At 70.5% G+C, this 57671-nt stretch carries 49 protein-coding genes and 3 pseudogenes (1 of these 52 running past the window's edge); 20 read left to right on the top strand and 32 right to left on the bottom strand.

Going from position 1 to position 57671, the window contains the following annotated elements; translation table 11 throughout:
• The 7 genes from IE318_RS13060 to IE318_RS13030 all read right to left on the bottom strand — a co-directional run.
• Positions 1-745, bottom strand: partial view of a TIGR03842 family LLM class F420-dependent oxidoreductase gene (locus IE318_RS13060; protein WP_189899869.1) — the 5' portion only. The gene continues 281 nt to the left of window position 1, outside the view; 745 of the gene's 1026 nt are visible here — the first part of the coding sequence; it begins with the start codon at positions 743-745; its stop codon lies beyond the left edge, outside the window.
• A 19-nt stretch (positions 746-764) separates the two neighbouring features.
• Positions 765-2168 (bottom strand): dihydropyrimidinase, encoded by a 1404-nt coding sequence (gene hydA, locus IE318_RS13055; protein ID WP_030178677.1) that lies wholly within the window; start codon positions 2166-2168, stop codon positions 765-767.
• A 31-nt stretch (positions 2169-2199) separates the two neighbouring features.
• Complete coding sequence (locus tag IE318_RS13050) at positions 2200-3042, bottom strand: nitrilase-related carbon-nitrogen hydrolase (protein WP_189899866.1); 843 nt, start codon at positions 3040-3042, stop codon at positions 2200-2202.
• A 171-nt stretch (positions 3043-3213) separates the two neighbouring features.
• On the bottom strand, positions 3214-4809 hold the full coding sequence (locus tag IE318_RS13045; RefSeq protein ID WP_189899864.1) for a PucR family transcriptional regulator: 1596 nt from the start codon (positions 4807-4809) through the stop codon (positions 3214-3216).
• A gap of 169 nt (positions 4810-4978) precedes the next feature.
• Positions 4979-6262: an aspartate aminotransferase family protein gene (locus tag IE318_RS13040; RefSeq protein ID WP_030178672.1), complete on the bottom strand. Its 1284-nt coding sequence runs from the start codon at positions 6260-6262 to the stop codon at positions 4979-4981.
• Positions 6259-7101 (bottom strand): nitrilase-related carbon-nitrogen hydrolase, encoded by an 843-nt coding sequence (locus IE318_RS13035; protein WP_030178670.1) that lies wholly within the window; start codon positions 7099-7101, stop codon positions 6259-6261. The genes IE318_RS13040 and IE318_RS13035 overlap by 4 nt, the downstream gene beginning before the upstream one ends.
• Positions 7102-7289: 188 nt before the next feature.
• Entirely contained in the window at positions 7290-7541 is a 252-nt protein-coding gene (locus tag IE318_RS13030) for a helix-turn-helix domain-containing protein (RefSeq protein ID WP_030178668.1), read from the bottom strand.
• Between the two features lie 52 nt (positions 7542-7593).
• Here IE318_RS13030 and map point away from each other — a divergent pair, with 52 nt between their 5' ends.
• Complete coding sequence (map, locus tag IE318_RS13025; RefSeq protein ID WP_030178666.1) at positions 7594-8361, top strand: type I methionyl aminopeptidase; 768 nt, start codon at positions 7594-7596, stop codon at positions 8359-8361.
• 213 nt (positions 8362-8574) lie between these two features.
• Positions 8575-11124 carry an ATP-dependent Clp protease ATP-binding subunit gene (locus IE318_RS13020; protein WP_189899862.1) on the top strand — a complete coding sequence of 850 codons (2550 nt, stop codon included), beginning with the start codon at positions 8575-8577 and terminating at the stop codon, positions 11122-11124.
• A 43-nt stretch (positions 11125-11167) separates the two neighbouring features.
• Here IE318_RS13020 and ggt read toward each other — a convergent pair whose 3' ends face one another.
• Positions 11168-13000 carry a gamma-glutamyltransferase gene (gene ggt / locus IE318_RS13015; protein WP_189899859.1) on the bottom strand — a complete coding sequence of 611 codons (1833 nt, stop codon included), beginning with the start codon at positions 12998-13000 and terminating at the stop codon, positions 11168-11170.
• A gap of 117 nt (positions 13001-13117) precedes the next feature.
• Between ggt and IE318_RS13010 the strand changes: the two genes are divergently transcribed.
• Positions 13118-13885, top strand: a complete 768-nt coding sequence (locus IE318_RS13010; protein WP_189899858.1) for a hypothetical protein — start codon at positions 13118-13120, stop codon at positions 13883-13885.
• Between the two features lie 145 nt (positions 13886-14030).
• Here the strand turns inward: IE318_RS13010 and IE318_RS13005 are convergent, their stop codons facing one another.
• The 6 genes from IE318_RS13005 to IE318_RS12985 all read right to left on the bottom strand — a co-directional run bounded on the left by IE318_RS13005 (position 14031) and on the right by IE318_RS12985 (position 19263).
• The gene (locus IE318_RS13005; protein ID WP_189899856.1) at positions 14031-14492 is read right to left on the bottom strand and encodes a DUF6278 family protein; all 462 of its coding nucleotides are present in this window, start codon (positions 14490-14492) and stop codon (positions 14031-14033) included.
• Between the two features lie 71 nt (positions 14493-14563).
• On the bottom strand, positions 14564-15343 hold the full coding sequence (locus IE318_RS13000) for an exodeoxyribonuclease III (protein WP_030178654.1): 780 nt from the start codon (positions 15341-15343) through the stop codon (positions 14564-14566).
• 67 nt (positions 15344-15410) lie between these two features.
• Entirely contained in the window at positions 15411-16046 is a 636-nt protein-coding gene (locus tag IE318_RS12995; protein ID WP_189899854.1) for an MBL fold metallo-hydrolase, read from the bottom strand.
• A gap of 81 nt (positions 16047-16127) precedes the next feature.
• Positions 16128-17432, bottom strand: a complete 1305-nt coding sequence (gene pcaDC / locus IE318_RS12990) for a bifunctional 3-oxoadipate enol-lactonase/4-carboxymuconolactone decarboxylase PcaDC (protein WP_030178652.1) — start codon at positions 17430-17432, stop codon at positions 16128-16130.
• A gap of 566 nt (positions 17433-17998) precedes the next feature.
• Positions 17999-18127, bottom strand: coding sequence for a hypothetical protein (locus tag IE318_RS46115; protein WP_267911787.1), 129 nt, complete (start codon positions 18125-18127; stop codon positions 17999-18001).
• On the bottom strand, positions 18124-19263 hold the full coding sequence (locus IE318_RS12985; RefSeq protein ID WP_189899852.1) for a PucR family transcriptional regulator: 1140 nt from the start codon (positions 19261-19263) through the stop codon (positions 18124-18126). Before IE318_RS12985 ends, IE318_RS46115 begins: the two co-directional genes overlap by 4 nt.
• Before the next feature lie 87 nt (positions 19264-19350).
• Here IE318_RS12985 and IE318_RS12980 point away from each other — a divergent pair, with 87 nt between their 5' ends.
• Positions 19351-20406 (top strand): ferredoxin reductase, encoded by a 1056-nt coding sequence (locus IE318_RS12980; RefSeq protein WP_189899850.1) that lies wholly within the window; start codon positions 19351-19353, stop codon positions 20404-20406.
• A gap of 7 nt (positions 20407-20413) precedes the next feature.
• Positions 20414-21532, top strand: coding sequence for a fatty acid desaturase family protein (locus IE318_RS12975; protein ID WP_189899848.1), 1119 nt, complete (start codon positions 20414-20416; stop codon positions 21530-21532).
• Positions 21533-21798: 266 nt separating this feature from the next.
• Here IE318_RS12975 and IE318_RS12970 read toward each other — a convergent pair whose 3' ends face one another.
• Together IE318_RS12970 and IE318_RS12965 are read right to left on the bottom strand one after the other, a co-directional pair.
• A complete protein-coding gene (locus tag IE318_RS12970) occupies positions 21799-22143 on the bottom strand; it encodes a MerR family transcriptional regulator (protein ID WP_175446966.1) in 345 nt (114 codons plus the stop codon).
• Positions 22144-22923: 780 nt separating this feature from the next.
• Positions 22924-23250: an ATP-binding protein gene (locus IE318_RS12965; protein ID WP_373311163.1), complete on the bottom strand. Its 327-nt coding sequence runs from the start codon at positions 23248-23250 to the stop codon at positions 22924-22926.
• 333 nt (positions 23251-23583) lie between these two features.
• On the opposite strand from IE318_RS12965, the gene trhA reads away from it, so the two are divergent.
• Positions 23584-24366, top strand: coding sequence for a PAQR family membrane homeostasis protein TrhA (gene trhA, locus IE318_RS12960; RefSeq protein WP_189899846.1), 783 nt, complete (start codon positions 23584-23586; stop codon positions 24364-24366).
• A 98-nt stretch (positions 24367-24464) separates the two neighbouring features.
• Here trhA and IE318_RS12955 read toward each other — a convergent pair whose 3' ends face one another.
• Complete coding sequence (locus IE318_RS12955) at positions 24465-24800, bottom strand: MerR family transcriptional regulator (RefSeq protein ID WP_189899844.1); 336 nt, start codon at positions 24798-24800, stop codon at positions 24465-24467.
• 206 nt (positions 24801-25006) lie between these two features.
• Here IE318_RS12955 and IE318_RS12950 point away from each other — a divergent pair, with 206 nt between their 5' ends.
• The 3 genes and pseudogenes from IE318_RS12950 to IE318_RS44840 form a co-directional block, all read left to right on the top strand.
• A complete protein-coding gene (locus IE318_RS12950) occupies positions 25007-25366 on the top strand; it encodes a hypothetical protein (protein ID WP_189899843.1) in 360 nt (119 codons plus the stop codon).
• 85 nt (positions 25367-25451) lie between these two features.
• Positions 25452-25835 (top strand): annotated as a pseudogene (locus IE318_RS46310) (helix-turn-helix domain-containing protein); the annotation flags it as partial.
• 26 nt (positions 25836-25861) lie between these two features.
• Positions 25862-26363: pseudogene (locus tag IE318_RS44840) on the top strand (IS30 family transposase); the annotation flags it as partial.
• 54 nt (positions 26364-26417) lie between these two features.
• On the opposite strand, the gene IE318_RS12940 reads toward IE318_RS44840, so the two are convergent.
• From IE318_RS12940 to IE318_RS12890, 11 genes and pseudogenes are all read right to left on the bottom strand, one after another.
• A complete protein-coding gene (locus IE318_RS12940) occupies positions 26418-26744 on the bottom strand; it encodes an SCO5918 family protein (RefSeq protein WP_189899842.1) in 327 nt (108 codons plus the stop codon).
• A 49-nt stretch (positions 26745-26793) separates the two neighbouring features.
• Positions 26794-27195 (bottom strand): CBS domain-containing protein, encoded by a 402-nt coding sequence (locus IE318_RS12935; protein WP_189899841.1) that lies wholly within the window; start codon positions 27193-27195, stop codon positions 26794-26796.
• A 45-nt stretch (positions 27196-27240) separates the two neighbouring features.
• Positions 27241-28737, bottom strand: a complete 1497-nt coding sequence (locus IE318_RS12930) for a DEAD/DEAH box helicase (protein ID WP_189899839.1) — start codon at positions 28735-28737, stop codon at positions 27241-27243.
• 354 nt (positions 28738-29091) lie between these two features.
• The gene (locus IE318_RS12925) at positions 29092-29295 is read right to left on the bottom strand and encodes a cold-shock protein (RefSeq protein ID WP_189899837.1); all 204 of its coding nucleotides are present in this window, start codon (positions 29293-29295) and stop codon (positions 29092-29094) included.
• A gap of 450 nt (positions 29296-29745) precedes the next feature.
• A complete protein-coding gene (locus IE318_RS12920; protein ID WP_189899836.1) occupies positions 29746-29988 on the bottom strand; it encodes a DUF5302 domain-containing protein in 243 nt (80 codons plus the stop codon).
• Positions 29989-30194: 206 nt separating this feature from the next.
• A complete protein-coding gene (locus tag IE318_RS12915) occupies positions 30195-31610 on the bottom strand; it encodes a DEAD/DEAH box helicase (protein WP_189900087.1) in 1416 nt (471 codons plus the stop codon).
• Positions 31611-31859: 249 nt separating this feature from the next.
• Positions 31860-33896, bottom strand: a pseudogene (locus tag IE318_RS12910) (SpoIIE family protein phosphatase); the annotation flags it as partial.
• Between the two features lie 86 nt (positions 33897-33982).
• On the bottom strand, positions 33983-36445 hold the full coding sequence (locus IE318_RS12905; protein ID WP_189899834.1) for a SpoIIE family protein phosphatase: 2463 nt from the start codon (positions 36443-36445) through the stop codon (positions 33983-33985).
• Between the two features lie 444 nt (positions 36446-36889).
• Complete coding sequence (locus tag IE318_RS12900) at positions 36890-38071, bottom strand: cytochrome P450 (protein WP_189899831.1); 1182 nt, start codon at positions 38069-38071, stop codon at positions 36890-36892.
• Positions 38072-38099: 28 nt separating this feature from the next.
• Positions 38100-39455, bottom strand: coding sequence for an NAD(P)/FAD-dependent oxidoreductase (locus IE318_RS12895; RefSeq protein ID WP_189899829.1), 1356 nt, complete (start codon positions 39453-39455; stop codon positions 38100-38102).
• The gene (locus tag IE318_RS12890) at positions 39445-39654 is read right to left on the bottom strand and encodes a ferredoxin (protein WP_189900085.1); all 210 of its coding nucleotides are present in this window, start codon (positions 39652-39654) and stop codon (positions 39445-39447) included. Before IE318_RS12890 ends, IE318_RS12895 begins: the two co-directional genes overlap by 11 nt.
• Positions 39655-40026: 372 nt before the next feature.
• On the opposite strand from IE318_RS12890, the gene IE318_RS12885 reads away from it, so the two are divergent.
• A complete protein-coding gene (locus IE318_RS12885) occupies positions 40027-40512 on the top strand; it encodes a hypothetical protein (RefSeq protein ID WP_189899826.1) in 486 nt (161 codons plus the stop codon).
• Positions 40513-41233: 721 nt separating this feature from the next.
• Here the strand turns inward: IE318_RS12885 and IE318_RS12880 are convergent.
• Positions 41234-41887, bottom strand: coding sequence for a TetR/AcrR family transcriptional regulator (locus IE318_RS12880; RefSeq protein WP_229903489.1), 654 nt, complete (start codon positions 41885-41887; stop codon positions 41234-41236).
• 250 nt (positions 41888-42137) lie between these two features.
• Between IE318_RS12880 and IE318_RS12875 the strand changes: the two genes are divergently transcribed.
• The 3 genes from IE318_RS12875 to IE318_RS12865 all read left to right on the top strand — a co-directional run bounded on the left by IE318_RS12875 (position 42138) and on the right by IE318_RS12865 (position 47329).
• Positions 42138-45359 (top strand): bifunctional cytochrome P450/NADPH--P450 reductase, encoded by a 3222-nt coding sequence (locus IE318_RS12875; protein ID WP_189899822.1) that lies wholly within the window; start codon positions 42138-42140, stop codon positions 45357-45359.
• A 164-nt stretch (positions 45360-45523) separates the two neighbouring features.
• Positions 45524-46570 (top strand): zinc-binding dehydrogenase, encoded by a 1047-nt coding sequence (locus IE318_RS12870; RefSeq protein WP_189899813.1) that lies wholly within the window; start codon positions 45524-45526, stop codon positions 46568-46570.
• 108 nt (positions 46571-46678) lie between these two features.
• A complete protein-coding gene (locus IE318_RS12865; protein WP_189899811.1) occupies positions 46679-47329 on the top strand; it encodes a TetR/AcrR family transcriptional regulator in 651 nt (216 codons plus the stop codon).
• Here the strand turns inward: IE318_RS12865 and IE318_RS12860 are convergent.
• Positions 47295-47933: a TetR/AcrR family transcriptional regulator gene (locus tag IE318_RS12860; protein ID WP_189899809.1), complete on the bottom strand. Its 639-nt coding sequence runs from the start codon at positions 47931-47933 to the stop codon at positions 47295-47297. The two genes, IE318_RS12865 and IE318_RS12860, sit on opposite strands and share 35 nt — an antisense overlap.
• A 138-nt stretch (positions 47934-48071) precedes the next feature.
• Between IE318_RS12860 and IE318_RS12855 the strand changes: the two genes are divergently transcribed.
• The 6 genes from IE318_RS12855 to IE318_RS12830 all read left to right on the top strand — a co-directional run bounded on the left by IE318_RS12855 (position 48072) and on the right by IE318_RS12830 (position 54927).
• The gene (locus IE318_RS12855; RefSeq protein WP_189899807.1) at positions 48072-49217 is read left to right on the top strand and encodes a VOC family protein; all 1146 of its coding nucleotides are present in this window, start codon (positions 48072-48074) and stop codon (positions 49215-49217) included.
• On the top strand, positions 49214-50152 hold the full coding sequence (locus IE318_RS12850) for a fumarylacetoacetate hydrolase family protein (protein WP_189899805.1): 939 nt from the start codon (positions 49214-49216) through the stop codon (positions 50150-50152). The genes IE318_RS12855 and IE318_RS12850 overlap by 4 nt, the downstream gene beginning before the upstream one ends.
• The gene (mhpA, locus tag IE318_RS12845; RefSeq protein ID WP_189899802.1) at positions 50149-51756 is read left to right on the top strand and encodes a bifunctional 3-(3-hydroxy-phenyl)propionate/3-hydroxycinnamic acid hydroxylase MhpA; all 1608 of its coding nucleotides are present in this window, start codon (positions 50149-50151) and stop codon (positions 51754-51756) included. Before IE318_RS12850 ends, mhpA begins: the two co-directional genes overlap by 4 nt.
• 16 nt (positions 51757-51772) lie before the next feature.
• The gene (locus IE318_RS12840; RefSeq protein WP_189899800.1) at positions 51773-53806 is read left to right on the top strand and encodes an acetoacetate--CoA ligase; all 2034 of its coding nucleotides are present in this window, start codon (positions 51773-51775) and stop codon (positions 53804-53806) included.
• Positions 53803-54150, top strand: a complete 348-nt coding sequence (locus tag IE318_RS12835; RefSeq protein ID WP_189899798.1) for a DoxX family protein — start codon at positions 53803-53805, stop codon at positions 54148-54150. Before IE318_RS12840 ends, IE318_RS12835 begins: the two co-directional genes overlap by 4 nt.
• A 72-nt stretch (positions 54151-54222) precedes the next feature.
• A complete protein-coding gene (locus tag IE318_RS12830; RefSeq protein ID WP_189899796.1) occupies positions 54223-54927 on the top strand; it encodes a hypothetical protein in 705 nt (234 codons plus the stop codon).
• Positions 54928-55500: 573 nt separating this feature from the next.
• On the opposite strand, the gene IE318_RS12825 is transcribed toward IE318_RS12830, so the two are convergent.
• Together IE318_RS12825 and IE318_RS12820 are read right to left on the bottom strand one after the other, a co-directional pair.
• Positions 55501-55668 (bottom strand): DUF5133 domain-containing protein, encoded by a 168-nt coding sequence (locus tag IE318_RS12825; RefSeq protein WP_229903488.1) that lies wholly within the window; start codon positions 55666-55668, stop codon positions 55501-55503.
• Positions 55669-55783: 115 nt separating this feature from the next.
• Complete coding sequence (locus tag IE318_RS12820) at positions 55784-56560, bottom strand: SDR family oxidoreductase (RefSeq protein WP_229903487.1); 777 nt, start codon at positions 56558-56560, stop codon at positions 55784-55786.
• Between the two features lie 104 nt (positions 56561-56664).
• On the opposite strand from IE318_RS12820, the gene IE318_RS12815 reads away from it, so the two are divergent.
• Positions 56665-57513, top strand: coding sequence for a LysR family transcriptional regulator (locus tag IE318_RS12815; protein WP_189899794.1), 849 nt, complete (start codon positions 56665-56667; stop codon positions 57511-57513).
• Positions 57514-57671 lie beyond the last annotated feature (158 nt).

The following is a 57671-nucleotide window of genomic DNA, read 5'->3' as shown; positions in this document are numbered from 1 at the left end:
AGTGCTCGCCGTAGCGGGCGACCAGGTCGGCGACGTGGTTGCCGACCATGCCGCCGAACCAGCGGCACTGCTCGCGGGCGTGGGCGAGGGCCTCGGGCGAGTCGTCGGCGGTGACATAGGCGGGGGCGGCGACGCAGATCGTCACCTCCGCCGGGTCGCGTCCGGCCGCTGCCGCCGCGTCCTTGACCGCCTTGACCATGTACTCGGTCAGATAGAGGTCGGCGAGCTGGAGAATGAACCCGTCGGCCTCCTCGCCGGTCATCTTCAGCGCCTTGGGGCCGTACGCGGCCATCCAGACGGGGAGTTCGGCGCCCGGCTTGGTCCAGGGGAACCTGATCACCGTGCCCCCACCGAGGTCGGCCTCCTCTCCCCGGGCCAGGGCCCGGATGACCTTCATGGCCTCGCTGATCCGGGCCAGCGTGTTGGGTTTGCGGCCCGCGACGCGCATCGCGGAGTCGCCGCGGCCGATGCCGCAGACCGTGCGGTTGCCGAACATGTCGTTGAGGGTGGCGAAGGTGGAGGCGGTCACCTCCCAGGTGCGGGTGCCCGGGTTGGTGACCATCGGGCCGACCGTCAGGCTCTCGGTGTTCGCGAGGATCTGGCTGTAGATGACGAACGGCTCCTGCCAGAGCACGGCGGAGTCGAAGGTCCAGCCGTAGCGGAAGCCGTTGCGCTCGGCCCGCTGCATCAGGCTGATGACGCGGGAGGCCGGCGGGTCGGTCTGCAGGACGAGTCCGAAGTCCATGGCGTCCTTGGCCCTCTTCCTAGTTGAGGTACTGACAGGTGGAGCGAGGCGTGTAGACGCCGTGGCCGGGACGTCCCGTGTACTCCCGTTCGGTGATCACCGGCTCGCCGCGGGAGAGCACGGTCTCCACCCGGCCGGTGACGCGCCGGCCCTCGTAGGCCGAGTAGTCGACGTTCATGTGGTGGGTCTCGGCGGAGAGGACCTGCTCGGCGTGCGGGTCGTAGATGACGACGTCGGCGTCGGCGCCGGGGGCGATGGTGCCCTTCGTGGGGTACATGCCGAACATCCGGGCCGGGGTGGCGCAGGCGATCTCGATCCAGCGGCGGCGCGAGATGTGTCCGTCGACGACGGCCTGGTGGAGGAGGTCCATGCGGTTCTCCACGCCCGGCATGCCGTTGGGGATCTTGGAGAAGTCGCCCCGGCCCAGCTCCTTCTGGCCGCTGAAGCAGAACGGGCAGTGGTCGGTGGAGACCACCTGGAGGTCGTTGGTGCGCAGCCCCTTCCACAGCGCCGCCTGGTGGTCCTTGGGGCGCAGGGGCGTCGAGCACACGTACTTCGCGCCCTCGAAGTCGGGCTCGGCGAGGTTGTCGGTGGACAGGAACAGGTACTGCGGGCAGGTCTCGCCGAACACGGGCAGTCCCTCGTCGCGCGCCCTGGCCAGCTCGGCGACGGCCTCGCGCGCCGAGACGTGCACGACGTACAGGGGGGCGCCCGCGACCTGTGCCAGGCGGATCGCGCGATGGGTGGCCTCGGCCTCCAGCAGGGCCTTGCGGACCTCGCCGTGGTAGCGCGGATCGGTCTCGCCACGGGCGAGGGCCTGCTCCACCAGGACGTCGATGGCGATGCCGTTCTCCGCGTGCATCATGATCAGCCCGCCGTTGTCGGCGGCACGCTGCATGGCCCGCAGGATCTGGCCGTCGTCGCTGTAGAAGACCCCGGGGTAGGCCATGAACTGCTTGAAGGAGGTGACGCCCTCCTCCACCAGCAGGTCCATCTCCTTCAGCGTCTCCTCGTTCACATCGGAGACGATCATGTGGAACCCGTAGTCGATGGAGCAGTGCCCCTCGGCCTTGGCGTGCCAGGCGTCCAGGCCCTCGCGCAGGGAGCCGCCGACGCTCTGGATGGCGAAGTCGACGATGGTGGTGGTGCCGCCCCAGGCGGCGGCACGGGTGCCGGTCTCGAAGGTGTCGGAGGCGTAGGTGCCGCCGAACGGCATCTCCATGTGGGTGTGGCCGTCGACCCCGCCCGGGATCACGTACTTGCCGGTCGCGTCGATGGTCCGTTCGGCGGTGAACGCCTCGGCGGCCGGGGTGCCGGAGGCCGCGAGGGCGGCGATACGGCCGTCCTCGATCAGCACGTCGGCGTGGATCTCGTCGGCGGCGGTGATGACGAGGCCACCGCGGATGACGGTACGGCTGCTCATGCTCCCTCTCCTGCCAGGTGGACGGTTGCGGTCACGGGGCGGTCAGCGGCGTGTAGGCCCCCGGCGCGCGGTCGCGGTAGAACTGCCAGCGGTCGCGGACCTCGCGCAGCTTGGCCAGGTCCAGGTCGCGGACGACGAGTTCGGTCTCCTTGTCGCTCGCCACCTCGCCGACGAACTGCGCCTCGGGGTCGACGAAGTAGGAGGTGCCGTAGAAGTCGTTGTCCCCGTACTCCTCGACGCCGACCCGGTTGATCGCGCCCACGAAGTACTCGTTGGCGACGGCCGCCGCCGGCTGCTCCAGCTGCCACAGATAGCCGGACAGGCCGCGCGAGGTGGCCGAAGGGTTGAAGACGATCTCGGCGCCGGCCAGGCCCAGGGCGCGCCAGCCCTCCGGGAAGTGCCGGTCGTAGCAGATGTAGACGCCGACCTTGCCCACCTTGGTATCGAAGACGGGCCAGCCGCTGTTGCCGGGACGGAAGTAGAACTTCTCCCAGAAGCCGCGGACCTGGGGGATGTGGGTCTTGCGGTACTTGCCGAGGTAGGAGCCGTCGGCGTCGATCACGGCCGCGGTGTTGTAGAGGACGCCGGGCTGCTCCTCCTCGTACATCGGCAGGACGAGGACGATGCCCAGCTCCTTGGCGAGCGCCTGGAAGCGCCGGACGATCGGACCCTCGGGGATCTGCTCGGCGTACTCGTAGAAGGCCGGGTCCTGCACCTGGCAGAAGTACGGGCCGTAGAACAGCTCCTGGAAGCACAGGACCTGGGCGCCCTGTGCGGCGGCGTCGCGCGCGGCCTGCTCATGGACCTGGATCATGGATTCCTTGTCGCCGGTCCAGGCGGTCTGGAAGAGGGCGGCACGGATCACACGGCTCATCGGGACCTCCGCTCGTTCGGTGTGCGGGGTGTGCGGTGTCCGCAGAGCGTAGGAAGCCGGCGGGGCCGCTTTGAGGTGCACCGTGTCACGTCCGCGGGGGCGTGGCGTGCCACCGTGTCACTCCGGGTCCATCCCATGTTGCACCGCCGTTTCCCCAGGTGGTCACGGGTTTCACTGCTGTTGCGCGTCATGTGCGAGGAGGGCTATGTGCACCGAGGCGGCCTGTTCGAAGTCGTCGAGGTCCACCCCGAGGCGGGCCTGTATGGCCTCCAGGCGGCGGTAGAGCGCGGGCCGGGAGACGTGGTGGAGCTGGGCGGTGCGGGACTTGTTGCGGCCGGTGGCGAGGTAGGTGCGCAGCACGGCGAGCAGGTCGCGGTCGGACCGGCACAGCAGCCCGTTCAGCTCCCGCTCGGCGAAGGACTGCACATGCGGGTCGTCCCGCAGCAGCCGGACCAGGCCGCGCAGGTGCACGTCCCTCAGCCGCACGACGGCCGGGAGGTCGAGGGCGGGGGCGGAGTCCGCCACGGCGTCGGCGACGTGCCGGGCCTCGCGCAGCCCGGTGGGCACGTCGTCCCAGGCGGTGCGGGCGTCCGCGGCGGCGACGACCGTGCCGGCCCGGTGCGACTCGGTGCGCAGCCGGGCCGCGAAGTGCTCGGTGAGGGCGTCGGCGTCCTGGTCGCGGGCGAGGCTGAGCAGGACGGCGGTGGAGCCGTCGCCCTGCCCGCCGATCTCGGCGACGAGCCCGCGCAGCCCCAGCAGCCGCAGCAGCCGGTCGAGTTCGGCGGGCTCGCCGTCCCGCACCACGAGGGGCACGAAGGTGCGCCGGTTGACGGGCAGTCCGGCGGCGCGGGCCCGGGGCAGCAGCTGCCGGGCCGGTACGACCCCGCTGAGCAGGTCGGTCAGCAGGCCCTGCGCGGACTGCTCCTCCCAGGTGCGGCCCGCGGCGCCGCCGAGCATCCGGTGCAGCACGAGGGCCTCGGCGGCGCGGTCGGCCAGCAGCCGTCCGGTGGCGATGTCCCCGCGGTGCCCGCACAGCACGATCCGCCCCCAGCGCTCCCCGCGCCCGCCGAGTTCGGCGCGGATCCAGCCGTCGCCCTCGCTGCCCCCTGCCTGCCGGGCGATGCGTTCCCAGTCGCGCAGCACGTCGTCCACCGCCGACCGCTCCCCCGCCGTGGCGAGGACGCGGTGGGCGAGGTTGGTGACGACGACGGGGCAGGCGCTGTGCTGGGCGATCTCGTCCAGCAGCGCCTGGAGCGGGGCGCCCGCGGTGATCAGTGCGGTCAGGGCGGTGCGTACGGACTCCGACAGGCTGACGGCGGCGAACTTCTGCCGTACAAGCCGGGACTGGACCTCCTCGGTCAGCTCGGCGAACGGGAACGGGCGGTGCAGGACCACCAGGGGCAGCCCGCACCGCTCGGCGGCCCGCCGCATCACGTCCGGCGGCCTGGGGAACGCCCGCCCGAGGCCGAGGACGACGGCCGCGGCCTCGGCGCGGTGCAGGGAGCGGATGTACTCGGCCTGTTTCTCCTCGTCGCCGGCGAGCAGCACCCCGGTGGTCAGCACCATCTCGCCGCCGTTGAGCATCACGCCGACGTCCGCCGCCTCGGCGACGTGCACCCAGCGCACGGGCCGGTCGAGGTGGCCCGCGCCGGCGACCACCTCCGGCTCCCCGGCGAGCACCCGTTCCAGGGCGAGCACCTGACGGACCGACAGGGGCGGTTCCGGGAAGTTCGACGGGATCGCGGGCCGGTCCGAGACGGTGGTCATGGCGACGTTCCCCTCTGCGTTTCAGGCTCGGTTCGCCTACGGGCGCCGAAGCCGGTGTCGAGGGGACGACCGTGCTCAGCCCTTCGGGCCTCCGCGCGCTCGTCCCCTCGACACCGGCGCGCCCTTCGGCTCACTCGCCGCACTCGACTCGCTTTGCAGTGCCCACACCTCAGTACGCGGCGCGCAGCGCGCCTTCCAGGATCGCGGCGCCCTCCTCGGCCTCCGCGACGGTCAGGGACAGCGGTGGGGCGATGCGGAGGGCGCTGGTGTTGTGGCCACCGCCCTTGCCGATGAGCAACCCGCCCTCGCGGGCCGCCTCCAGCACGGCGGCGGCCGCACTCGGATCGGCCTCGTCCGTGCCCGGCCTGGCCAGTTCCACGCCGATCATCAGCCCGCGCCCGCGCACCTCCCGTACGCCGGGCAGCCCGGCCGCGGCGGCCCGCAGCCGTTCGATGAGCAGGCCGCCGACCCGCCGGGCGTTGCCCTGAAGGTCGTGCTCCACCAGGTAGTTGAGGTTGGCGAGGCCCGCGGCCATGGTGATCTGGGTGCCGCCGAAGGTGGAGATGCTGTTGGCGTCCAGGCAGTTCATGATCTCGGCGCGGGCGACGACCCCGCCGATGGACATGCCGTTGCCGATCCCCTTGGCGAAGGTGAGCATGTCCGGCGGACCGCTGCGCCCGTGCGCCTGCCAGCCCCAGAAGTGCTCGCCGGTGCGGCCCCAGCCGGTCTGCACCTCGTCGGCGATCCACAGGATGCCCTGCTCCCGCAGTACGTCCCGGAAGGCGGCGTACAGCCCGTCGGGGGGCGAGGTGAAGCCGCCGACGCCCTGGATGGGTTCGGCGATCAGCGCGGCGGGCGGGCGGGTGTGGCCGAGGAGGTCCTTGAGGTCCTCCACGCAGGCCGCGACGAAGGCGTCGTCGTCCAGGTGGGCGAACGGGCCGCGGCTGCGGACGCCGCCGTGGACGTACAGCGTCTGCAGCGGGGACAGGGAGGTCGGGGACCAGCCGCGGTTGCCGGTGATGCCGATGGAGCTGAACGAACGGCCGTGGTAGCTGTTGCGCATGGCCAGGATCGTGTTGCTGCGCCGGTACGTCGTCGCCAGCAGCAGCGCGGTGTCGTTGGCCTCGGTGCCGGAGGTGGTGAAGAAGACCCGGGCGTCGGGGATGCCGCTGAGCTGGGCGATGCGCTCGGCGAGCTCCACCATGGGCCGGTTCAGGTAGAGCGTGGAGGAGTGGATGATCCGGCCGGCCTGCTCGCTCACCGCCTTGGTGACCTCGGGCAGCGCGTGCGCGGTCATCGTGGTCAGGATCCCGCCGAAGAAGTCCAGGTAGCGCCGGCCCTCGGCGTCCCACACGTACCGGCCCTCGCCGTGGGTGATCTCCAGCGGGTCCTCGTAGTAGAGGGCGAGCCAGTCGGGCAGGACGGCCCGGTGACGGTCGTACAGGTCGTTCACGGTGTGACCAGCCCTTCGTAGGCGTCGGGACGGCGGTCGCGGTAGAAGGCCCACTGCTGCCGCACCGCTTCGATGAGGTCGAAGTCGAGGTCGCGGACGACGAGTTCCTCCTTGGAGTCACTGGCGGCGTCCCCGACGAACTGACCGCGCGGGTCGACGAAGTAGCTCGTCCCGTAGAAGTCGTTGTCGCCGTACTCCTCCTGGCCGACCCGGTTGATCGCGGCGACGAAGTACTCGTTGGCGACGGCCGCCGCCGGCTGCTCCAGGCGCCAGAGGTAGGAGGACAGGCCGCGGTGGGTGGCGGAGGGGTTGTAGACGAGCTGGGCGCCGTTGAGGCCGAGCTGGCGCCAGCCCTCCGGGAAGTGGCGGTCGTAGCAGATGTAGACGCCGACCCTGCCGACGGCGGTGTCGAAGACGGGCCAGCCCAGGTTGCCGGGTTTGAAGTAGTACTTCTCCCAGAAGCCCTTGACCTGCGGGATGTGGTGCTTGCGGTACTTGCCGAGGTAGCTGCCGTCGGCGTCGATCACGGCGGCGGTGTTGTAGTAGAAGCCGGACTGCTCGACCTCGAAGACGGGGACGACGATCACCATGCCGGTCTCGCGGGCAAGGTCCCGCATCCGGCGCACCGTCGGGCCGTCCGGGACCGGTTCCGCCCAGCGGTAGTGCTCGGGCTCCTGGACCTGGCAGAAGTACGGCGAGTTGAAGACTTCCTGGAATCCGATGATCTTCGCGCCCTGGCGGGCCGCCTCACGGGCGTGCTGCTCGTGCTTGGCGACCATGGACTCGGTGTCGCCGGTCCAGGTGGCCTGGACCAGGGCCGCACGGACGACGTTGGCCATGAGCTGCTCCTTCGACGTACTCGCAGCCTCTACGCCCGTAGAACGGGCCTAGAGGCACGAACGTAAGCCTCTTGGGCGGCCTTGCCAAGACCATCGTCGTGAACCCGCTGAGTCGATCGTGTTTCGCAACTCCTGTGGGTGAGTCCCGGCGGGTGCCGGGTGCGCGGGGCCGCTCGTCACACCACTCGTCATGCCTCGACCGGTGTGCAGCGCCCGACCAGTTCGTCCATGGACAGGCCGAGGGCGCGGGCCAGCGCGGCCACCGTGAAGAAGGCCGGGGTCGGGGCCCGGCCGGTCTCGATCTTGCGCAGCGTCTCCGCGGAGATGCCCGCGCTCGCGGCGATCTCCGTCATGCTGCGGTCGCCGCGCGCCTCGCGCAGCAGCAGCCCGAGCCGCTCTCCGCGTTCGCGCTCTTCGGGAGTGAGTGGGGTGCGCACCATGCCGTCATTCTACGGCGAAGACCGGGATTCAAATACCGGTATAGTAATTGGCATGGTGGAACTGAAGACGGACACATCGATCGACGCCATGTACGAGGCCGGCCAGGTCGTGGCGCGGGCACTCACCGCGGTGAGCCGGGCCGCGGACGTGGGCGTCTCCCTGCTGGAACTCGACGAACTGGCACGTGAGGTGCTGCGCGAGGCGGGCGCGACCTCCCCCTTCCTCGGCTATCTGCCCTCCTTCGCCCCGACCCCGTTCCCCGCCGTGCTGATCGCCTCCGTCAACGACGCGATCGTGCACGGCATCCCCACCCGGTACCGGCTGCGCGACGGCGACCTGCTCTCCCTGGACTTCGGTGCCGAGCTGGGCGGCTGGGTCGGGGACTCGGCCCTCAGCATGGTCGTCGGCCGGCCGCGCCCCGCGGACCTGAAGCTGATCGAGACGGCCGAGCGGGCGCTGGCCGCGGGCATCGAGGCCGCCGTGGTCGGCAACCGCATCGGCGACATCGCCCACGCCGTCGGCTCGGTGTGCCGTGCGGCGGGCTACGGCATCCCGGACGGCTTCGGCGGCCACGGCGTGGGCCGCCGCATGCACGAGGACCCCGCCGTGCCCAACGAGGGCCGCCCGGGCCGGGGCCTCCCGCTGCGCCACGGCATGGTCCTCGCCATCGAACCCATGCTGATCGCCGGCGGCACCGACGGCTACCACGCGGCCCCCGACGGCTGGACCCTCCGCACGAACGACGGCTCCAGGGCGGCCCACGTCGAGCACACGGTGGCGATCACGGAAAGCGGCCCGAGAATCCTCACCCAACGGTGAGGTGGGAGCCCTGGGGGCGGGGCCGTGCCGGTACGCGGCCACCGCCGCCGTGGCGCGGCCGGCCCCGACGGAGCCGCACCCGCGCAAAAGGACGATCCCCGAGCTCGCAGGCGCCCGACATGCCCGAAGAAACGGAACATGCAATCGTGGCATGAGCCCCACTTTTCCCGGTTACCCGGCGGGAGCCACACGTCAGCGAAGGAACGGAAAACGATGACCAGCGGCTTCATCGGCCCGGAGGGCGACCCCTTCGGCGAATTCTTCGCCCGGTTCTTCGGCGGCGGACCCCGCCCCGGTCCCCGGCACGTCGACATCGGCAGGCTGCTCAGCCAGCCCGCCCGGGAGCTCGTCAAGGGCGCGGCGCAGTACGCCGCCGACCACGGCAGCCGGGACCTGGACACCGAGCACCTGCTGCGGGCGGCGCTCTCCACCGAGCCCACCCGCAGCCTGCTCAGCCGGGCGGGCGCGGACCCGGACTCGATCGCCTCACAGATCGACGAGCGCTCGGGCCCCGTCCAGGGTCCGGCGGGCGAGGCCCCGCCGCCGACCTCCCTCTCCCTCACCCCGGCCGTCAAGCGCGCCCTGCTGGACGCGCACGACATGGCACGGGCGAGCGGTGCCGGGTACATCGGCCCGGAGCACGTGCTCAGCGCGCTCGCCGCGAACCCCGACTCGGCGGCCGGCCACATCCTGAACCAGGCCCGGTTCGCCGCCTCCGGGCTGCCCTCCGAGGCTCCGGAGACCACCGCGCCGCCGAGGGCGGAGCGGCAGCGCACCACGGCGACGCCCACCCTGGACAAGTTCGGGCGGGACCTCACCGACCTGGCCCGTCAGGGGCGCATCGACCCGGTGATCGGCCGGGACCAGGAGATCGAGCAGACCATCGAGGTGCTCTCCCGGCGCGGCAAGAACAACCCCGTGCTGATCGGCGACGCGGGCGTCGGCAAGACCGCCATCGTGGAGGGGCTGGCGCAGCGGATCGCCGACGGGGACGTGCCCGACATACTGATCAACCGCCGGGTGGTGGCCCTGGACCTGACGGGCGTGGTCGCGGGCACCCGCTACCGGGGCGACTTCGAGGAACGCCTGAACAACATCGTCACCGAGATCCGGACCAACTCCGAGCGGCTGATCGTCTTCATCGACGAGCTGCACACGGTGGTCGGCGCCGGCGGGGGCGGCGAGGGCGGGTCGATGGACGCGAGCAACATCCTCAAGCCCGCCCTGGCCCGCGGCGAGCTGCACGTCGTGGGCGCGACCACGCTGGAGGAGTACCGGCGGATCGAGAAGGACGCGGCGCTGGCCCGGCGGTTCCAGCCGATCCTGGTGCCCGAGCCGTCCGCGGCGGACGCCATCGAGATCCTGCGCGGGCTGCGCGACCGCTACGAGGCGCACCACCAGGTCCGCTACACCGACGAGGCGCTGGTGGCCGCCGTGGAGCTGTCCGACCGGTATCTGACCGACCGGCGGCTGCCGGACAAGGCGATCGACCTGATCGACCAGGCCGGCGCCCGGGTGCGGCTGCGGGCGCGGACCAAGGGCACGGACGTACGGGCCATGGAGCGCGAGGTCGAGCAGCTCACCCTGGACAAGGACCAGGCGGTCGCGGACGAACAGTACGAGCAGGCCACGCAGTTGCGTGACCGTATCGCCGAGCTGAAGCAGCGGATCTCCGAGACCGGCGGGGACGAGGAGGCGGACGAGGGTCAGCTGGAGGTCACCGCCGAGTCCATCGCCGAGGTGGTGTCCCGGCAGACCGGCATCCCGGTCAGCAGCCTCACCCAGGAGGAGAAGGAGCGACTGCTCGGCCTGGAGGAGCATCTGCACCGGCGGGTGGTCGGCCAGGAGGAGGCCGTCGGCGTGGTCGCCGAGGCGGTGCTGCGCTCCCGTGCCGGGCTGGCGAGCCCGAACCGGCCGATCGGCAGCTTCATGTTCCTCGGCCCCACCGGCGTCGGCAAGACGGAGCTGGCCCGGGCGCTGGCCGAGGCGCTGTTCGGCAGCGAGGACCGGATGGTCCGCCTGGACATGAGCGAGTACCAGGAACGGCACACCGTCAGCCGGCTGGTGGGTGCCCCGCCCGGGTACGTGGGCCACGAGGAGGCCGGTCAGCTCACCGAGGTGGTGCGCCGGCACCCGTACTCGCTGCTGCTGCTCGACGAGGTGGAGAAGGCCCACCCGGACGTGTTCAACATCCTGCTGCAGGTGCTCGACGACGGGCGGCTGACCGACTCCCAGGGCCGCACGGTCGACTTCACCAACACCGTCATCGTGATGACCAGCAACCTGGGCTCGGAGGTCATCACCCGGCGCGGCGGCGCCGGTATCGGATTCGGTCCGGGCGGTGCCGACGCGGACGAGGAGGCGCGGCGGGAGCGGATCCTGCGCCCGCTGCGGGAGCACTTCCGGCCGGAGTTCCTCAACCGCGTCGACGAGATCGTGGTCTTCCGGCAGCTCACCGCCGAGCAGTTGCGGCAGATCACCGACCTGATGCTGGAGCAGACCCGTCGGCTGATGCACGCGCAGAGCGTCGGCGTCCGGTTCACCGACCAGGCCGTGGACTGGCTGGCGCAGCGCGGCTTCCAGCCGGAGTACGGCGCCCGCCCGCTGCGCCGCACCATCCAGAAGGAGGTCGACAACCAGCTGTCCCGCCTGCTGCTGGACGGCCGGATCGGCGAGGGCAGCGGGGTCACGGTGGACGTGGAGGACGGCCGGCTGGTGTTCCGCACCGAGGACCGGGAGCCCACGGCCACCCCCGCCGAGTGAGAGCCCTGCGGCTCTCCACGGCGCCGGGTGCACCCACCATCGCCTACGGCGCCGGGTGCACCACCATCGCCGAGCCGCCACCGCGCCGTACCTTCTCCGCCGCGGCCAGCCACTTGCCGTTCGGCAGGCGCTGTACGCCGGTGGCCGCGCCGATCTCCGGGTTGAGCTTGAAGGAGTGGCCGATGGCCTCCAGTTGCTGCCTCAACGGGCTGTCGTAGAGGCCGGGTTCGAGTTCGGTCTGGGCCGCGTTGCGCTGGCTTGCGCGGGGTGCGGCGATCGCGTCGACCAGCGGAAGGTGCCGGTCGAGGAACCCGGTCAGGGTCTGGAGCACGGTGGTGATGATGGTCGCGCCGCCGGGCGAACCCAGCGCCACCACGGGCTGGTTGTGGGCGTCCAGCACGATCGTCGGGGAGATCGACGAGCGCGGCCGCTTGCCCGGGCCGGGCAGGTTCGGGTCGTGCACGGCCGGGTTGGCCGGGGCGAAGGAGAAGTCCGTCAGCTCGTTGTTGAGCAGGAAGCCCCGGCCGGGCACGGTGATGCCGCTGCCGCCGGTCTGTTCGATGGTGAGGGTGTAGGAGACGACGTTGCCCCAGCGGTCGGCGACCGTCAGATGGGTGGTGTTCTCGCCCTCGTACGTCGTCGGGGCTGCGGTGCCCCCGGTGCCGCAGGCCGCGGGGTGGCGCGGGTCGCCGGGTGCGAGCGGGCTGGTGAGGACCGCGTCGTCCTTGATCAGGCAGGCGCGGGAGTCGGCGAACCGCTGGGAGAGGAGTCCCGCGGTGGGCACGTCCTCGAAGGCGGGGTCGCCGACCCAGCGCCCGCGGTCCGCGAAGGCGATACGGCTCGCCTCGATGAAGTGGTGCAGGTACTGCACCTCGCTCGCCTTGGAGAGGTCCGTGTTCTCCAGGATGTTCAGCGCCTCGCCGACGGTGGTGCCGCCGGAGGAGGAGGGCGCGATGGAGTAGACGTTCAGGCCGCGGTAGGACGCCCTGGTGGGGGCCTGGAGCTTGGCCTGGTAGGCCGCGAGGTCCTTCTCGGCGAGCTTGCCCGGGCGGGCGTTCCAGCCCGAAGCCGGGTCGACCGGCGGGTGGTCGACGGTCTTGACGATGTCGTCGCCGATGTCCCCGCGGTAGATCGCGCCGACGCCCTTGCGGCCCAGCTCTTCGTAGGTGCGGGCAAGTTCGGGGTTCTTGAAGGTGGAGCCGACGACCGGGAGCCGGCCGCCCGGCAGGAACAGCTTCGCGGTGTCCGGGAAGTAGCGGAAGCGGGTCTCGTTCGAGGCCGTCTGCGAACGGAAGGTGTCGTCGACGGTGAAGCCGTCACGGGCCAGCCGCTCGGCGGGCTTCAGGACCGTGCCGAGCCGCCTGCTGCCCCACTCGTCCAGCGCCTTCTGCCAGGTGGCGGGGGTTCCCGGCGTGCCCACGCTCAGTCCGCTGCTGACGGCGTCGTTGAAGGCGAGCGGCTTGCCGTTCTCCAGGAAGAGATCGGAGCCGGCGGTCAGCGGCGCGGTCTCGCGGCCGTCGATGGTGTGGACGGAGCGGGTGCGGGCGTCGTAGTAGACGAAGTAGCCGCCCCCGCCGACGCCCGCGGAGTACGGCTCGGTGACGCCGAGGGCGGCCGCGGTGGCTACGGCCGCGTCGACGGCGTTGCCGCCCTTCTTCAGCACCTCGATGCCGGCCGCCGAGGCGTCCTGGTCCACGCTGGCGACGGCGCCGCCGTAGCCGACGGCCACAGGGACCTTGGGGGCCGCTCCGGGCCTCGCTGCCTGTCCGGGCTCGGCGTCGCCGGGGTGCGCGGTGGGTGGCGCTGCGGCCCCCAGCGAGACCACGGCGGCCGAGACCGCGAGAACAGCCAGTTTCCGAGCGACAGGGCGACGCATCCGCACCTCCTGGGAAGAGCCGTTCACGCAGCCTAATCCATCACCATGGTCACGTCAGGTCAGCGGGGAAACCGGTTTCGAACACGAGTTTGCGTCCGCCCGCTAACATGCGCGCCCATGAATGACGACGTGCGCAACATCGTCCTGGGCGTGATAGCGGCCGGCATCAGTGCCGCGCTCGGCTGGCTGACCCGCACCTACCTGTGGAAGCGGAAGCTGCGGCGCAAGCAGGCGTTCTTCGGGCTGCCGGAGAACTCCGAGTCGCTGCTCGTGGTGAACCGGGACGCCGGCGGCACGGAACTGGCCGTGCACCGCTACGACGTGTTCGCCCTCCTGGAGCTGTCCGCGCTGATCAAGGGCTGCGGGGCGAACGCCCAGGTCGTCACCCAGGACGCGGCACAGCAGGGCTTCGGCGAGCGGACCGAGTTCTGCGTGGGCGGACCCGGGTCGAACCGGCGGATGCTCGCCCATATGTCGGTCATGCTGCCCGGGGTGCGGGTCAACGTCGATCCCGAACCGGGCCCGGACCGGGGCGCGTTCCAGATCGGGAGCGAGCGCTACCGCATGGAGGCCGGCGTCACTGAGTACGTCCTGCTGGCCCGGATCACCGCGGGCCCGTCGCGACCGGTGTTCCTCTTCTGCGGCCAGCGCGCGATCACCAACCAGGCCGCGACCCGCTATCTCGCCCGCAACCACGAGCGGCTGGCCCGCAAGCACGGCAACGGTTCGTTCGTGCTGCTGCTGAAGGTGGTCAACTCCCAGGCGTACGGCCCGGACGTGGTCGAACTCGTCGCGGACGTGACCCGCGCGGCCCAGACTCCGCTGCCCTCGCCGGAGCCCTCGGCCGATTCGGCGTCGAGCACCACCCGCCCGGCGCGCAGCTGACCTTCTGCTCACCGGCGGGCGACGCGTCGCAGCTGTCCGTCCCGCCGCGCGAGCAGTGATCTCCGGCTGCCGCCGGCCGGGTATGGCTCTGTGAACCGCTGTCCCCCTGCGAACGGCCGTGAACGGCACATCGTAGTCCCCGCCCTCAGTTCTCCGCGACCTCCGCGTACAGCTGGGAGAGTTCGGGGACACCGCTCTCGGCCCATGCGTGCCCGACCTCGACGACGTCGAACTCCCGTCCGGAGGCGAGCCGCACCACGGGCCGACTGCGGGGCCGGATCCGCCAGGCCGCACCGGGGACGGTGCGCACGATGACCGTGCCCAGATACAGTCCCGCGTCGTTGCCCAGCCAGGACGCCCTCTCTGCGTCGTCCCGCCAGCGCGGCAGCAGCTGGTCGAGCGCCTCCAGCGAGGCCGCCGTCTCGTCGAGCCGGACGTCGGCCTCGGACGCCTGGGCGCGCAGCAGCTCACAGGTGGAGAGGAGGTCGGCGAGGCCGTCGGCGTCGGGCGAGCCGTCGTCGGGCGAGCCGTCGTCGGCGGAGAGCACCGTGCCACCGGGAGCCGATGGCTGCTTCTTGCGCCGGTTGCCCACAAACGGGATGTTCATGGCTCCAGCGTGACACCGGCAGTGTGGCGCACACCACAGGACGTACGCCGATGTCCTGTCTACACGACTGTCTACACGTCCAGGTCGACCACGACGGGCGCGTGGTCCGAGGCGCCCTTGCCCTTGCGCTCCTCCCGGTCGACGTAGGCGTCGGTGACCGCCTTGGCGAAGGGCTGGTTGGCGTACACCAGGTCGATGCGCATGCCGCGGTTCTTGGGGAAGCAGAGCTGGCGGTAGTCCCAGTAGGTGAACGGGTGGTCGTACTTCAGGGGCCGCGGGACCACGTCCGCGAGGCCGGCCTCGCGCAGGGAGGTGAGGGCGGCGCGCTCGGCGGGGGTGACGTGGGTGGCGCCCTCGAAGGCGGCCGGGTCGTAGACGTCGTCGTCGGTCGGCGCGACGTTGTAGTCGCCGAGGACGGCGAACGGGCGGCTGCCGCCCGCGTCGCCCGCGACGGCCGCCCTCAGCGCCTCGAACCACTGGAGCTTGTAGGCGTAGTGCGGGTGCTCCACCTCACGGCCGTTGGGCACGTAGACCGACCAGACGCGGACCGGGCCGCAGGTGGCGGAGATGGCCCGGGGCTCCTGGACGCCCTCGTAGCCGGGGTCGCCGGGCAGGCCCTTCACCACGTCCTGAAGGCCGACGCGGGAGAGCACCGCCACTCCGTTCCACCGGCCGGTGGCGTGCACCGCCGCCTCGTAGCCGAGGTCGCGCAGCTGGTCGAACGGGAACTGGTCCTCGGCGATCTTGGCCTCCTGGAGGCAGAGCACGTCGGTGCGGCTGCTCTCCAGCCAGGCCAGCAGCCTCGGGAGGCGGGCGGTGATCGAGTTCACGTTCCAGGTCGCGATGCGCATGCCTCACAACCTACCGGGCGGGACTGACAACGCCTCCCGCCCGGCCTTGGCGGCGGTGCCGCGGCGCTCAGACCTCCGCCGACGCGCCCGGCGTCAGCCTCAGGTGCTCCGCGCCGCCCAGGGCGCCGATCTGGTTGTCGTAGATCGGGCGGGCCAGGTCGGTCAGGAGCGCGTCGTGGATGTCGTAGGCGCGCCGCGGCTTGACCTCGCGGACGTACTCGATCACCTCGGCGATCTTGTTCCAGGGCGCCATCACCGGGAGCATCAGCGTCTCGACCGGCTGGTCGGGCACGGTGAGCGCGTCGCCGGGGTGGAACACCTTGCCGCCGTCGATGAGGTAGCCGACATTGGTGATGCGCGGGATGTCCGGGTGGATCACCGCGTGCAGCTCTCCATGGACCTGCACGTCGAAGCCCGCGGCGGTGAAGGTGTCGCCGTGCCCGACCGTGTGGACCCGGCCCGGGAAGGCCGCCGAGATCTTCTCCGCGACCGACCTCAGGGTCCAGATCTCGGCGGCCGGGTTGGCCTCCATACCGGCCCGCAGCCGGTCCTCGTTGAAGTGGTCGAGGTGCTCGTGCGTGACCAGGATGGCCTCCGCGCCGACCGCGGCGTCCTCCTCGCTGAAGGTGCCGGGGTCGATGACGAGCGTGCGGCCGTCCTTCTCGAGGCGGACGCAGGCGTGGGACTTCTTCGTGAGCTTCATGCGTCCCATCCTGCCGCGCGCGACCGGCGCAGGAGCACCATCACACTGGTGCTCGTGGTGCCCGGTTGACGATCACCGCGCTCACTCCGCGGGCGTCGTCTCCTCGCGTATCACCTGCTGGGCCACCCGGAAGGCGCTGCCCGCGGCGGCCATGCCGCAGTGGACGGCCGTCTGGAGCAGGATTTCCTTGATCTCGTCGGGGGTGAGGCCGTTGCGCAGGGCGGCCCGGGTGTGGGCGGCGAGCTCGTCCAGATGGCCGCCGGCGACCAGGGCGGTGAGGGCGACACAGCTGCGGGTGCGCCGGTCCAGGCCCGGCCGGTCCCAGATCTCACCCCAGGCGCAGCGGGTGAGGAACTCCTGGAAGTCGCCGGAGAAGTCGTCGGCCCCGGCCAGTTCCCGGTCGACGTGCGCGTCGCCCAGCACCTCACGGCGGATCTTGAGACCGATGTCGTAGGCGTCGGGCCGGCCGGTGGGCCGGGGCTGCACGGCGGCCGGGGCGATCTCGGCGATCGGCGCGGTCTGCGGCGCCCGCGCCGGGGCGGCCAGGACCGGCTTGGGGGGTGCCGCGACGATGGCCATCTGTCCGGTGCCGGCCTCGAGGGCGGGCTGCCAGGCGGTGGAGAAGTGCCGGACCAGCAGGTCGGTGACGGCGGCGGGCTGCTCGACCGGGACCAGGTGCGAGGCGCCGGGCACGACGGCGAGACGGGCGTCGGGGATGCCGGCGACCAGGGTGCGGGCCTCGGCGGGCCCGGTGACCTGGTCCTCGGAGCCGACCAGCACGAGCGTGGGCACACCGACGCGACCGAGTTCGGCGCGGACGTCGAAGGCGGCCAGCGCCTCGCAGGCGGCGATGTAGCAGCCGGGGTCGGTGGTACGCACCATCTGCACGGCCCAGTCGGTGATCGCGGGCTGGGCGGCGGCGAATCCGTGGGTGAACCAGCGGTCGGGCGACATACGGGCGATGGGGTCGAGCCCGTTGGTGCGCACGATCACTCCGCGCTGCCGGAACTCGTCGGCGGTGCCGAACCGGGGCGAGGCGGCGATCAGCGCGAGCGAGGCGAGGCGTTCGGGGTGGCGCAGGGCCAGCTCGACGCCGACGGCACCGCCGAGCGCGCAGCCCGCGTAGCCGAAGCGCTGCACGCCCAGTGCGTCGAGAGTGGCCAGCAGCCGGGAGGTCAGATCGGTGACCGATCCCGCCGGGTGCGCGGGCGCGCCTCCGTGGCCCGGCAGGTCGTACCGCAGCACACGCCACTGCTTGGCCAGCTCCGGGACCTGGCGGTCCCACATGTGCCATGTGGTACCCAGTGAGGGACCCAGGATCAGGACCGGAGCGTCTTCTGGCCCGTCAAAGCGGTATTGCAGGGTGTTCGGTGGTGTCTCACTCACGCCCCAGACCCTCTCACGTCTCACGGACGCCCCTATAACGGGGGATCGGTGGACACCGCCTGACCAGGTTGAAGAGCTCTCTGGCGGCATATCGCGTCGGGACACGCCCTGTGGCTCGGTACCAGCAGGCGCCCTCCCGCAACGACAGTCGACAAGCCAGTGACTGGACACTCCGGTCATAGATCCCATGAGTCAGACCCCCCGCCCGGGACGGCACTGCGCGATCGTGCGGCATGGCGCCGTGGCGGGCAGCCAGGCGCCGTTGAGTGAGTGAGGTCGGTCAGCCGCTGGGGCCGGGGCGGGCGGTGCGCCCGAACCCGGTCAGCCGCAGTCCGGTGTCAGAGGCGTCGGTCGTAGCCGACCGGCAGGTGATTGGTGCCGCGGCCGAGGACGGCCGGGGTCCACCCGATGTCCCCGGTCGCTCCAGCCTTCGCCAACACCCTGCTCGACGCGACCGGCGTCCTCCTCGGCCAACTCTCGCTCAGTCGCGACCGGGTGTGGCTGGTCGTGCGAGACGCGGGCCTGACGGATCGGCAGGTGGGCGACTCGTGGTGGAACGCTCCCTGTCAGCCGACCTGCTGCACCTTGATCGCGTCGCTCACCCGAACCGTCCCGGCTGCAAGGACGTCCAGGTAGACACCGAGCACGATGCCGGGATCCGCCGGGAGTTCGTGGACGGTCGAAGTACGCGTCAACCGGCCCGAAGACCGACCGCCAGCGTCAGTTCAAGGACCCGGTGTGGCGATGCGAGATCCGGAAACAGCTCCCGCAGCTGCGACATCCGGTACCGGACTGTCTGGGGATGGACGAACAACGCCGCCGCCACCTCGTCCCGCCTGCCCTGGTGCAGCAGCCACGCCCGCAACGTCTCCTCCAGCCGCCGTGCGGTCGCGACAGGCAAGGTACGCAACGGTGCGAGGGCTCGGACACGCAGGTCTGCGAACGCGTCCACGTCGGCGCTCAGCACCAGCTCGGGCAGGTGGTCCTCGGTGTCGCGGATATCAGAGGAGAGGGAGCGCGCGCGTACGGCTCGTGCGTACGAGGCGGACGCACGCGTCCATGGCCGGGCCGGGCCGACCACGGCGGTGCGGTCGGTCAGCTGCCGCAAGAGATGTGACCGGTCGGCATCGGGGACGAGCAGCACGCCGGTGGCGTCCGGCAGATCGTCGAGGACGAGGGTGCTCGGGTCGAGCGCGCGGTAGGCAGGCCGGGCCTGGGCGGCGGGCAGCAGGACCGCCGTCAGCGTAACCGGCGGCTGCCATCCGGCCCGTTGAGCAGAGGCCAGCAGCACGTCCGGGCTCGCGCCGGCGAGGAGTTCGCGGGCCAGGTGTTCCAGGTGGCGTTCGTGGGCCCTGCCCCGGGCGGCCAGTTCGTCGGCGTGGCCCGCAGCGCTCGCAGCGGAGAGCTCGTCGATGTAGGCAAAGGTCAGCTCGGCGAACTTGGCGACCTCGGCGGCGGGCAGACCTGCGGACACGGCGCCCGCTGCCAGGCATCGCCAGGCCACGCGGGCGCCGACGCGGTAGGCGCTGAGCAGGGCGTCCATCGAACGGCCGTCGCGCACCTCGCCGCGGCCCAGCTCGTAGGCCGCGTCACCGCCGTCGCCGCCCGTGGCGTTCCCACTCGCGAGGTCCAGGTAGTGCCCCAGCGCGGTGCGGACGGCTCGGCGGATGGTGCCGCCCATGCTGCCCGAAAGGGCGCCTGCGTAGGGAGGAACCTCGTCGATGATCGCCTGGACGACCTCGTCGGCGGTGGTCTTCAGCGCGGCCCGAAGTGCGGTGACCGTCTTCTCGTCCAGGGCCAGTTCGCTGGCCCTCCGGATTGCATGGCTCACGTCTTTGTTCCCTGCGAACAATTCAACCGACCAGATTCACGTCCTGCGGTCAGGACTTTACGCCCTGAGGCGCAGCAAGCTGGAGTCATGATGAGTGCGGCCCTCCGCGGCAGGGCGTGGAAACTGCTGGAGATGGTCACGACGCCGCTGCTGCCGTCGGACTACCTCGACCTGGTCAGCCCGCTGCGTGCGGGCGCCGATCTGCGGGGGCGCATCGAGGCCGTGCACCCCGAGACGGGTGACGCCGCGACCATCGTGATCAGACCGGGTCGGGGCTGGCGCGGCCACAGGGCCGGTCAGTACGTGCGGATCGGGGTCGACGTCGACGGGGTGCGCCTGTGGCGTGCCTACTCCCTCACCTCGCCGGCAAAACGCCAGGACGGCCGCGTCACGATCACCGTGAAGGCGATCCCGGACGGCAAGGTCAGCAACCACCTGGTCCGCAGGGCGAAACCGGGCACGCTGATCCAACTCGACCAGGCAACCGGTGACTTCGTGCTGCCGCAGGCCACGCCCCCCAAGGTGCTCTACCTGACGGCCGGCAGCGGCATCACACCCGTGATGGGCATGCTGCGCGACACCGAGTTCGACGACGTCGTCATGGTCCACTGCGCGCCACGGCCGCAGGACGTGATCTTCCGCAACGAACTGCACGACCTGGTCGCGGACAAGAAGCTGCGGCTCACCGAGGTGCACACCGACACAGACGGCATGCTCGACATCTCCCGTCTCGACGAACTCGTGCCCGACTGGGCCGAGCGCGAGACCTGGGCTTGCGGGCCCGCGGGCCTGCTCGACGCCGCCGAAGAGCACTGGAGCGAGCACGGCGTACAACAGCGCCTGCACACCGAACGCTTCCGCCCCAGCATCGTCGTCGCCGGCGACGGCGGCGAGGTCACGTTCAGCGCCACCGGCAAGACCGTCGACGCGGACGGCGCCACGCCGTTGCTGGACATCGGCGAGGAGGCCGGCGTGCTCATGCCCTCCGGCTGCCGCATGGGCATCTGCTTCGGCTGCATCACGCCGCTCAAGGCGGGTGCCGTCCGCGACCTGCGCACCGGCGAGATCACCGAGGCCGAGCCGGGCGTCCTCATTCAGACCTGCGTGTCCGCCGCGGCGGGCCCCTGCGACATCGAACAGTAGGAGCACTTTGACCGCCATCGACCCCACCGCCCACTTGACCGCGGAGCAGATCGAGGAGCTTGGCCGCGAGCTGGACGCGATCCGCGACGAGGTGATCGCCGGCCGCGGCGAGAAGGACGCCGCCTACATCCGTAAGGTCATCTCGGCGCAGCGCAAGCTCGAGCTGGTCAGCAGGGGCGTGCTGCTGTTCTCGATCTTCCCGCCCGCATGGCTGATCGGCACCGCCGGGCTGTCCGTGGCGAAGATCATGGACAACATGGAGATCGGCCACAACGTCCTGCACGGCCAGTGGGACTGGATGCGGGACCCGAAGATCCACTCCACCACCTGGGAGTGGGATCACGTCTCGCCGTCCGAGCAGTGGAAGCGCTCGCACAACGAGCTGCACCACACGTACACCAACGTGATCGGCAAGGACAACGATCTCGGCTACGGCATCATGCGCGTCGACGAGGACCAGAAGTGGCACCCGTTCCACCTCGGCCAGCCGCTGTGGAACTTCATCAACGCCTGCTTCTTCGAGTACGGCATCGCAGCGTACGACCTGGAGCTCGGCAAGAACCTGCCCAAGCACCGCCGCAAGAACCCGGAGTTCCGCGCACGGGCCAAGGCCGTGGGCCGCAAGATCCGCAAGCAGGTGCTCAAGGACTACGTGCTCCACCCGATGCTGTCGGGCCCCTCGTTCCTCACCACGCTCGCCGCCACGTTCACCGCGAACCTGGTCCGCAACATCTGGTCCCACTCCGTGATCATGTGCGGGCACTTCCCCGAGGGCGTACAGGTCTTCGAGCGCCGGTCGATCGAGGACGAGACGCGCGGCCAGTGGTACCTGCGCCAGATGATGGGCTCGGCGAACATCAGCGGCAGCAGGGCCATGCACTTCATGACCGGCAACCTGTCGCACCAGATCGAGCACCACCTGTTCCCGGACCTGCCGAGCAACCGGTACGCCGAGGTCGCGGTGAAGGTGCGCGCGCTGTTCGAGAAATACGAGCTGGAGTACGTCACCGGACCGCTGCCCAAACAGGTGTTCTCCGCGTGGCGCAAGGTCTTCCGGCTCTCGCTGCCGAACAAGAAGCCCGAGGTCAAGACGCCGGACCGTGAGCAGGAGCTCGTCGCCGCCTGATTGTTACAAGCGCCTGGCTCACGCACCCGAGGTCAGGCGCCCTTGTCCGCAGGCTCCAGATGGCGGGTCGCCGATGGGCAACCGGCGCGCTGCCAGGGCTCCGGCCCGGGACTGGTGGAACCGTTGTGGACGGAGAAGGACCCCAGCGTGGTGATCGCCGGGGTCCTTGCCCTGTGGGAGTCAGGGGCGCTCGTTTCAGGGGCCGATGGCGGGGTCAGTCGGTGGCGGGCCGGGAGCGTCGTCCGTGTCTTCGCGCCGGCGCCCGGTCAGGCTGAGGTCTTCGACTGCGGCTCGGGGCCTTGTCTGCGCATTTGCTCGTTGATGCGCTGCGCTTCTTCGAGTTGGTCTTCGAGGACGATGATGCGGCAGGCAGCTTCGATGGGGGTGCCCTGGTCGACGAGTTCGCGGGCACGGGCGGCGATGCGCAGCTGGTAGCGGGAGTAGCGGCGGTGGCCGCCTTCGGAGCGCAAAGGTGTGATCAGGCGGTGTTCGCCGAGGGCGCGCAGGAAGGCGGGGGTGGTGCCGAGCATGTCGGCGGCCCGGCCCATGGTGTAGGCGGGGTAGTCGTCGTCATCGAGAGGCGTGACGGCGCGGGAACTGCCAGGGGGCATAGACCTCTTCTTCCGGGGGACGCGTCGGGGGGCCCGAGCGCCGTACTGGCACCCGGGCCCCGAGCTTTCAACACCATCTACCGGCCAACTGCGCCGGCCTTCTATGTCCGCAGGGTCCGCCTGGGAGGGCGGGACTGCGGGGATCGCGGATGCGTGACCGGGGACCACCTTCCAATCCGGGGCCTGCGGTACCCGGGCGGACTGCTTCCTCGCCCGGGCGATCCTGATGGCGTCTCGCTCCTTACCTTCGGTTACTCGGTGATACTGCTGGATACCGCGGGTACTGCTCACGACCCTCTTGGGCCGTGTCCTGCTTGACCTGCCGGCACGGCAGTTCGTGTCTGCCGTGCCCACTTCGACTTCCTGGGTACGACAAAGACAGTAACCCTGCGACGGGCCAATGTCTACTGTCGTCACGACAGGTTTTCTCCATGGTTAGTGTCTGGAGTTCTTCCGCAGATACACTCGGAAGAATGCTGTCCCGGGTTGCTTCCTGGCTCGGCGACCACTTGTCCCGTGAGTGATCCACAGGGTTCCGGTGCGCGCGGAGGCTGGCTGGCCTGCATCCATGAACGACGGCGGGAGGCTCGCCGCAGCAGGGGGCCGCGGCGGCGGTCGTTGGAGGAGGCTGCTCAGCGGGCGGCCGACGACCTGGAGGGCGTTGGCTGGCGGGATCGGCCACCGGCCCGGCGGCAGACTCTCCATGAGGTAGCCGAGCGGGGCGCCGGCTACCTGGCGGGCCGGTAGACACCTGCGGCAGGTTCCGGCGCCCAGGGACGGTCACAGCAGGCGGCCGACCGGATCTCCGCCGGGGTCGTCGGCCAGCACGATGGCAGACCTGACTCGCTTGCCCACCGGCTCGCGGCGCACCTCGAAGCTCTGGCGCACGGCCATGATGATCTCCAGGCCGTGCTGCCGGGCCCGGCCGGGGTCTGCGGGGCAAGCCGCGGGCAGTGTCGGGTCGGTGTCCCAGCCGCTGATCTTGACGGTGCCTTCGCTGACCTCCAGGTCCAGCAGGCAGGGGCCTGGCGCGTACTTGCAGGCGTTGGTGACCAGCTCGCTGACGGCCAGCTGCACGGTGCCCATCGCGCGGTCGAAGACCGGGATGCCGTGTACTGCCTGTATGTCGGTCAGGAAGCGGCGGGCCGCACTGGGGGCCTCGGCGATCGGTTCGCTGCCCTCGAAGGCGAGGGCCGACAGTATCGGGCGGCGGGCCAGCGGCTGGTCCTCGTTTCGTGCACCGCTGGGCCCACACCGCCACCCTCGTCCTGAGCAACCCGGTCAAGACGCACGAATACCCCCGAAACGACATGGCACGCATCCGCACGACCGGCCCCCCCCGGCCCGGCGTGACTCTCCTGTGGCGGCCACCGCAGGCCCAGTCGGTGGCGAGACCGACCTCGACGGACGCTGTCACGGGCAGGCTCTTAGCATGATCGGATGGTTGCCGATGATGCCCAGAAGAACGGGGCAGGGCGGGAAGTTGTGTCTGGGGACGCCGTAGCCGGTCTCCCCGGCGGATCACATCACGGCAATGCCGGGGAGGAGGTCCACCCGGTTGCCGACCTGGTCGAGTGGGCGGCCGACCTGCTCGAGCCGGTCAAGCCGAAGCTGCGTGGCTGGCTCCACGCCGCAATGGTCCCTGCCTCGGTGAGCGCCGGCATCGTCCTCGTCTGCCTGGCTCGGACCCAGCAGGCGGCCCTGGCCTGCACCGTGTACTCCGTCACCGCCTGCCTGCTGTTCGGGACGAGCGCCGTCTACCACCTGGGTACCTGGGGGCCGTTGGGCGAGGCCGTCCTACGTCGCCTCGATCACGCCAACATCTTCCTGATCACCGCCGGGACCTGCACCCCTCTGGCCGTGCTCCTTCTCCCTCCTGACCGGCGAAACCTGCTGCTGTGGATCGTATGGACGGGCGCGCTGACCGGTATCGCCTTCCGCGTGCTGTGGGTCAACGCTTCCCGCTGGCTGTACACCCCCTGCTACCTGGCCCTGGGGTGGGCACCGGTGCGTTACCTGCCTGACTTCCTGCACACCGGCGGTGCGGCCGTGGTCACCCTGACAGTGACCGGCGGTCTCCTCTACAGCGCGGGCGCGGTGGTCTACGCCGTCCAACGCCCCGACCCCTCGCCCCGCTGGTTCGGCTTCCACGAGGTGTTCCACGCCTTGACCGTGGCGGCCTTCACCGCGCACTACATCGCCGTCTCCCTCGCCGTCTACTGACGGTGGAGCCGTTCGCGGACACGAGGATCATCTCTGCGCGCCGCAGCCCAGCCACGCGCGGGTGTGACAGCCCGCCGATACCGGCGGGCCTGCTCACCTCAGGCTGCGGCCGATGGACTGGACGATCCGCCGGTGCGGCGGTATTCGGCGTTGATGCGCTGGGCATCTTCGAGGTGGTCTTCGAGGATGACGATCCGGCATGCGGCCTCGATCGGGGTGCTCTGGTCGACGAGCTCACGCGCGCGGGCCGCGATGCGCAGTTGGTAGCGGGAGTAGCGGCGGTGTCCGCCCTCGGAGCGCAGTGGTGTGATCAGTCGCGCTGCGCCGATGGCGCGGAGAAAGCCGGGAGTGGTACCGAGCAACTCGGCGGCCCGGCCCATCGTGTAGGCGGGGTAGTCGTCGTCGAGACGGCTTGGCGACTCGTCTGCTGTCATCTCACCTCTCTGTGGGCGTCCATCGAAGACCTGCGGCAGCCGAACGGCAGCAGGCCAATGCCTCGAAGCACGCCCCTGGCTCGCAGCCGCCGCACATGCGCACCCCCGGCCTGTAGTGCGCACCAGGGGAGCCGTATGCGCCCGTCTCGCCCGGTTGCGCCATCGTCCAAGCCGCCCGGGCGGGCCGGTGCATAGAATCCGACTCCATGCCGAAGCTTGATGAGCTGCTCGTTGCGATAGCTGCCCTTGTGGAGTCCGGGCAGAGCAATCAGATGTCCCTGACCGTGGTCACCAGTGGTGCTGTCATCACCGGTCGGCTGGCTCCGGAAGCCATGTGGAGGCAGAGGGTGTCTGAGGTGCTGACGGACTCCGCCGACCTGGGCGAGTTCGCCGCCGTCTTCGACGCCCCCGCGAGGAAGGACGGACCGCCCACGCATCTGCATTTCCACGTCGCCCGGATCCTGCAGGGTACGGTGGGGATCCCGGAGACAGGCGGGATGTACCGCGTCGCGATCGAGGACGTCAGTGCCTGGACCGTGGGCGACTTCAGCTACTCCGACCACTGACTCACCGACCCACGGCGCACAGTGACGCCCCACGGGCACGCTTCCGTTCTGGTGGTCGTCGCAACACCCCAGTTCAAGGGGTGCGATGGACTTCGAGATCCGGAAAGATCTGCGGCCTCAGGGGCCCAGGAGGTCGGACACTGAGCGGGAGGAACACCTTCGGCTCGTGGATCTTGGAATGGGGAACACGGAAGCCTGCCGGATCATCGGCATCAACCGCCGCACCGGCAAGCGTCGGCTGTACGGCCGGCAGGCATCCGCGAGGTACAGGGCAGCCCCGCCCGTCGTGGACAGGGGGCTGCCCTGGCAAGCACCCGAACCCCCGGCTCGCCCTGAGGAACCCGTCGGCCCGTCGCGCTACCTCACCGAGGCCGACCGCATCCACATCGCGGACCGGCTCCGGGAGACGGCGTCCGTCCGGGCCATCGCGGCCGAGCTTGGCCGCAGTCCCTCCACCGTAAGCCGGGAGATCCGCCGCAACCGCACGCTCATGCCCGGCCCGCCGAGGCCGCCGACCGGGCTGTCCCCGGCCACTGGGAAGGCGACCTGAGTCGGCAAGAACAACGGCTCCGCCATCGGCACCGTGGTCGCACGCAGTCCACCCGCCAGCACCCGCTACCTGATGCTCGTGCACCTCCCACGCGACCACGGCGCCGCCGCTGTCCGCAACGCGGTCACCGAGACCGTCCAGACCCTCCCGCCTCACCTGATGCGGTCCCTGACCTGGGACCAGGGCATCGAGATGACCTCCCACCGCGCCTTCACCATCACCCCGGACATCCCGGTCCACGTCTGCGCCCCGGCCAGCCCCTGGCAGCGCCGCTCGAACGAGAACACCAACGGCCTGCTGCGGCAGTACCTCCCAGGGGCACCGAACTGTCCCGCCACACCCGCGAGGACCTGGACGCTGCCGCCACCGAACTAAAACAGCCGCCTACGCAGAACGCTCGACTGGGAGACCCCAGCCGAGCGTCTGTCCAAACTGCTCGCGGCTTGATCAACTCATCGCCTGGAATTCGCCCACGCCGGTGGGGCCACGGTTCGGTTCGGCTCACACCTGTCCGTACGTGAGGCGGACAGGGACAGCGCCGAGCGTTGCGGAAGCCGGCCCGTACGGGTCGGCCAGGGGCGCAGTTGCGGCGGTAGGGCGGGTGCGGCAGGTGAAGCCGAGTTGGGTCATGGCCCTGAGGACTTCGCCGGTGCTGAAATCACGGCGGTCCTGGCGGGTGATGACCTGGCCGACCTGCTTGGCGGGGTAGTGGCGTCGTCCGATGATGACGAACTCACCGGTGACCAACTCAGGTGTGACGCCCTTCATCGATTCCACCACGCCGCTCTTGGTCAGGTCGAACGGGAAGCGGGCGATGACACAGCGCATGATGCCTCCAGGGAGAAGAGAAGACGGGGCCGGGTAGGGTGACGGCGGTTCAGCGAGAGAGGGCGAGGACGCCCAGAGCGTTGCCGTGTCCGTCGACCACGGGCGGGGCCCCGAGCCGGCGGCAGCGCATCGCACGCTCGGTTTCGGCCCTCGTGGCCGGCGGCGACGCGAGTGGCCCGATGAGGTCGGCGATGTCACGCAGGCGGATCCGGTCCGTGTATCCGGAGCCGTCACGAACGGCCGTGAGCCGGTCCCGGGTGACCAGGCCGGTGCACATACCGTCCTCGTCGCAGACGACCAGCTGACCTGTACGGGCGGCGGCCATCACGGACAGTGCCACCTCCACGGTCATGTCCTCCCAGACCTGCGGTCCGGCCGCGTCCGCGGGATCGGCCGCCGTCTGCACGGCGTTGGTACGTGTTGAGCGGAACTGCGTCTGGTCCAGCGTCAAAAGGTGCCTCCTGCGAAGTTGGGCGGGCTTCCTGACACGAAGGTTCTATGCCGCCGCACCGGCGGTGGACTGCCGTACGGGCGCGCGGCGGGCCGCCGAGACGGGGCGGCGTCGGCCGCGTGAGGTGGCGCCGCGCTTCTTGGGGCGTTCGACCACCGGTGTGGTGATGACGACGGGGATGCCGGAGGGGGCCTGGGCGCCGGTGATGCGGTGCAGGGCCTCTTCGCCGACGCGGACCTGGGTGATCTGCGGGACGATGCCGGCCGCTGCCATGAGGCGGGTCATGCCGCGGCGCTGGTTGGGGGTGACCAGGGTGACGACGCTGCCGGACTCTCCTGCGCGGGCGGTGCGGCCGCCGCGGTGGAGGTAGTCCTTGTGGTCGGTCGGCGGGTCGACGTTGACGACGAGGTCGAGGTTGTCGACGTGGATGCCGCGCGCCGCGACGTTGGTCGCTACCAGCACGTTGACGTGTCCGGACTTGAACTGTGCCAGCGTGCGGGTGCGCTGTGGCTGTGACTTCCCGCCGTGCAGGGCGGCGGCCCGTACCCCGCTGTTCAGGAGGTGTTCGGTGAGGCCGTCGACGGCGTGCTTGGTGTCGAGGAACATGATCACGCGGCCGTCGCGTGCGGCGATCTGGGTGGTTGCCGTGTGCTTGTCGGCGCCGTGAATGTGGAGCACGTGGTGCTCCATCGTCGTGACCGCGCCGGCCGAGGGGTCGACGGAGTGCACGACGGGATCGCTGAGGTAGCGGCGCACGAGCAGGTCGACGTTGCGGTCGAGAGTGGCGGAGAACAGCATGCGCTGGCCTTCGGGGCGGACCTGGTCGAGGAGGGCGGTGACCTGCGGCATGAAGCCCATGTCGGCCATCTGGTCGGCCTCGTCGAGGACGGTGATGGAAACCTGGTTCAGTCGGCAGTCGCCACGGTCGATGAGGTCTTTGAGGCGTCCCGGCGTGGCGACGACGATCTCGGCGCCGGCGCGCAGCGCGCTCGCCTGTCGGCCGATCGGCATTCCGCCCACCACCGTGGCCAGCCGCAGCCTCACGGAGCGGGCGTACGGGGCGAGCGCGTCGGTGACCTGCTGCGCCAGTTCACGCGTGGGTACGAGGATCAGCCCCAGCGGCTGCCTGGCCTCGGCGCGCTGCCCGGCCGTACGGGCCAGCAGCGCCAGCCCGAAGGCGAGGGTCTTGCCGGAGCCGGTGCGGCCACGGCCCAGTACGTCCCGGCCGGCGAGGGAGTTCGGCAGCGTCGCGGCCTGGATCGGGAAGGGTACGGTCACGCCTTGCGAGCTGAGCGCGCCCAGCAGCGCCCCGGGCATGTCGAGATCGGCGAAGCCCTCCACGGCGGGGAGCGCGGGAGTGATCGTCTTGGGCAGCGCGAACTCCCCCTGGACCGCGGCGGGCCGGCGGCCGTAACCACCGGAACGGCTCGGCCCGCCGGAGCGGCTCCTGGCCGACGAACCGAATCGGCTGCCGCCCCTGCCGGAGTCGGTACTGCCGTTACGGGTGCGGGTGAAGCGGTCGTTCGTGCGTGTGCGGTTCATGCGGAACCTTCCTCGATGCGGCACATATCAAGGAATTCCCGCAGCGATCAGCAGCACAGAGAATTGCAAGAATGGACCGGTGGAATGCGACAGCGAATCTGACCGACGGAAAATCCGTGCGGGCACAGGCGCTGGAATGAGTGGCGTGAAGCCGACGCAATGTTCGGGCGTCCGCCGCTATGAAGCCATGAAGCTATGAAGGGTGCGTACACCCCTGAAGGATGCTCCGTATGCGCTGAGCCTACGGGTTTTCTGGTTGTCGTCCGCAGGTGAAACCACTGCGGAAAATGCGAGTAGCTGGGGCCCGCACCCCGAAGGACGCGGGCCCCAGCTACAAGTACGCGACAGTCAGCGTCAGGCGAGAACGATGTTCTCGGCCGTCAGGCCCTTCTGGCCCTGCGCGATGTCGAAGGTCACCTTCTGGCCCTCGATCAGCTCACGGAAGCCCTGGGCGGCAATGTTCGAGTAGTGGGCGAACACATCAGCGCCGCCACCGTCCTGCTCGATGAAGCCGAAGCCCTTTTCCGCGTTGAACCACTTGACAGTACCAGAAGCCATGTCATTTCTCCTTTGGGGCAGTGCATCGGGATCCGCACTGCACGGACCCCGTGTCGCCGCGATGATCACCCCGCCGGGAAAAAGACCGGAGAACAAAAGTGCTTCCAGTGGCACAGGCGCCGCCCGGAGGGCACTTGAAGTTTTGGGAACCACAACTGCAACTGAGATCGACAGTAGCACGTCGAAGCGGCCTGTGTACGGTGAAGAATCCCACCCCCACTTAATGCGGTAGAGAATCTGTCTGCCTGTCCCGTTGAAACCTCAGCTCGCGGGCACAGATTTTGACCCAGCCGGAGCGCAAGGTTTCGGGAAGCTTTGGGGGCGCGCCCAGCGTAAGGGCTGTGCCCGCAACGCGCGCACGGGCATGCGCACGTCGCGGGCCACTGCACGGGACGCGCGAGTGGATAGCGCGAGTGCCGGTGAAGCGGCTAGATCGCGGGACTCATCGACTCAGCCGCCGCTCTTGCGCCTGAACGACCGCTGGCTCGCAGCCGGGCCATGCGCCGAACGCACCTTCGACGCATCGGACTTGGCGGCAACATCAGCGGCGTCCGCCTGCGCACCGCGCTTGCGCGCCAGGGCTTCGCGGAACTTGCGCTTGAGGTCGTAGTTGCCGTCGCTGTCCGGCTCCAGAGGGGACGTCTCGGGGACAGCCGGCTCCGAACCTTCCGAAGATACGGGCTCTGCGGTCATGGTGACCTCCTGGGTTCGGGGGGTGGGCAAGCACAGCTTGTCATGCCGGGCGCAGTGCGAGGCGCCGGCAACATCATCCTGCTCCGTTTCGGCGGGCATCCCTGTCGCGGCCAAAGGCGTTGACTTCGTAGGTGAGGCACACAGGACGGCTTCGGGCCGGGCCGAGGGTTGTCGATCCCGTGGCCAGGCTGCCAGGGCAACGGCTCTCAGCCGTTGCGACGCACGAGGGCGGCCCTGCGGGCCTCGGCGAGCTTGCGGGCCTCGCCCGCCTTTCGGGACTTGCCGCCGGCGCCGCGGGAGGTGCCCTTGCTGGTACCGAGGCCGCGGAAGGGAGCGTTGGTGTTCTTGGGTCGGGGGACGGCGGACTCGCCGTCGAGCGGGATCCCGGAGGGAGTCTTGGCGCCGGTGATCCGGCTCAGCTCCGCCTCGCCCGAGCGCACCTTGGTGACGGTCGGCTCGATGCCGGCCCCGGCCATCATGCGGCTCGTCTCACGGCGCTGGCCCGCCAGCACGAGCGTGACCACGCTGCCGGACTCACCGGCGCGGGCGGTGCGGCCCGCCCGGTGCACATAGTCCTTGGCATCGGTGGGCGGGTCGACGTTGACCACGAGATCGAGGTCGTCGACGTGCAGGCCACGGGCCGCGACATTGGTCGCCACCAGAACGGTGATCTGGCTGTTCCTGAACTGCGCCAGAGTCCGTGTGCGCTGTGGCTGGGACTTGCCGCTGTGCAGGGCCCCGGCGTGCACCCCGCTGGCCCGCAGATGCCGGGTGAGCTGGTCGACGGCGTGCTTGGTGTCGAGGAACAGCAGTACGCGGCCGTCGCGGGCGGCGATTTCCGTGATGACGGCGTAGCGGTCAGGGCCGTGGACGACCAGAACGTGGTGCTCCATCGTCGTGACTGTGCCCGCGGCCGGGTCGACCGAGTGGACGATGGGGTCGTGGAGGTAGCGGCGGACCAGTTGATCGACGTCGCGATCGAGAGTGGCCGAGAAAAGCATCCGCTGACCGTCGGGGTGCACCTGGTCGAGCACGTCGGCAACCTGCGGCAGGAATCCCAAGTCGCACATCTGGTCGGCCTCGTCCAGCACGGTGATTCTCACCCGTCCCAGGCGGCAGGCGTTGCGCTCGATCAGGTCGTGCAGGCGTCCGGGGGTGGCGACGACCACCTCGGCTCCCTGGCGCAGCGCGGCGACCTGCCGGCCGATCGACGTTCCGCCGACGACCGTGGCGATCCCCAGCTCCAGTGCCTGGGCGTACGGCGCCAGCGCCTGGGTGACCTGTTGGGCCAGCTCCCGGGTAGGCACCAGGATCAGAGCAAGGGGCTGCTTCGGTTCCGCGCGCCGCCCGGCCGTCCGTGCGAGCAGCGGCAGGCCGAAAGCGAGCGTCTTGCCTGATCCGGTGCGCCCGCGTCCCAGGATGTCGCACCCCTCCAGGGCATCGGGCAGTGTGGCGGCCTGGATCGGAAAGGGTTCGCGCACCCCGAGTTCGCTCAGTGTCCGCAGCATCTCCGTCGGCAGTTCCAGACCGGCGAAGGTGACGGCCGGGAGCAGCGTCGGGGTCGTTGCCCCAGGCTGGGCGGGACTGCCGTGAGCGATACCGGAGTCATTGGGATGCTTCATAAACAGCCTTCCGCAAGGGAACTTACCGAGGAAGGCCCGGCAGGTTTGGACAGCCCACGCACAAGCCGAACGGAACAGACACAATCGCCCACCGCGACGACCACGCAAACGCGTGAGACTAACACACGGCACAACCTCGCGCCGCTGATACCGATCGCCCCTGTGTACGGTGCTTGCAGCGGGTCGGGGATGGGCCGGGATCTGCCAGTGAGCGGTGTCCTCCGCGGGCACGGCGCGGGTGCGAGCCACTAGCAGGGTCGCGTCGTCACGCGCTTCTTCGTCCACCAGGTCGGCGACGATCGCCCGGCCGGTCTCGTCCAGAGTGCGGTTCGAGCGATGGGAGGTGGTGAGCGCATGGGTCAGCCGTCGGAGCCCGCCATCGGTGTCGTCGTCCGCCCCTCGATCGACCAGGCCGTCGGTGTAGAGGGCGAGAACGCTGCCTGGCTCGAGGTCGATCGTGGTGGTCTCGTACGGCATGCCGCTGACGGCGAGTGGTGGTCCGGGGACAATGTCGACTGTATCGGCGGTCCCGTCGGGCCGGACCAGGACGGGTGGCGGGTGTCCGGCACTGGCCATGGCGCAGCGTCGGGTGACCGGGTCGTAGACCGCGTACAGGCAGGTGGCGCCGACGGCGTCGTGTTCGTCGGACGGTGCTTCGGCCGCAAGGCGCTGAACCAGGTCCGCGATACGGGTGAGCACCTCGTCCGGTTCCAGTTCGAGGTCTGCGAGGGTCTGGATGGCGGCGCGCAGGCGGCCCATGGTGGCGCTTGCGGGGATGCCGTGGCCGACCACGTCTCCGGCGACGAGGGCCAGCCGGAGGGAGGGCAGGGCGATGGCGTCGTACCAGTCGCCGTTGGTGCCCGCTCCCCCGCGTGCGGGCCGGTAGACGCCGGCGGTCTCGGCTGCCGGTGTGTCGGTCGTGGCCGGGGGAAGCAGGCTCTGCTGCAGGGCCATGGCCGCCCGGTGCTCGCGCGTGTAGCGGCGGGCGTTGTCGATGGCGAGTGCTCCCCGTGAGGCGATCTGCCGCATCAGGTCCGTCTCGTCCTCGGTGAAGGGTTCGGACAGGCCGGTGCGCCAGACCACGATCGCGCCGAGGGTGAGGCCGCGGGCGTACAGGGGGGCCGCCATCACCGCATGGGCGTCGTGCGGGATGAGGTGTTCGGCCAGGTGCGGGCCGCCGAGCAGGGCGGCGAAGTCGTCCCGGCTGCAGACGACTGTCTCGCCGTGCTGGAAGCTGCGCAGGAGGGGGTGGTCGGACAGCGGTGGGACGGGATTGCCACGCTCGATGCCGGCCGGCCACGCCGCTGTGGCGGGCGCCAGGCCCGCGTTGCGCAGATGCGGATCTCCGCCGCCCAGCCGCTCGGCGGGCTCGTCACCGTAGAAGACGGACTGCGCGAGGTCGACTGCGGCGAGTTCACCGAAAGCGGGTACGAGTACGTCCGCAAGGTCCTGCGCGGTGCGCACGACGTCCAGGGAGCCCCCCACCCGCTCGGCGACCTCGCGGGCGAGATCCAGCTGTCGGCGGGCGCGCAGCTCAGTGTCGTCGATGTACAGGGCTGCGACCCCGGTGGGACGTCCGCGCGCGTCCTCCAGGCGGAAGGCGGACAGTGACAGCGCGTGCCGCCGCGCCGGACGGTACCGCAGGCTCACTTGCCGGCTCCTGTGGACCACCGGGACGCCCGTCTGGAGTACCTGGCGCAGTACCGCCTCGAGGTTCTCGGCGTCCTCGGCGCACAGCACGTCGTGCAGCCGGGTGCCGGGCTGTACCGGACGGCCGTCGAGAGCGTCCTGCGTGGCATTCGTCTGCACGGTGGTGAGGTCGGTGTCGTGCAGAGCGATGGTGATCCGGTGCTGTGCGGACAGGGCCCGCAGGAGCGCCGCGCCGTGCTGATGGTCGGCGACGTGATGGGTGGCCGCCGCCAGTACGAGGAGTTCCGCCTGGGTGCCCAGCCTTGTGGTCCGGAAAGTGACGTCGACGGTGTGGCCGCACCGATGCCACAGCCGCACCTGGCCGAAGGCCGGCACGTGCGTGGCCCCGCTCAGGTCGTCCGGGAGGTCGGCCACCAGTTCCCGCACAGGGCGGCCGTGGACATCGTCGGCGGGGAACCCCGTCAGATCCTCTGCTGTCCCGGTCCACCCCACCACCACGCCTCGATCGTCGAGCACCGCGGCTGCCAGGCCGTCCAAGGCAGAGATGCTTCCGCCGGGACGGGCACCGGAGTCGCTCGTCGCTGCTGGGGAGGCGCCGGCCGAGGCGGCGTTTTCACCGTTCACTGGGTGGTCCATGTCTCTGGCTTCCTTATGAGAGCCCGCGGCTACGGGATACCGGCATGCACGGATGTTCGCTGGCGGCCGCCCGGCTCGCCGACGGGTCACCGGGCACCGGCCGTGGAGGGCAGGTCCTGTTCGGCCCAGACGACCTTGCCGTCCGTTGCGGAGCGGGAGCCCCACCGACGCGAGAGCTGCGCGACCAGGTGGAGGCCGCGGCCGTGCTCGTCGAGCGTGTGGGGATGGCGGGGGCGTGGCCGGCCGGTGTTGCTGTCGGAGACCTCGCACGTCAGCACCCGGTGCTGGATGAGCCGTAGGCGGCTCGGGCCGTCGCCGTGGCGGATGGCATTGGTGACCAGCTCGCTGACGATCGACTCCACGGGCGTCACGAGTGGCTCCAGACCCCATTCCCTGAGCTGACGGGCGGCCAGGCGCCGGGCTGTCTGGACAGTGACCGGTTCGTTCGGCAGGTCCCAGGAGGCGACCTGAGCGGGCTCGATCGCGCGGGTCCGGGCAAGGAGCAAGGTGACGTCGTCGGCCGGTGCGTGGCCCCGCAGGCCCTGCATCGCTCGCGAGCACATGTCCTCCAGCGACCCACCCGGCTGGGCCAGGGTGGTGCACAGGCGGCGCAGGCCGACGTCGATGTCCTCGTCGCGGGACTCCACCAGCCCGTCGGAGTAGAGGGCGAGCACACTTCCCTCGGGCAGTTCCAGTTCCACGGACTGGAAGGGCACCAGACCGAGGCCGAGGCCGAGCGGGGCTCCGGCGGGCAGGTCGGGGACGGTGACCTGGCCCTGTTCACCGACGATCAGGGCCGGTGGATGCCCGGCCCGCGCCATCGTGCACCGCCGGGTGACCGGGTCGTAGACGGCGTACAGACAGGTGGCGCCCACCACCGCGGGGGCCTGGCCGGAGTCATCGGATTCCTCGTCGTTCAACCGTCGGACCGTGTCGTCGAGGTGTGCCAGCAGTTCGTCAGGGGGAAGGTCCAGGTCGGCCAAGGTGCGCACGGCGGTGCGCAGCCTGCCCATGGTCGCCGCGGCGTTGATGCCGTGGCCGACCACGTCGCCGACGACAAGGGCCACCCGGGCGCCGGACAGCTCGATCACGTCGAACCAGTCACCCCCCACGCCGTGGTCCATGTCGGCCGGCACATAGCGCGATGCGACCTCGACGGCTGCACCGCCCTGCACCCGATGGGGCAGCAGGTCGCGTTGCAGCGTGAGGGCGGCGGTGCGTTCACGGGCGTACTGGAGCGCGTTGTCCAGGCAGAGTGCCGCGCGGGTGACCAGCTCCTCGGCGAGGAGCAGGTCGTCCTCCTGGAAGGGCGTCTGCTCCACGGAGCGGCCGAACAGCGCCAGGCCCAGCACGCAGCGCCGCGCACGGATGGGTACGACCATCAAGGAGTGGATGCCGCTGTCACGCACCTTCTGCGCCCGCACCGGATCGTGGTCGACCCAGGGACCTGAACGGGTGTCCAGCACCGGCTCCAGGTAGGACCGGCCCGTGCGCATGGCGGCGGTGAACGGCGAGTCCGGGTGGGTGTGGACCACCTCTTCACGCACCCACGGCAGCTCCAGGACACCCATGTCGACGGAGGCCACACCGGCGCGGCGCATCGACTGCGGACGGCCGCTCGCTGTGCCGATCCGAGCCGACGGCTCGACGCCGAACGGAACAGACTCCACCAGATCGACGAGGGCGTGGTCGGCCAGCAGCGGTACGGCCAGCTCGGCCAGTTCCTGCCCGGTCCGCATCACGTCGAGGGTGCTCCCGATGTGCGTGCCGGCCTCACTGAGGATGGCGAGGCGCTCACGCGCACGCCTGTTCCCGGTCACGTCCACGGTCATGGAACACACGGCCAGGGGCGCGCCGTCCGCGCCCTGGAGGCAGAAGAACGAGGCCGAGAACGCATGCTCACGGCGCCGATCCGCAGGCGGCCACGCCCGGTACTCGTGCACCGTCGTGGTCCCGCTCTCCAGCACCTGCCGCATCACCACCTCGAGCGCTTCGGCCTCGATGGCGGGCAGCGAGTCCTTCAGGCCGCGCCCGAAGCGTCGGTGACGAGGCACGCCGTCGTGACGCTCCATGGCGTCGTTCACCCAGACACAGCGCAGCCGCGTGTCATAGACGACGATGCCGATCGGGGCTCGGGCAAGGAGTGATTCCCGCACCGGCCCTCCGGTCGCCCCCGAGGACAGGGACCCTATCTCGGTCACGGACACCAGCCACCGGTTGCCCGCATCATGCCCCCACAACAATGAGACCCGCAGCGTCACCCTGAGCGTGCGGCCGCCGCGGTGGCGGATCGCTGCCGTCCCCGACCAGCCACCCCACGCACGGCACTGTTCGACGAACGCCGAGGCCCTGTGGGCCTCCTCGGGGGGCGGCAGCACGTGTACGGCGGACCGGCCCACCACCTCCCCGGCCGCATACCCCACAAGCTGCTGCGCTGCCTGTGTCCACCCCACCACCGTGCCCTCGGCGTCGACGACCGCTATCGCGGCGTCGGGCATCTCACGGGGGCACGCCGGCTCGGCGAGGGCGGTCTGGTCGGTGTACGTCATCGCGGTTCATCCCATCGGTGCGGAGGTGAAGAGAGCGTCGGCACGAGGCGCGGCGGCTCTGTGTGCAGCGGTGGTGAACGGCGTTGTCCGGTTGAGCGGCACACGTGGGGCATGTGTCCGTATGCGACATTCTGCCCATTTATGATGAAATAGTCAGATGTAATCCTTTCATCGTCAAGTGCCTCGTCGGGATTCATTGAACGATCAGGAGTGTGGGACGAACATCCGCAAGCCCGGGATGATCGGGCTCAGCTCCTTGCCGCCTCGCCTTCGACTCAGCGCCTCGCTGCAGCGCAGGCAAGTCTGGGACGGCACGGACGAGAAGCTCCCGCACATGCTTGGCTTCTCCGCGGGCGAAGCCCGCGGCAGCGTCCGGCGCCCCCTTCCCGTCGTAGCCTGACGAGGACGCCGTGCCCTCGTGGCTTCAGCCGTGCCCTCTTGGCTTCACAGGTGGATGGGCAGGTGACGGGGTCCGCGGAGCATCGCGTTCTGCCGGTACGGGGGCGGGTCTTCGACCAGGCGGGCGCTGCCGAGACGGGGAAGCAGGGCGCCGAGCGCGGCATACGCCTCGACGCGAGCCAGGGGTCCGCCGTAGCAGGCGTGGATGCCGCTGCCGAAGCCGAGGTGCTGGTTGTCCGGGCGAGCGGGGTCGAACCGGTCGGGATCGCGGAACCGCATCGGGTCGCGGTTGCCCGAGGCCAGCACCAGAACGACGGACGCGCCTGCGGGGACGAGGGTGCCGGCGATGTCGATGTCGGCGTGCGGGATGCGCTCACGCATGTGGACCGGGGGCTCGTAGCGCAGCAGCTCCTCCACCGCTCGCGGGAGCAACTCCGGTTCCCGGCGCAGCCGGTCCAGTTGCTCGGGGTGGCGCAGGAGGGTGAGGGCGCCGTTGGTGATGAGGTTGACCGTGGTCTCGTGTCCGGCGATGAGGAGCAGTACGGCGGTTTCGGCGAGTTCCTCGTCGGTGAGCCGTAGAGCCGGGTCCGGCTCGTTGGCGAAGGCGGAGAGCATGTCGTCGCCCGGCTTGCCACGGCGCTGCTCGGCCAGGTTCAACAGGTAGCCGCCCATCTCCATCCGTGCCTGGTCGCCGGCCTTGTCCGGCTCGGTGGAGTCGTCGGGCCTGACGTCGGCGGCGGCGACGATCGCGTCGGACCAGGCCCGGAAAAGGGGTTCGTCCTCGTGGGGCACGCCGAGCAGGCGGCAGATCACGGTGACGGGCAGCGGATAGGCGAAGTCGTCGACGATGTCGATCTGCCGGCCCGCCTCGAACGGCTCCAGCAGTTCCCTGGTGATCCGGTCGATCTCGCCGCGCATGCCGTCGACCCGGCCAGGGCTGTGCGGGGGCCCGAACGGCCGCATGGCGAGGGTGCGCAGCCTGTGGTGCTCGGGGTCGTCGAGCCGCAGGAACGGCGGCTTGTGGGTTGCCTCGCCGCGGGTGCGGGGATCGGCACTCATCCGTGGGTCGTGGAGCAGAGCGGCGATGTGGTGGTAGGTGCCGATCAGGTAGCTGCCGTCGGCCTGCGGCACCACAGGACCGGCCTCGCGGAGTTCCGCGTACAACGGGTAGGGGTTGGGACGGCTGGCGTAGTCGGTGATCCGTGCCAGCAGGGTCGCGGAGTCCATGACGGCTCCTCGTGGGGCGGGATGGGGGCTACACCACCGTCAGCCGACGGTCGGGAAGGTGACCGGTGAGTGCGACGGTCGGGCCGTGAGAGAGCACAGAGGGGTCCGGTACGGCGGAGGGGATCGTGACGTCGGCCGCGATCGCACGGTCCTGCGCGCCGGGCGGGGGCGGGAAGGGAGCGGCGGTCTCGATCAGGTGCCGGTAGTAGTCGAGCGCCTTGGCCATGTCGACGGTGACCGCGGCGGTGACCCGGCCCTGGTAGCCGTAGACCATCGCCAGACGGCGTGCCTCCAGGGAGCCCTGGGCGATGACGATGTGGTCGGAGTAGGTGGGCACGCCGACCGACTTGATGTTGAGGCCGAACTGGGTCGACCAGAAGACGGGGATGGCCAGGTGGGGTCGTTGCAGCGGTCCGGGGTTGACCATGTTGTGGGCCGCGACCTCGGCCTGTTCGACGGCATTGCCCCAGTGCTCCAGCGACAGCATCTGGTAGCCGAAGAGCGGGTGGGGGAAGCGGGAGACGTCGCCGGCGACGAAGACATCGTCGGTGACGATCCCGTACATGTTGAAGGCCCGGCAGCCTGCGTCGCAGGCGATGCCGCGCGGGCCCGCCGCCAGCCCCGACTCCGCCAGCCACTCCACGTTGCGGATCGCACCCAGGGCCACGACACACACGTCCGCCTCGACGCGGCTGCCGTCGGACAGCTGCGCGCCGGTGAAGCTGCCATTGCCGTTCAGGGCGGTGACCGTCACCCCGGTGCGCAGGTCCACGCCGTGATTGCGCTGCATGACGGCGGCGAGCTTGGACAGGGTGCCGCCGAGCGCGCCCACCAGGGGGGCGGGGCCGCGTTCGGCGACGGTCACCTCAAGGCCCAGTTCCCGGCAGGCCGAGGCGATCTCCGAGCCGGTGAAGCCGCCGCCGATCACCAGCACCCGCTCCGGCCTCGCGGCCAGCCGCTCGGCCAGTCCCGCGCCGTCCTCGCGCGTGCGCAGGGTGAACACGCCGTCCAGTGCGCCTTCCTCCGGGTTGGGCCAGGGCCGCGCGCGGGTCCCGGTGGCGATCAGCAGCCGGTCGTACGGCAGGGACTCACCGTCTTCGAGCGACACCCGTTTCGCCAGCAGGTCCACACCGGTGGCGCGCACGCCGAGGCGCCACTCGGCGTCCGGGTCCCGCCGCATCGGCAGCTCGAGGGTGTCCGCCGTCGCCTGGCCCAGCAGCACCTGCTTGGACAGCGGCGGCCGGTCGTAGGGCACATGGGGCTCGTCCCCCACCACCGTCAGTGAACCCGTGAATCCTTCCTCTCGCAGCACCTCGGCTGCTCTCAGCCCGGCCAGCGAGGCGCCGACGATGACGATGCGGCCGTCTTTCAGGTCACCGGGCACCGGTGCTCACCTCTTCCCCCAGGAGGATCGCCTGCACCGGGCACGCGGCCGCGGCCTGGCGCACACGCTCCACCTGATCGTCGGGCACGGCCGTGGTGTACAGCAGCCCCTCCTCACCGTGCAGCTCGAACACCTCCGGCGCGAGGAACACGCACTGCGCATAGCCCTGGCAGCGTGTGAGGTCGACAACGGTCCGCATCTCCACCACTTCTTCCTCCGTTGTCACACCCCCCTCCTCTCCAGCATGGGGCCAGAGCCGAGTCCCTGCATGCCTTGTGATCGAGAGCTGGTATTCGGGCCGGCAGGGCGAGGGGGAGAGAGATGAACTCCCGGCAACGACGCCCCAGTTACGGAGAAGCGTTCAGGTGCGCCCCCTTCGGCCAGGTGGTCCGGGTGACCCGAGTCACCGTCACCGTCTCCCCATTTCCATACGTCGTATGGTTATCCTGGCAGGGCGATTCCATACAGCGTATGGAACTGCTTGACGGACAACGCCACACAACGCCAGGCGCCTCACATCGCCTGCAAAAGCAGCTGTTGGTGCAGATCGCACCAACCGGAAGGAAAGATCATGAAGAAGCTCACGAAGCGGATTGCTGTCGCCGTTTCCTCCGTGGCGGTCGCGGGTGTCGCCGTTGTCGGTGCCGGGGGCACCGCTTCGGCCGCGACTCCCGCCTCTGTGCATGTCCAGCGGTCGGCCGTCGGCGTCAACGCCGCCGACTACCGCTGGGACCACGGCGTGGGTTACCTGATCGAGCAGGGCTACTGCTGGGACGGAAAGCGTGGCTGGCACCACGACGACCATGTCGCCGGCTCCCTCTGGCACAGCCGCGACGGTCGCTGCTACCGCTCGGACGATGAGCGGCGCGAGTGGAAGTCCGACAGGTCCTACCGGCACGACTGGAACCGCTACGAGAGCGACGGCCGGGGCTGGAACCACCACGACTGGAACCGCGGTGACCGGGACTACTTCGGCTGGGACCACCACGACCGGAACCACGGTGACCGGGACTACTACGGCTGGGACCACCACGACCGCAACCACGGTGACCGGTAGGACGGGTCCCGCCTGTGCCCCTGAGCGGAGGCCGTACCCCTCGCCTTGATGCCTGTCGGCGGCAGGGATGCGACCGCTGGTCACGGATCAGCGGTCCCCTGCCCGCCGCCCGGGCGGGTGACCGAGCGAGGGCCCGCTCCCTGCTCACCACCGTCGCAGGGTCGTGACCGGGCCCCGGCAACCGCGGCCGGCATCGAGGTGGGGACCGTGACGAGTCGGTTCACCACCACCACGACCGGTACAGCATCGATCGCTGAGACCAAGGATGTTCGCCGCGACTCCGCGGCCGACCCGCCCCGGTGAGACCAGCCGCCACGCGGCAACCCGCTACCTGCGTCGCATCGCCCACCTTCCCGCGCTCCGTAGCTCGCCACTCATCGGCAGGCTCTGCCGCAGGGACGGAGCGGTCAGCCGGAGTGCTGGCCGAGCCTGCTGAACTGCTCGACTCATGGACTCCTACTGATGACGCAGGTATTCAGCTAGACGAGGCCGACGGTCTCCCCCTCAGGAAGGAGACCAGGAACAAGCCAACGACCATGGTCATTTCACGGTTCAGCGTCGGCATACGGCTGCCGTGCGGAGGCTGGATGTGAAACCGCCCCGCCGGGCGGTCTCACCCGATGTGGCGGGGTGGCTCCCGTGTGTCGCAGCCTGATATCGCCCGACTACGGGCGCGCCTCAGGCGCCAGCGCATGGGGCGCGGCGTCTCAGGCTGACTGGCTCAATGGCCGGCGTGCCGGCCGTCACGACCGGCGGTGAGGCGGCCTTCCAGGCCCGTGATCAGCGTGTCCATCACGAGACGGAACATGTGGTCCTGGTCAGGGCCTTCAGGGGCCGCACTCGTAGAGCCAGGGTCTGCGTCCGCGGCCCCGTCTTCGTCGACTTCAGGGCCGTGGGACGTGAGCGTCGACCACTGGTGGAGTGCGCCGTTCAGTTCTGCGGTGAGGACACCGATGACGACGGCGACCATCAGCGCGGCGATCTCCGAGACCTCTGGCTGCGGCACACCGGCAGCGGCCACGATGGCGGTGAGGGCGGTCCAGAACGGGTCGTCGGGCTGGATGAAGTCCGGCTGGTGGCTGAACGAGTACGCCAGCAGCCTGGGGTGACGGTGCGCCAGGGTCCGGAAGTCCGTGGCGAGCAGGCGGATCCGCTCCTGCCAGGGCGCGTCCTCCAGTGTCACGGTGCGGAACTGCGCTCCGACCATTCTCGTCACGCCGCGCAGCACGGCTTCCTTGTTCGGCACGTGGTGGTACAGCGACATCGGGTTCGCGTCGAGCGCGGTGGCGAGTTTGCGCATGGTGAGCGCCTCGACCCCGTCCTCGTCGATGAGCCGCAGGGCGGCGGCATAGATCCCGGCCTCCGTCAGGGGCACGTCTCTCTTCCTCGTTCCCCGCGGGGGGCGTCTCACCTTCTTTTCCATACCTCGTACGGTACCAGTTCCGTACACAGTATGGAAATGAGCTTCACCACAGCCCCACCTGCGGTCCCGGGGTTGCACGCCACTTTCCATACCGCGTATGGTTCAAATTCCATACGGCGTATGTTTCCGTACGGCGCCACGCATCGATCTGCGCAGCGCGCCCTGCCCATCCCCCTCCGCCCCCTCCGCAGAGGAGCAAGACATGACCACGCACTCCGCGAACGACCTTCGCCCCATCCGTTCCCCGCGCGGGATCCCGCTCCTCGGCAACACGCCGCAGATCCCCGACACCAACCCGTTCGGGTACTTCGCCGAACTGTCCAAGCAGTTCCCCGAGGGCATCTACGGCATGGACATCGCCGGTATCGAGCAGGTCTTCGTCTATGACCCGGACCTGGTGGCCGAGGTCAGCGACGAGACGCGGTTCTTCAAGCAGATCGACAAGACGCCGCTGGCCCATGTCCGGGACTACTTGAACGCGGGCCTGTTCACCGCGCACCAGCACGAAGAGGAATGGGGCAGGGCGCACCGGATCCTGCTGCCGGCCTTCAGCCAGCGGGCCATGAGGGGCTACTTCGGGCAGATGCTGGAGATCGCCCAGAACCTGGCGGGCAAGTGGGAGCGCCGGGAGGGGAAGCCGGTCAAGATCACCGACGACTACACCCGGCTGACGCTGGACACGATCGCCCTGTCGGGGTTCGGCTACCGGTTCGACTCCTTCGACAAGGAGGAGCTGCACCCCTTCCTCAACGCGCTGCTGGAATCGCTGATCGAGTCGCTGCGGCGCTCGCAGGAGCTGCCGATGATGACCAAGCTGCGCAAGGCGGACGACCGGAAGTACCGCGACAACATCCGGCTGATGCAGGACCTGGTCGAGAGCGTGATCAAGGAGCGCCGCGAGGGGAAGGGCGGCGGTGAGGAGGACCTGCTGGGTCTGATGCTGGAGGCCACCGACCCGGAGACCGGCAAGGCGCTGACCGACGACAACGTCCGTGACCAGGTGCTGACGTTCCTGATCGCCGGCCACGAGACCACCAGCGGTCTGCTGTCGTTCGCCACCTACTCGCTGATGCGCAACCCGCACGTGCTGGCGCAGGCCTACGCCGAGGTGGACCGGCTGATGCCCGGTGACACGGTCCCGGACTACGACACGATCATGCAGATGGACGTCATCCCGCGGATCCTGGACGAGACGCTGCGGCTGTGGGCCCCCATCCCTTTGATCGGCAAGGCGCCGCTTGAGGACACCGTCATCGGCGGCCGCTACCAGCTCAAGAAGGGCACGCGGGTCAACATCCTCGAAGAACCGCTGCACACCCACCCCAAGGCATGGGACCGTCCCGACGAGTTCGACATCGACCGGTGGCTGCCGGAGAACCGCGCCAAGCAGCACCCGCACGCCTACAAGCCGTTCGGCAACGGTGTGCGCGCCTGCATCGGCCGGCAGTTCGCGCTGACCGAGGCCCGCCTGGTCCTGGCGCTGGTGCTGCAGAAGTTCAAGTTCTCCGACACAGCCGACTACAGGATGGACGTCAAGGAGGCGCTGACCCGCAAGCCCGGCGACTTCGAACTGGTCGTGCGCCGCCGCAAGGAGCACGAGCGGAACGTCTTCGGTGCCGTGAACCGGAAGACGGACGACACCCAGGCCCAGGCCGCGGTCAGCGGTGTGGGTGTGAACCTGACGGTGGCGTACGGCTCCAGCCTGGGTTCGTGTGAGGACCTGGCGCGCACCATCGCCGACCGCGGCGAGCGCTCCGGCTTCGGCACCACCCTCATCAGCCTGGACGAGCTGGGTGACAACTTGCCCTCCGAGGGCCTGCTCGCCGTCGTCGCCGCCAGCTACAACGGCAAGGCTCCCGACAACGCCCAGCGCTTCGACGACCTGCTCGCCGCCGGGCTGCCCGAGGGCTCGCTGGCGAACGTGCGGTACGCGCTGCTGGGCGCCGGCAACACCCAGTGGGTGGCCACCTACCAGGCATTCCCCAAGCGGATCGAGGAAGGTCTGCTGGCCGCCGGCGCCACCCCCATCGTCGAGCGCGGCATCGCGGACGCCGCCGGTGACTTCGACGGCATGGCCACGCGGTGGATGGACAACCTGTGGGCCACTCTGGCCGAGGAGTACGCCGCCGACACCTCCCAGGCGAGCGGCCCCCGCTACCAGGTCCAGCTGCTCACCGAACCCGACGTGCGCCCCGCGATCGTCTCCGAGCAGGCGTACCCGCTCACCGTGGTGGCCAACGAGGAGCTCGTGGCCGACGCGACCGGTCTGTGGGACTTCAGCATCGAGCCGCCGCGCCCGTCCGCGAGGTCCATCACCTTCGAGCTGCCCGAGGGCGCCACCTACGACACCGGCAACCACCTGGCCGTCTTCGCCAAGAACGAACTCGCCCTGGTGGAGCGCGCGCTGAGGCGGCTCGGCGTCGACTACGACCAGGTGCTCCGGCTCGACCAGCCCGCCGGTGGCCGCACCCACCTGCCGGTCGGCACCCCGGTCACCGCCGGCATCCTGCTCACCGAGTTCCTGGAGCTGCAGGACGTGGCCACCCGGTCCCAGATCCAGACGCTCGCCGAGTACACCGAGTGCCCGTGGACCCGGCCCCAGCTCCAGGCGTACACCGCCGACACCCAGGAAGCCGAGGAGCGCTACCAGAAGGAGATCCTCGGCAAGCGCATCTCCGTCCTGGGCCTGCTGGAGCGCTTCCCGGCCGTCGAGCTGCCGCTGGCGGTTTTCCTGGAGATGATGGGCCCCATCCGCCCGCGCTTCTACTCCATCTCCTCCGCCCCGTCCGCCAACCCGCGCCATGTGCGCCTGACCGTCGGCCTGCTGGAAGGTCCGGCCCTGTCCGGCGACGGCCAGTACCGCGGCACCTGCTCCGCCTACATCGCCGGCCTCGAGCCTGGAGACGTCGTCTACGGCTACGTCCGCGTGCCCTCCCCGACGTTCGCCCCGCCCGCCGACCCCGCCACGCCGCTGATCCTCATCGGCCCCGGCACCGGCATCGCGCCGCTGCGCGGCTTCCTGGAGGAGCGGGCGACACAGCACGCGAACGGCACCCAGGTGGGCGCGTCGCAGGTCTTCGTCGGCTGCCGCCACCCGGAGCACGACTACTTCTACAAGCAGGAGATGCAGGACTGGGAGCAGGCCGGGATCGCGCAGATCCACACCGCCTTCTCCGCGGTGACCGGCCACCCCGCCCGGTTCGTGCAGAACGCCATCGCCCATGCCGCCGACACGGTGTGGCAGGCCATCGAGGACGGGGCGTACGTCTACGTCTGCGGTGACGGCCGCCGCATGGCCCCCGCCGTCCGCGAGGCCCTCGCCGCCATCCACCGCCAGAAGACCGGCAGCGACGACGAGACCGCCCAGCAGTGGCTCGCCCAGCTCGAAGCGGACGAGCGCTACCAGCAGGACGTCTTCGCCTGACCGTCACAACGCCGTCGAGGCGTGTGACCCCCAGCCGCCGGGAGGCGTGCGGCACCCCCCCGCTGCCGGCCGTACGCCTCCCGGCCACCACAAGCCCCCAGACACCACACGGCACCCATCGACCCTAACCACCGGGCCGTGCCGCTCACAGAAAGGAGATCACCATGGACACCATGCTCGCCGGACGCTTCCACCTGGACAGCAAGAAGTTCGCCGTGGAAGAGGTCCCGATCCCCGTGCCGGGCCCGGGCGAGGTCCTCATCGAGGTCAAGGCCGCCGGCGTCTGCCTCTCCGACGTCCACCTGCTCGACGGCTCCCTCGTCCCGCTGTTCGCCACCTCCGACACGGTCACCGTCGGCCACGAGGTCTCCGGTGTCATCCACACGCACGGCCCCGACCTCAAGCGCGGCCTGCCCGTCGGCACCCGCGTCACCCTGGAGGCCGGCAAGACCTGCGGCACGTGCGCCGGATGCGTGCGCCACCGCCCCTGCACCCAGATGCTCACCGCCGGCATCGACTACGACGGCGGCTGGGCCGAGTACGTGATCGCCCGCGAGGACACCCTCATCCCCATCCCCGACAGCCTCCCCTTCGACCAGGCCGCGATCATCCCCGACGCGGTCTCCACCCCCTACGCCGCCGTCGTCGCCACCGCGGGCGTCCGTGCCGCCCAGTCCGTCGGCGTCTGGGGAGTCGGCGGAGTCGGCGCGCACAACGTACGCCTCGCCCGTCTGGTCGGCGCCGCCCCGATCATCGCCGTCGACCCGCTGCCCAGCGCCCGCGAGCGCGCCCTGGCCTTCGGCGCGGACCTCGCGCTCGACCCGGCAGCCCCCGACTTCGCCGACCAGGTCCGCGCAGCCACCGGCGGACGCGGCCTGGACTTCGCCTTCGACTGCGCCGGCGTCCCCGCCGTCCGCGACCAGGCCGCCTCCGTGCTCGGCCTGGGCGGCTCCCTGATCCTGGTGGGCATCACACCCCGGCCCCTGACCATCACCGAGGGCCTGACCTTCAACTACCTGCAGAAGCAGGTGCGCGGCCACTACGGCGGCTTCCCCGAGTCCGTCTCCGAGCTGGTGCAGCTGACCGCGGCCGGCCGCCTCGACCTGGCCCCCTCCATCACCGACCACATCCCGCTCGTCGAAGCCGCCGACGCCGTCCACCGACTGGAGAACAAGATCGGCGACCCGATCCGCCTCATCCTCGTCCCCTGACGCCCGTCAGCAGGACACCAAGCCACCCTGGGCAGGGGTGAGTGGGCGCCGGTGCGTGAGGGAGCACCGGCGCCCACGGCTTTCCGGCAACCGTGGAGAGACAGAACCATGCAGACGACCGACACCCCGGGCCGTACTTCGCGGCGCAAGGATGCTCACTCCAACCGCCGACGCATCCTCGCGACCGCCCGGCAGAAACTGCGGGAGGACCCGGACGCGAGCCTCGACAGCATCTCTCAGGCAGCCGGCGTCGCCCGGCGCACCCTCTACGGACACTTCCCCAGCCGGCATGCGCTGATCGCCGACCTGACACGGGAAGCAGGCCGTGAACTCCGGCAGGCGTTCGCCAGAGCCCGTACCGCGGATGCCGACCCGGTCGAGGCGATGACACGGATGGTGCTGGCGGCATGGCCGGTGGGCGGCCATTACCGCGTGCTCATCGCCTTGGGACGGCGCCATCTGGGAGAGGACGCGATCCGCACCACCCTGGCACCGGCCCGCGCAGAAGCCGTCGCAACCCTACGGCGCGGTCAGCGCGAAGGCGTCTTCGCGGACCACCTTCCTGCACCCGTCCTCGCCCAAGCGCTGGAGGCCCTCATGCTGGCCCTCGCCGAGGAGAACGCCGCATGCTCGTGGGCGGACCCCACTGGTGAGGCCGCGGCCACCGCGTTCCTCGTCGCCGCCGGCGTAGCGCCACAGAGGGCCGCGCTTCAGGTGCAGGAGGTCATCGGGCGAGATCGGGCAGCGGACGCCGGGTGACCTCGTGGGCGTCGTCCGCAGCGAGGCCGAGCATGCGCAGGACCATCTCGGCCAGGTCGGAGGCGGCCTCGTCGCCGTCGAGGTCCGGGCGGTCCAGCCGCAGAGCCACCAGGGACAGCAGGGTGCCGCCCAGGGCGGACAGGGCGGTGGTCGCGTTGCCGCAGGTGAAACGACCTGAGGCGATGCCGATCTCCAGGTCGCGCAGGGCGCGTGGGGCGAGGCCGCGGTCGGAGTGGATGTGCGCCAGGCCGCGGTCGCGCAGGATCCGCATGAGTTCCGGGTGGGAGTCGGCCATCCGGGCGGTGAGCCGGAAGCCGACCGCGACCAGCTCGGCCGGGTCGTCGATGCCTTCCACGCGCTCGTCGATGACCTGCCCGAACTCCTCCAGGGCGTCCGTCACCGCCGCGTCGAACAGCTCCGTCTTCGACTCGAAGTGGTTGTAGAAGGACCCGAAGCCGACATCGGCGCGCTCGGCGATGGCCTGGATGCTCGCGCTGGTGTCCCCGGTTTCCGCGAGGATCTGCCGGGCCGCGCGGACGAGCGCCTGGCGGGTCTCCGCGCGGCGTCGCTCGAAGCGGTTCTTGGGCGGGGCTGACGTCGGCATACGGGCCAGTGTAACCACCGCAACGATGGCACTGCCATTACTGATGAGATCATCAACTATTTGGGCTGCACCTATTGACGGAGGGAAACAGCAGAGTTGATGATTTCCTCATTACGGCAGTGTTGCTTGGAGGACACCATGTCCCACATCCCCATTGACAAGGGCGGTCCTCTGACGCCCCACCAAGACCTCCACAGTGAGCAGGGCCCCCTACGCGGTGAACACCCCGGACGAGCCCGGAATCCCGTGATCAAAGTGGCGGACCTGGCCTGGCTGGAGTTCGAGAAGCCGGACCTGGACCGGGCCGAGGTGTTCGCCCGCGACTTCGGCTTCGCGATCGCCGCCCGCACCGAGCACGAGCTGTGGCTGCGCGGCACGTTCGCGGGCTCGCCCTGCATGGTCATCCGGCGCGGCCACGCCTCCCGCTTCCTCGGGCCCGCGTTCCGCGCGGCCGAACGGACCGATGTGGACCGGCTGGCCGCCGCCGTCGGAAACACCGTCCGGGACATCGACGTCCCCGGCGGCGGCCGGTCGGTCGCCCTGTTCGATCCCTCGGGGCTCCCGGTCCGGGTGGTGCACTGCGCCGAGCCGCTTCCCGCGCTGCCCGGGCAGCAGCCGCTGGTCCTCAACACCGGCATCGAAGGCCGTCGTACGAACACCACCCAGCGACCGCCCCGTGAGCCGTCCCGCATCCAGCGCCTCGGCCACGTGGTGCTGGAGACGAGGACGTTCACCCACACCCTGGACTGGTACCTGGACACCCTCGGGATGATCGTGTCCGACTTCCTTTTCCTGGACGGGCAGCGCCGTCGCGGGCCGACCATGGCGTTCATCCGCTGCGACCAGGGCAGCACGCCCGTGGACCACCACACCCTCGCCCTGCACCTCGGGCCGGGCACCGGTTACGTCCACTCCGCCTACCAGGTCACCGACCTCGACGCGATCGCCGCCGGTGGGGAGTACCTGGCCGAGCGCGGCTACCGGCGCAGCTGGGGCATCGGCCGGCACATCCAGGGCAGCCAGCTCTTCGACTACTGGCGCGACCCCGACCGCTTCATGCTGGAGCACTTCGCCGACGGCGACCTGTTCTCCTGCGACCTCGAACCCGGATGGGCGCCGATGTCGGCGAGCGGACTGGCCCAGTGGGGCCCGCCGGTCACGCGTGACTTCCTGGGCGCGAGCCCGTCCCCGTCCAAGCTGCGCGAGGTCATGAGGGCCCTGCGCGACGACAACGAACTCGACCCCGCACGCCTGCTGGGCCTGATGAAAGCGATGAGCTCATGAGCACCAACGTGCTGCGCACCACCGACGGCTGGTGGGCTGTCCGCGACGAGCGCGCCGTCCGCATCGAGACCGAGGCGGTCACCACCGCCGAACTGCTCGCCGACCGGGCCGCCGTCCGGGAGGCCGCCGCCTCCGGCGAGAGCGGCACACCCGTCGCCGACCTGGTGGCGCTGCCTCCGGTCACCACCCCGTGCCGGGTGGTCGCCCAGATGGTCAACTACCGCAGCCACGCCAAGGACTCGGGCTTCACGGGCGACATACCGCCCACCTTCTTCCGCAAGGCGTCCGGTTCGGTCAGCGGCCCGCACGACGCGATCGTCCGCCCGGCACACGTGAACTTCCTCGACTACGAGGTGGAACTCGGCCTCGTCATGGGCGCGACGATCCCGGTGGGCACAGTTGTGGAGGAGCAGGACCTTCCTTCGTATGTCGCCGGGCTCGTCCTCACCAATGACGTCAGTGCCCGCGACGTACAGCTGACCAAGACGCAGTTCTACGAGAGCAAGTCCTACCCGACCTTCACCCCGACGGGTCCGTACCTGGCCCTGCTGGAGCCGGAGGACTTCGACCGTCTGATCGACCTGCGACTGCGGCTGTCGGTGAACGGCGTACCGCGTCAGGACCGCACACTGGCCGACATGATCGTGCGGCCCGCGCAGGCCCTCACCCTGCTCGCCCGCTTCCAGACCCTCGACCCGGGCGACCTGCTGCTGACCGGTACGCCCGGCGGCACCGCCCTGAAGGCCCCGCCCAAGCCGGTCGAGAAGATCGCCGCGCTGCTGCCGCCCGCGCTGAAGTGGAAGGCGTTCTTCAACGGCCAGGCCAAGAACCCCCGGTATCTGCGCGACGGTGACCTCGTCACCGCCTCGATCGCCACCCCCGACGGGCGGATCGACCTGGGCGAGCAGCGGACCGCTGTGGCGGACGCGACGTGAGCGCCGCATCCCGGAGACCGGTAGTGATCATCGGCACGGGACCCGTAGGAGTCACGGCCGCGCTCCTGCTCGCCCGGCACGGAGTGCCCAGCCTGCTCCTCGAACGCCACCGGGACATTTACCCCCTGCCGCGCGCAGTCGTCGTGGACGACGAGGTCCGCCGCATCCTGCAGAGCGTCGGCGTCCACGAGGAGTTCGCCACTCTCGCCAGGCCGGCGCCCGGGTTGCGGTTGCTGGACGCCCGGCGCCGCGTGATCGCCGAGTTCCCACGGTCCCTGCACGGCCACCACGGCTTCCCGCAGACCAGCATGTTCGACCAGCCAGAGCTGGAACGGCTGCTGCGCGACGCCCTGGCCCGTCGCCCCGAGTGCGAGCTGCGAGGCGGGGTGGAGGTCGTGTCCGTCAGCCAGGACACCGACCGAACGGCTCCGGTCCGGGTCACCTTCCGCCGCGACGGCAGCGATGAGGACGAGCACGTGTGGGCCGACGCCGTCCTCGGCTGCGACGGCGCGGGCAGCATCACCCGCGACGCCATCGGCGCCGTGTGGGAGGACCTGCACTTCGAGGAGAGCTGGCGGGTCATCGACGTGCGCACGAGCCTCCCGGTGCGCACCTGGGAAGGCGCCGAGCAGATCTGCTGCCCCACCCGCCCGGCCACCTTCATGCGAGTCGGCGAAGACCGCTACCGCTGGGAGTTCCGATTGGCCGAGGGTGAGACCTTGGACGGCCCGAAAGAGCTGGAACAGCTGCACGAGCTGGTCGCCCCCTGGGTCGACCTGCCGTCCGCTGCCCACGGGGGCGGGGGCGACGACTTCGAGGTGATCCGGCAGGCGCGGTACACCTTCCGTGCCCGCCTCGCCGACCGGTGGCGCCGCGGACGCGTCTTCCTGCTCGGCGACGCCGCCCACCTCACCCCGCCCTTCATCGGGCAGGGCCTGTGCGCGGGCCTGCGCGACGCCCGCAACCTCACCTGGAAACTCGCCCGCGTCCTTCAGCAGGGCGCGGACGACCGACTGCTGGACACCTACCAGCAGGAACGCAAGCCGCACGCCCGCCACGTGATCCGTGTCGCGGTCGCCGTCGGCTGGGCCATGACCGGCGGACAGGACCGCGGTGCGGCCATCCGCCGGGCCGTCGTGGGCGCGGCCTGCCGCATCCCCGGTGTGACCGCGGCGGTGAGCCGCGACCTCAGTCCCGCACTGACCGCCAATCCGCTGGTACGACGCCGCCCCCGGCTGACCGGCCGCTCACTGGCCGGCACCTTCTGCCCGCAACCCTGGGTGATCGTCGACGGCAGGCGAGAGCGCCTCGACGACATCCTCGGGGACTCCTTCGCCGTGCTGACCGCCCTGCCGCCCACGGCACGGATGACGGGCGTGGCCACGGCCCTGGGCGCATCCGTGATCCATGTCGGCGACCTGGACGACGACGGCACGCTGGCCGCCTGGCTGTCACGCGGCCGGGCGGACGCCGTCCTCCTGCGCCCCGACCGCGTCGTGATGGACACCGTCCCCACCGGCACCGGCGACTTCACCGACACCGCCGCCTGGGCCCCGTTGCTGCACACGGCCCGCCGCCCCGCCGAAGCCCGGCCCGCACCCTGACGAGGAACAGCACACCATGACCACCCCGCACTCCACGCCCTGTCCGGAGCCCTTCCTCCCGCCCGACCCCCGAGCGGCCGCCGGCAGCCGCATCGCGGACTTCGCCCGCTGGGCCGCCCGACACCAGGGCGCCGAAGGGATTCCGGACCCGACCGACTACCAGGCCCTGCACCACTGGTCCGTCACGGACCTGGAAGGATTCTGGGCCGCGGTGTGGGAGTACTTCGACATCGACGCCACCACTCCGTACGAGCGGGTGCTGGCCGAGGAAGCCATGCCCGGCGCACGCTGGTTCCCCGGCGCCACCCTCAACTACGCCCACCACGCACTGCGCAACCTGCACCCGGACGCCCCCGCGGTCACCGCGCTGGACGAGACCGGAGCCGGCTACGAGATCACGGGCCGACAGCTCCGCGCCCAGGTCGCCTCCGTCGCGGCCACCCTGCGCGACATGGGCGTCGGACAGGGCGACCGGGTGGTCGGCTACCTGCCCAACACCCCCCACGCCGTCATCGCCTTCCTCGCCACCGCCAGCCTGGGCGCGGTGTGGTCCGTGTGCGGCCAGGACTACGCACCCAAGGCCGCCGCCGACCGCTTCGCCCAGCTCGAACCCACGGTGCTCATCACGGCGGACGGCTACCTCTTCAACGGCACCCGCCACGACCGCCGCGCCGCCTCCCTCGACCTCGCCGCCGCCCTTCCCACGCTCAAGGCCACGGTCCTCGTGGATCACCTGGGCCTCGCGTGGCCCGCGACCCGGGCCGCGAGGTTGACGGTGCCCTGGGAGGACGCGGCCGGCCGCGCCGAGTACCTCACCATCACTCCGGTGCCGTTCGACCACCCGCTGTGGATCGTCTTCTCCTCCGGCACCACCGGGCTGCCCAAGGGCATCGTCCACGGCCACGGAGGCGTCCTGCTGGAGCACCTCAAGACCCTCGGCCTGCACAGCGACCTGGGCGTCGGAGACCGACTGCTGTGGTACACCACCACGCACTGGATGATGTGGAACCTGGTCGTCTCCACCCTGCTGACCGGCGCCGCCACCTGCACCTACGAGGGCAGCCCCGCGCCGGTGGCGCGCCCGGACGTCCTGTGGGAGCTGGCGGCCCGCCACAAGGTCACCGTCTTCGGCACCAGCCCCCAGTATCTGCTGGCCATGGCCAAGCTCGGCGTCGACCCCGCCGTGCACGACCTTTCGGCGATCCGCGTCATCGGCAGCACCGGCTCCGCCCTGCCGGCCTCCGCCTACCCCTGGGTCCGCGACCACGTCGGCGCAGGCGTCCAGCTGGCCTCCACCAGCGGCGGCACGGACGTCGTCTCCGGCTTCGCCGGCAGCGCCCCCACCACTCCGGTGTGGGCGGGTGAACTGTCGGCCCCCAACCTCGGCGTGGCGCTCGCGGCGTACGACGGCGCGGGACGGCCGGTCGTCGACCAGGTCGGCGAACTGGTCGTCACCCGGCCCATGCCGTCCATGCCGCTGTACTTCTGGAACGACCCCGACGGCAGCCGCTACCGCGACGCCTACTTCAGCGCCTGCCCGGGCGTGTGGCGGCACGGCGACTGGATCACCCTCACCTCCCACGGCTCGGTGATCGTGCACGGCCGCTCCGACGCCACCCTCAACCGCAACGGCGTACGCCTGGGCAGCGCCGACATCCACGACATCGTCGAACACCTCCCTGAGATCGCCGAGGCCCTCGTCATCGGGGCGGAGGAACCCGACGGCGGCTACTGGATGCCGCTCTTCGTGGTCCTCGCCGACGGGACCGTCCTGGACGAGTCCCTGTGCGAGAAGATCCGCGAGGCGATCCGCACCGGCGCCTCGCCCCGCCACGTCCCCGACGAGATCCTCGCCGTACCGGCCATCCCGCACACGAAGACCGGCAAGAAGCTCGAGGTCCCCGTCAAGCGCCTCCTCCAGGGCGCCCGCGCCGACCAGGTCCTCAACCACGCCGCGGTCGACAACCCCGACCTGATCGCCTACTTCGCCGGCCTGGGCGCCGAACGCCGCCGGCTCCGCCACCCGCGCACCCCTGAGGGCGTCTCGTGATCCTCTCCGCCTCGCTGACCTGTCTCATCGCATTGATCTTCGCCCTGCTGGGCGCGGCCAAGATTCTGGCCCTGGGTCCGATGCCCGAGCTGGCCGCCCACGCCGGCTTCACCACTGCGGCCTACCGGGTCATCGGCGGGCTGGAGCTGGCGGGCGCCATCGGCGTGGCCCTCGGCCCGGTCGTACCGCTGTGCGGTGGCCTGGCCGGCATCGGACTGCTGATGCTGCTCGCCGGTGCCGTGACCACGCACGTACGCAAGGGCGACGGGCTGACCAAACTCCTCCCCGCGGTGACATGCGCTGCTTTGGTCGCCTGGTATCTCGTACTCCTCGCCGGCCCCTGACCCGTTCCGGGGGACTGTCAGCCTCCACTCGTCCTGTTAGCGAGCCCACGACGGGGCTGGCAGACTGAATCTGTGGTTCCGCTGATGGTCGCGGCGGATCAGATCGCGTCCTCATCGCTTACAGGCGCCAGTGTGGTGTCAGCCTGCGCACTGCTCTTCACCGTCGCGTCGTTCTGGTGGCTCAACGCCCGACAGGGACGCCTGCAGGCGTGGGAACCTCATTCCTTCGCGGCGATCGTCCACGGTTCCACGGCACGCCTACGACTGCCGCTCGTCCTGCACAACACCGGTCCCAAACCGATCGTCGTGCAGGACCTCATCCTGACCTTCCCTGATGAGCCTGCCTCTCATCTGCCGCTCCTGTGGGTGTCCTCCCCGTCCCGGCTCCAACCGGGTCCGGACGAGGAGGCGAGGCTGCCGGCGGGATTCGTCGTGCCCGGCAGAGAAGCGCAACAGCTCTTCCTCGAGTTCGAGGCACCGTTTTCCGGCTTCCTCCCGGAGGCCCGTGACTACAAGACCCAGATACAGGTGCGGGTCGGCCACTGCAAGGGTTGGCGCCCCTTGCTGACGTTCAGCTTGAGGGCCGCCAACATCATCGATCCAGATCGCCACACCGTTTACAACAACGCACCGCTCGAGCTGACGAAGGAAGACCAGAAAAGAGCGGATGCCGCGCTCCTCGAACTGCTGGAAGAGCACGGGGACGGCTCCCCTCCGGGCGGCAGGAGACAGGGAGACCCTTCGAATGACGAAGGTGACGCCGGCACGAGCCGCTGACATCGCCGTCCGTCCTCCGACGTGGACAGCGGTGGCACCGGCCCCGCCGGTGCCACCACAGCCACCGCACCGATCACTCGCGCCAGTCGACGCAACCGGCCGCCGCGAGGTCGGCGCTCAAGCTCCGCATCGATGCGTGTGATCAGCCGGCCCAAGTCCCACTGTGCTCCGGGAGGACCTCCTCAGGATCAACTGGACCCGCGGCCCGGGCCATCCACGACGGCGACCTTTGACACACCGCCCGGGGACACGGCATCGGGAAGCTGTGGTGCTGGTGATCGGCGCGTCGCCGCAGGCCTCGTCCCTGCTGTGGTTCGGGCTGCGGCGACGCGGGGGGCCGGTCCGCGTGCCCCGGTTGCAGCAGGGACGGCTCCTCGCGGCGTCCCGAATCGTCCCCTGTGCTTCGGGACGCCGACTCGTTCCTCGGCGTGATCACCCAGGCGAAACGGCCTGTTCGCGGCACTTTGCTTACCTCGCATGGGTCGGTCCCAGGTCCACGTCGGTGTGGGTCTGCAAGCGTCCGCATCCTCACAGCCGCGGTGCAACGTATCCATTACTTGGAGGGGCGGCGTATCAGTGGCGGAGGGGCTGCTCTTGCCTCATGACCTCGGCCATCTGCCGCCGGGCGACAGACAGCGCAGTGTCCAGCCGGCGGATGCCGGTGACCACACACAGCGTGTAGACCGCGTCCTCGAGCCGACGGGCGGTCTCGGCGCCGTCGGCGGCCTGCGTCGCGATCACCGTCGTCGAGCTCGTCGACCCCTTCTCCCCAGGACGGTCCTGACAGCGCGAGCCTGCCGGGATGCAGCGAGCCGTGCGCCTGGCAGGGGGTATTTCGCCCTCGTGAGCAGGACCGTCACCAGGGGATCTCGCCCTCGTCGGAGAAGAAGCGGCCCGTCGGGCCGTCGTCCGGGACGGTGGCCAGGCGGATCGCGGAGACCGCGCCCAGCTGCGGGGTGCGCACCCCCTGGAAGGCGTTGAGGTCGGTGGCCGTGTAGCCGGGGCAGACGGCGTTGATCAGGATGTTCGTGGCGGCCAGCTCCTTGGCGTACTGCACCGTGACGGCGTTGAGGAACGTCTTCGACGGCGCGTAGGCGGCGGAGATCGGGCCCGTCTCGGCGCCGGGCGTGGTCTGCAGCGTGAGGGAGCCGACACTGCTGGAGACGTTCACGATCCGCGGCGACGGGGAGCGGCGCAGCAGCGGCAGCAGGGCGTTGGTGACGCGGATGACGCCGATGACGTTGGTCTCCACGGCCGCCCGCACCCGGTCCGGATCGACCCTGGTGGGTTCCTGCGGACCGCCGCCGGTGATGCCCGCGTTGTTGACCAGCACGTCGAGCCGTCCGGCCCGCTCCTCGATCAGCCGGGCCGCCGCGGTCACGCTCGAGTCGTCCGTCACGTCCAGCGGCACCCCGAACGCGTTGATCCCGCCCGCGCGCAGCTTCGCCACGGCGGCCTCGCGCCGCGCCTCGTCCCGCGCACCGACCCCGATCTTCCAGCCGAGAGCGCCGAGTCCGGCGGCGATCTCGTACCCGATGCCCTTGTTGGCGCCGGTCACCAGCGCGACCTTCTGCTCACCGGGCTGTCCGTCGACCTGTTCACCGACGATGTTCGTCTCGTTCGTTTCGCTCATGCCTCCGATGGTTCTCCCGCGCCCCGCGGCGGGTCCAAGACCGATCGGGTGGGCGGCGATACCGGCCGGGTATCGCCCCTGGTCGGCCGGGTTACGCTGGCGGGGTGGAGACACGTGAGCTGCGGTACTTCGTGGCGGTCGCCGAGGAACTGCACTTCGGCCGGGCCGCGCAACGGCTCGGGATCGCCCAGCCCCCGCTGTCGCGGGCGATCGCCGGGCTGGAACGGCGTCTGGGGGCCGCCCTCCTGGAGCGCGGCAGCCGGGGCGTCACGCTGACCGGGGCCGGGGCGGTGCTGCTGCGGGAGGCGCGGGCCGCGCTGGACGCCGTCGAGGCGGCCGAGCGGCGCACCCGCCGGGCAGCCCTCGCCGGGACCGGCCGCCCCGCCGTGGTCCTTGCCGCGAAGGCCGGCGCCTCCAGCGAACTGCTGGCGAAGCTCCTCGACGCCTACGCGGCCGAACCCGGCGCGGTCACCGTGGACGTGCTCCTGTGCGGGCCGGGCGAGCAGGCGCCGGTGCTGCGCGACGGCCGGGCCGATGTGGCGCTGCTGCACCGGCCGTTCGACGACACGGCCGGTTTCGAGACCGAGGAACTGCACACCGAGGGCCAGGTCGCGATCCTCCCGGCGGGACATCCACTCGGCACGCGGACGGAGTTGCGGCTCGGCGAGATCACCGGCCTGCCGGATCTGCCCCTGCCCCGCTGGCCCCGCCCCGACGGCACCTTCCCGGACGGACCCGGTCCGCAGGTGCGCGACCACACCCAGCTGACCCAGCTCATCGCCCTCGGCCGGGCCTGCGCGATCGTCCCGGAGACGGGCCGCGCCGGCCTGGCAGAGGGCCTGACCGCCGTACCGGTCGTCGACGCACCGCGCGTCACGACGGTCATCGCCTGGCCCCCGCACAGCCGCTCCACGGCCGTCGCGGGTCTGATCCGCGCGGCGACCGCGCTGTGACCGCCGCCCTGATGGCGCTCTTTGAATTTGGCTCTGCATCCAATCGGTGCGGTAGATCTCCCGGTTGTAGCTCGACTCCCTCATCGTGGAGACGAACTTGGAGTACATCGCCTTCACGTACTCCAGCGTCACCTCGTCGTTCTCGGTGATGGCCCGCT

Source organism: Streptomyces spiralis (genome assembly GCF_014654675.1).
In the GTDB taxonomy this organism is placed as follows: Bacteria; Actinomycetota; Actinomycetes; order Streptomycetales; family Streptomycetaceae; genus Streptomyces; species Streptomyces spiralis.
The sequence above is the reverse complement of the archived record's forward strand: the minus strand, read 5'-3'. Positions and strand labels throughout refer to the sequence as shown.

Bases quoted from the DNA above. Each gene is read 5' to 3' on its own strand.
- hydA (WP_030178677.1), bottom strand. From the start codon at position 2,168: ATGAGCAGCCGTACCGTCATCCGCGGTGGCCTCGTCATCACCGCCGCC.
- IE318_RS13050 (WP_189899866.1), bottom strand. From the start codon at position 3,042: ATGAGCCGTGTGATCCGTGCCGCCCTCTTCCAGACCGCCTGGACCGGC.
- IE318_RS13045 (WP_189899864.1), bottom strand. From the start codon at position 4,809: ATGACCACCGTCTCGGACCGGCCCGCGATCCCGTCGAACTTCCCGGAA.
- IE318_RS13035 (WP_030178670.1), bottom strand. From the start codon at position 7,101: ATGGCCAACGTCGTCCGTGCGGCCCTGGTCCAGGCCACCTGGACCGGC.
- IE318_RS13030 (WP_030178668.1), bottom strand. From the start codon at position 7,541: ATGGTGCGCACCCCACTCACTCCCGAAGAGCGCGAACGCGGAGAGCGG.
- map (WP_030178666.1), top strand. From the start codon at position 7,594: ATGGTGGAACTGAAGACGGACACATCGATCGACGCCATGTACGAGGCC.
- IE318_RS13020 (WP_189899862.1), top strand. From the start codon at position 8,575: ATGACCAGCGGCTTCATCGGCCCGGAGGGCGACCCCTTCGGCGAATTC.
- ggt (WP_189899859.1), bottom strand. From the start codon at position 13,000: ATGCGTCGCCCTGTCGCTCGGAAACTGGCTGTTCTCGCGGTCTCGGCC.
- IE318_RS13010 (WP_189899858.1), top strand. From the start codon at position 13,118: ATGAATGACGACGTGCGCAACATCGTCCTGGGCGTGATAGCGGCCGGC.
- IE318_RS13005 (WP_189899856.1), bottom strand. From the start codon at position 14,492: ATGAACATCCCGTTTGTGGGCAACCGGCGCAAGAAGCAGCCATCGGCT.
- IE318_RS13000 (WP_030178654.1), bottom strand. From the start codon at position 15,343: ATGCGCATCGCGACCTGGAACGTGAACTCGATCACCGCCCGCCTCCCG.
- IE318_RS12995 (WP_189899854.1), bottom strand. From the start codon at position 16,046: ATGAAGCTCACGAAGAAGTCCCACGCCTGCGTCCGCCTCGAGAAGGAC.
- IE318_RS12980 (WP_189899850.1), top strand. From the start codon at position 19,351: ATGATGAGTGCGGCCCTCCGCGGCAGGGCGTGGAAACTGCTGGAGATG.
- IE318_RS12970 (WP_175446966.1), bottom strand. From the start codon at position 22,143: ATGCCCCCTGGCAGTTCCCGCGCCGTCACGCCTCTCGATGACGACGAC.
- trhA (WP_189899846.1), top strand. From the start codon at position 23,584: ATGGTTGCCGATGATGCCCAGAAGAACGGGGCAGGGCGGGAAGTTGTG.
- IE318_RS12955 (WP_189899844.1), bottom strand. From the start codon at position 24,800: ATGACAGCAGACGAGTCGCCAAGCCGTCTCGACGACGACTACCCCGCC.
- IE318_RS12950 (WP_189899843.1), top strand. From the start codon at position 25,007: ATGCCGAAGCTTGATGAGCTGCTCGTTGCGATAGCTGCCCTTGTGGAG.
- IE318_RS12940 (WP_189899842.1), bottom strand. From the start codon at position 26,744: ATGCGCTGTGTCATCGCCCGCTTCCCGTTCGACCTGACCAAGAGCGGC.
- IE318_RS12930 (WP_189899839.1), bottom strand. From the start codon at position 28,737: ATGAACCGCACACGCACGAACGACCGCTTCACCCGCACCCGTAACGGC.
- IE318_RS12925 (WP_189899837.1), bottom strand. From the start codon at position 29,295: ATGGCTTCTGGTACTGTCAAGTGGTTCAACGCGGAAAAGGGCTTCGGC.
- IE318_RS12920 (WP_189899836.1), bottom strand. From the start codon at position 29,988: ATGACCGCAGAGCCCGTATCTTCGGAAGGTTCGGAGCCGGCTGTCCCC.
- IE318_RS12915 (WP_189900087.1), bottom strand. From the start codon at position 31,610: ATGAAGCATCCCAATGACTCCGGTATCGCTCACGGCAGTCCCGCCCAG.
- IE318_RS12905 (WP_189899834.1), bottom strand. From the start codon at position 36,445: ATGACGTACACCGACCAGACCGCCCTCGCCGAGCCGGCGTGCCCCCGT.
- IE318_RS12900 (WP_189899831.1), bottom strand. From the start codon at position 38,071: ATGGACTCCGCGACCCTGCTGGCACGGATCACCGACTACGCCAGCCGT.
- IE318_RS12890 (WP_189900085.1), bottom strand. From the start codon at position 39,654: ATGCGGACCGTTGTCGACCTCACACGCTGCCAGGGCTATGCGCAGTGC.
- IE318_RS12885 (WP_189899826.1), top strand. From the start codon at position 40,027: ATGAAGAAGCTCACGAAGCGGATTGCTGTCGCCGTTTCCTCCGTGGCG.
- IE318_RS12875 (WP_189899822.1), top strand. From the start codon at position 42,138: ATGACCACGCACTCCGCGAACGACCTTCGCCCCATCCGTTCCCCGCGC.
- IE318_RS12870 (WP_189899813.1), top strand. From the start codon at position 45,524: ATGGACACCATGCTCGCCGGACGCTTCCACCTGGACAGCAAGAAGTTC.
- IE318_RS12865 (WP_189899811.1), top strand. From the start codon at position 46,679: ATGCAGACGACCGACACCCCGGGCCGTACTTCGCGGCGCAAGGATGCT.
- IE318_RS12860 (WP_189899809.1), bottom strand. From the start codon at position 47,933: ATGCCGACGTCAGCCCCGCCCAAGAACCGCTTCGAGCGACGCCGCGCG.
- IE318_RS12855 (WP_189899807.1), top strand. From the start codon at position 48,072: ATGTCCCACATCCCCATTGACAAGGGCGGTCCTCTGACGCCCCACCAA.
- IE318_RS12850 (WP_189899805.1), top strand. From the start codon at position 49,214: ATGAGCACCAACGTGCTGCGCACCACCGACGGCTGGTGGGCTGTCCGC.
- IE318_RS12840 (WP_189899800.1), top strand. From the start codon at position 51,773: ATGACCACCCCGCACTCCACGCCCTGTCCGGAGCCCTTCCTCCCGCCC.
- IE318_RS12820 (WP_229903487.1), bottom strand. From the start codon at position 56,560: ATGAGCGAAACGAACGAGACGAACATCGTCGGTGAACAGGTCGACGGA.